Origin of the sequence: Streptomyces sp. ISL-36, from assembly GCF_018614205.1 — a bacterium.
In the GTDB taxonomy this organism is placed as follows: Bacteria; Actinomycetota; Actinomycetes; order Streptomycetales; family Streptomycetaceae; genus Streptomyces.
Map to the genome: position 1 here is coordinate 1 of NZ_JAGGOS010000018.1, position 49752 is coordinate 49752.

General features: G+C 71.4%; 50 protein-coding genes and 1 pseudogene. 17 read left to right on the forward strand and 34 right to left on the reverse strand.

The genetic code is table 11. The features are described 5' to 3' along the window. Nucleotides 1-314: 314 nt before the first annotated feature. From J7E93_RS04480 to J7E93_RS04490, 3 genes are all read right to left on the reverse strand, one after another. Entirely contained in the window at nt 315-1004 is a 690-nt protein-coding gene (locus J7E93_RS04480) for a transglycosylase SLT domain-containing protein (protein ID WP_215065921.1), read from the reverse strand. Nucleotides 1005-1388: 384 nt separating this feature from the next. Further along, nucleotides 1389-2711, reverse strand: a complete 1323-nt coding sequence (locus tag J7E93_RS04485; protein ID WP_215065922.1) for a PhoH family protein — start codon at nt 2709-2711, stop codon at nt 1389-1391. 417 nt (nt 2712-3128) lie between these two features. After that, nucleotides 3129-3890, reverse strand: coding sequence for an isoprenyl transferase (locus J7E93_RS04490; protein WP_215065923.1), 762 nt, complete (start codon nt 3888-3890; stop codon nt 3129-3131). A gap of 110 nt (nt 3891-4000) precedes the next feature. Between J7E93_RS04490 and mgrA the strand changes: the two genes are divergently transcribed. Then, a complete protein-coding gene (gene mgrA / locus J7E93_RS04495; protein ID WP_215065924.1) occupies nt 4001-5038 on the forward strand; it encodes an L-glyceraldehyde 3-phosphate reductase in 1038 nt (345 codons plus the stop codon). Between the two features lie 351 nt (nt 5039-5389). On the opposite strand, the gene J7E93_RS04500 is transcribed toward mgrA, so the two are convergent. Further along, the gene (locus J7E93_RS04500) at nt 5390-5743 is read right to left on the reverse strand and encodes a helix-turn-helix domain-containing protein (protein WP_215065925.1); all 354 of its coding nucleotides are present in this window, start codon (nt 5741-5743) and stop codon (nt 5390-5392) included. A gap of 77 nt (nt 5744-5820) precedes the next feature. Between J7E93_RS04500 and J7E93_RS04505 the strand changes: the two genes are divergently transcribed. Then, nucleotides 5821-7026, forward strand: coding sequence for a winged helix DNA-binding domain-containing protein (locus J7E93_RS04505; protein ID WP_215065926.1), 1206 nt, complete (start codon nt 5821-5823; stop codon nt 7024-7026). A 110-nt stretch (nt 7027-7136) separates the two neighbouring features. Here the strand turns inward: J7E93_RS04505 and J7E93_RS04510 are convergent, their stop codons facing one another. Together J7E93_RS04510 and J7E93_RS04515 are read right to left on the reverse strand one after the other, a co-directional pair. Then, on the reverse strand, nt 7137-8651 hold the full coding sequence (locus J7E93_RS04510; RefSeq protein ID WP_215065927.1) for a DUF2079 domain-containing protein: 1515 nt from the start codon (nt 8649-8651) through the stop codon (nt 7137-7139). Between the two features lie 25 nt (nt 8652-8676). Further along, nucleotides 8677-9543: an A24 family peptidase gene (locus tag J7E93_RS04515; RefSeq protein WP_215065928.1), complete on the reverse strand. Its 867-nt coding sequence runs from the start codon at nt 9541-9543 to the stop codon at nt 8677-8679. Nucleotides 9544-9582: 39 nt separating this feature from the next. Here J7E93_RS04515 and J7E93_RS04520 point away from each other — a divergent pair, with 39 nt between their 5' ends. Then, nucleotides 9583-9960, forward strand: coding sequence for a DUF192 domain-containing protein (locus J7E93_RS04520; protein WP_215065929.1), 378 nt, complete (start codon nt 9583-9585; stop codon nt 9958-9960). Here the strand turns inward: J7E93_RS04520 and J7E93_RS04525 are convergent. Next, nucleotides 9932-11026 carry a hypothetical protein gene (locus J7E93_RS04525; protein ID WP_215065930.1) on the reverse strand — a complete coding sequence of 365 codons (1095 nt, stop codon included), beginning with the start codon at nt 11024-11026 and terminating at the stop codon, nt 9932-9934. The genes J7E93_RS04520 and J7E93_RS04525 overlap by 29 nt on opposite strands. Nucleotides 11027-11126: 100 nt before the next feature. Here J7E93_RS04525 and J7E93_RS04530 point away from each other — a divergent pair, with 100 nt between their 5' ends. Beyond that, nucleotides 11127-12062 (forward strand): hypothetical protein, encoded by a 936-nt coding sequence (locus J7E93_RS04530; RefSeq protein WP_251066041.1) that lies wholly within the window; start codon nt 11127-11129, stop codon nt 12060-12062. A 30-nt stretch (nt 12063-12092) separates the two neighbouring features. On the opposite strand, the gene J7E93_RS04535 is transcribed toward J7E93_RS04530, so the two are convergent. The 6 genes from J7E93_RS04535 to J7E93_RS04560 all read right to left on the reverse strand — a co-directional run bounded on the left by J7E93_RS04535 (nt 12093) and on the right by J7E93_RS04560 (nt 16250). Further along, a complete protein-coding gene (locus J7E93_RS04535; RefSeq protein ID WP_215065931.1) occupies nt 12093-12701 on the reverse strand; it encodes an OmpA family protein in 609 nt (202 codons plus the stop codon). A 12-nt stretch (nt 12702-12713) separates the two neighbouring features. Next, the gene (locus J7E93_RS04540; RefSeq protein WP_215065932.1) at nt 12714-13295 is read right to left on the reverse strand and encodes a hypothetical protein; all 582 of its coding nucleotides are present in this window, start codon (nt 13293-13295) and stop codon (nt 12714-12716) included. A 32-nt stretch (nt 13296-13327) separates the two neighbouring features. After that, nucleotides 13328-13978, reverse strand: coding sequence for a pilus assembly protein TadG-related protein (locus J7E93_RS04545; protein WP_215065970.1), 651 nt, complete (start codon nt 13976-13978; stop codon nt 13328-13330). A 2-nt stretch (nt 13979-13980) separates the two neighbouring features. Further along, entirely contained in the window at nt 13981-14205 is a 225-nt protein-coding gene (locus tag J7E93_RS04550) for a Flp family type IVb pilin (protein WP_251066042.1), read from the reverse strand. Nucleotides 14206-14310: 105 nt separating this feature from the next. After that, the gene (locus J7E93_RS04555; RefSeq protein ID WP_215065933.1) at nt 14311-15006 is read right to left on the reverse strand and encodes a response regulator transcription factor; all 696 of its coding nucleotides are present in this window, start codon (nt 15004-15006) and stop codon (nt 14311-14313) included. Next, nucleotides 15003-16250, reverse strand: a complete 1248-nt coding sequence (locus J7E93_RS04560) for a histidine kinase (protein WP_308367762.1) — start codon at nt 16248-16250, stop codon at nt 15003-15005. The genes J7E93_RS04555 and J7E93_RS04560 overlap by 4 nt, the downstream gene beginning before the upstream one ends. On the opposite strand from J7E93_RS04560, the gene J7E93_RS37955 reads away from it, so the two are divergent. After that, entirely contained in the window at nt 16237-16419 is a 183-nt protein-coding gene (locus J7E93_RS37955) for a hypothetical protein (protein WP_308367779.1), read from the forward strand. The two genes, J7E93_RS04560 and J7E93_RS37955, sit on opposite strands and share 14 nt — an antisense overlap. On the opposite strand, the gene J7E93_RS04565 is transcribed toward J7E93_RS37955, so the two are convergent. From J7E93_RS04565 to J7E93_RS04600, 8 genes are all read right to left on the reverse strand, one after another. Next, nucleotides 16406-17293, reverse strand: coding sequence for a DUF5936 domain-containing protein (locus J7E93_RS04565; RefSeq protein ID WP_215065935.1), 888 nt, complete (start codon nt 17291-17293; stop codon nt 16406-16408). The genes J7E93_RS37955 and J7E93_RS04565 overlap by 14 nt on opposite strands. Nucleotides 17294-17308: 15 nt before the next feature. Continuing rightward, the gene (locus J7E93_RS04570; protein ID WP_215065936.1) at nt 17309-18250 is read right to left on the reverse strand and encodes a type II secretion system F family protein; all 942 of its coding nucleotides are present in this window, start codon (nt 18248-18250) and stop codon (nt 17309-17311) included. A gap of 12 nt (nt 18251-18262) precedes the next feature. Continuing rightward, nucleotides 18263-19603, reverse strand: coding sequence for a CpaF family protein (locus J7E93_RS04575; RefSeq protein ID WP_215065937.1), 1341 nt, complete (start codon nt 19601-19603; stop codon nt 18263-18265). Next, nucleotides 19600-20091: a TadE/TadG family type IV pilus assembly protein gene (locus J7E93_RS04580; RefSeq protein ID WP_215065938.1), complete on the reverse strand. Its 492-nt coding sequence runs from the start codon at nt 20089-20091 to the stop codon at nt 19600-19602. The genes J7E93_RS04575 and J7E93_RS04580 overlap by 4 nt, the downstream gene beginning before the upstream one ends. Nucleotides 20092-20093: 2 nt before the next feature. Next, nucleotides 20094-20459, reverse strand: coding sequence for a TadE/TadG family type IV pilus assembly protein (locus J7E93_RS04585; protein WP_215065939.1), 366 nt, complete (start codon nt 20457-20459; stop codon nt 20094-20096). Beyond that, the gene (locus tag J7E93_RS04590; RefSeq protein WP_215065940.1) at nt 20456-21736 is read right to left on the reverse strand and encodes a P-loop NTPase; all 1281 of its coding nucleotides are present in this window, start codon (nt 21734-21736) and stop codon (nt 20456-20458) included. Before J7E93_RS04590 ends, J7E93_RS04585 begins: the two co-directional genes overlap by 4 nt. A 7-nt stretch (nt 21737-21743) precedes the next feature. After that, a complete protein-coding gene (gene cpaB, locus J7E93_RS04595; protein ID WP_215065941.1) occupies nt 21744-22454 on the reverse strand; it encodes a Flp pilus assembly protein CpaB in 711 nt (236 codons plus the stop codon). A gap of 195 nt (nt 22455-22649) precedes the next feature. Further along, nucleotides 22650-23516, reverse strand: coding sequence for a hypothetical protein (locus tag J7E93_RS04600; protein WP_215065942.1), 867 nt, complete (start codon nt 23514-23516; stop codon nt 22650-22652). 401 nt (nt 23517-23917) lie between these two features. On the opposite strand from J7E93_RS04600, the gene J7E93_RS04605 reads away from it, so the two are divergent. The 4 genes from J7E93_RS04605 to J7E93_RS04620 all read left to right on the forward strand — a co-directional run bounded on the left by J7E93_RS04605 (nt 23918) and on the right by J7E93_RS04620 (nt 30220). Beyond that, nucleotides 23918-25621, forward strand: a complete 1704-nt coding sequence (locus tag J7E93_RS04605) for a chitinase (protein ID WP_215065943.1) — start codon at nt 23918-23920, stop codon at nt 25619-25621. 327 nt (nt 25622-25948) lie between these two features. Next, on the forward strand, nt 25949-27298 hold the full coding sequence (locus J7E93_RS04610) for a M14 family metallopeptidase (RefSeq protein ID WP_215065944.1): 1350 nt from the start codon (nt 25949-25951) through the stop codon (nt 27296-27298). A 115-nt stretch (nt 27299-27413) separates the two neighbouring features. Next, nucleotides 27414-29381, forward strand: coding sequence for a serine/threonine-protein kinase (locus J7E93_RS04615; protein ID WP_215065945.1), 1968 nt, complete (start codon nt 27414-27416; stop codon nt 29379-29381). Further along, on the forward strand, nt 29363-30220 hold the full coding sequence (locus J7E93_RS04620) for a TIGR04222 domain-containing membrane protein (RefSeq protein ID WP_215065946.1): 858 nt from the start codon (nt 29363-29365) through the stop codon (nt 30218-30220). Before J7E93_RS04615 ends, J7E93_RS04620 begins: the two co-directional genes overlap by 19 nt. A 118-nt stretch (nt 30221-30338) precedes the next feature. Here the strand turns inward: J7E93_RS04620 and J7E93_RS04625 are convergent, their stop codons facing one another. The 4 genes from J7E93_RS04625 to J7E93_RS04640 form a co-directional block, all read right to left on the reverse strand. Then, nucleotides 30339-31787, reverse strand: a complete 1449-nt coding sequence (locus J7E93_RS04625) for a GntP family permease (RefSeq protein ID WP_215065947.1) — start codon at nt 31785-31787, stop codon at nt 30339-30341. A gap of 101 nt (nt 31788-31888) precedes the next feature. After that, a complete protein-coding gene (locus J7E93_RS04630) occupies nt 31889-32299 on the reverse strand; it encodes a RidA family protein (RefSeq protein ID WP_158989855.1) in 411 nt (136 codons plus the stop codon). Then, nucleotides 32296-33045 (reverse strand): IclR family transcriptional regulator, encoded by a 750-nt coding sequence (locus J7E93_RS04635; protein ID WP_215065948.1) that lies wholly within the window; start codon nt 33043-33045, stop codon nt 32296-32298. The genes J7E93_RS04630 and J7E93_RS04635 overlap by 4 nt, the downstream gene beginning before the upstream one ends. Then, nucleotides 33042-34145, reverse strand: a complete 1104-nt coding sequence (locus J7E93_RS04640; protein ID WP_308367770.1) for a sugar kinase — start codon at nt 34143-34145, stop codon at nt 33042-33044. Before J7E93_RS04640 ends, J7E93_RS04635 begins: the two co-directional genes overlap by 4 nt. Before the next feature lie 122 nt (nt 34146-34267). Between J7E93_RS04640 and J7E93_RS04645 the strand changes: the two genes are divergently transcribed. Together J7E93_RS04645 and J7E93_RS04650 are read left to right on the forward strand one after the other, a co-directional pair. Continuing rightward, nucleotides 34268-35554, forward strand: a complete 1287-nt coding sequence (locus J7E93_RS04645) for an amino acid deaminase (protein ID WP_215065950.1) — start codon at nt 34268-34270, stop codon at nt 35552-35554. A 16-nt stretch (nt 35555-35570) separates the two neighbouring features. Further along, the gene (locus J7E93_RS04650) at nt 35571-37181 is read left to right on the forward strand and encodes an amidohydrolase family protein (RefSeq protein WP_215065951.1); all 1611 of its coding nucleotides are present in this window, start codon (nt 35571-35573) and stop codon (nt 37179-37181) included. A gap of 192 nt (nt 37182-37373) precedes the next feature. Here the strand turns inward: J7E93_RS04650 and mptB are convergent, their stop codons facing one another. After that, the gene (mptB, locus tag J7E93_RS04655) at nt 37374-38786 is read right to left on the reverse strand and encodes a polyprenol phosphomannose-dependent alpha 1,6 mannosyltransferase MptB (protein ID WP_215065952.1); all 1413 of its coding nucleotides are present in this window, start codon (nt 38784-38786) and stop codon (nt 37374-37376) included. A 161-nt stretch (nt 38787-38947) separates the two neighbouring features. Here mptB and J7E93_RS04660 point away from each other — a divergent pair, with 161 nt between their 5' ends. Continuing rightward, entirely contained in the window at nt 38948-40159 is a 1212-nt protein-coding gene (locus J7E93_RS04660) for a pyridoxal phosphate-dependent aminotransferase (RefSeq protein WP_215065953.1), read from the forward strand. 82 nt (nt 40160-40241) lie between these two features. Beyond that, complete coding sequence (locus J7E93_RS04665; RefSeq protein WP_215065954.1) at nt 40242-40634, forward strand: hypothetical protein; 393 nt, start codon at nt 40242-40244, stop codon at nt 40632-40634. Between the two features lie 54 nt (nt 40635-40688). Here J7E93_RS04665 and J7E93_RS04670 read toward each other — a convergent pair whose 3' ends face one another. Together J7E93_RS04670 and J7E93_RS04675 are read right to left on the reverse strand one after the other, a co-directional pair. Then, the gene (locus J7E93_RS04670; RefSeq protein WP_215065955.1) at nt 40689-41108 is read right to left on the reverse strand and encodes a hypothetical protein; all 420 of its coding nucleotides are present in this window, start codon (nt 41106-41108) and stop codon (nt 40689-40691) included. 180 nt (nt 41109-41288) lie between these two features. Continuing rightward, a complete protein-coding gene (locus tag J7E93_RS04675) occupies nt 41289-43121 on the reverse strand; it encodes a phosphoenolpyruvate carboxykinase (GTP) (RefSeq protein WP_215065956.1) in 1833 nt (610 codons plus the stop codon). Between the two features lie 207 nt (nt 43122-43328). Here J7E93_RS04675 and J7E93_RS04680 point away from each other — a divergent pair, with 207 nt between their 5' ends. Continuing rightward, nucleotides 43329-44003, forward strand: a complete 675-nt coding sequence (locus J7E93_RS04680) for a hemolysin III family protein (RefSeq protein ID WP_215065957.1) — start codon at nt 43329-43331, stop codon at nt 44001-44003. Between the two features lie 8 nt (nt 44004-44011). Beyond that, complete coding sequence (locus tag J7E93_RS04685; protein ID WP_215065958.1) at nt 44012-44641, forward strand: TetR family transcriptional regulator; 630 nt, start codon at nt 44012-44014, stop codon at nt 44639-44641. On the opposite strand, the gene J7E93_RS04690 is transcribed toward J7E93_RS04685, so the two are convergent. The 3 genes from J7E93_RS04690 to J7E93_RS04700 are packed head-to-tail and all read right to left on the reverse strand — an operon-like array spanning nt 44607 to nt 46784. Beyond that, a complete protein-coding gene (locus tag J7E93_RS04690; protein WP_215065959.1) occupies nt 44607-45617 on the reverse strand; it encodes a glycosyl hydrolase in 1011 nt (336 codons plus the stop codon). The two genes, J7E93_RS04685 and J7E93_RS04690, sit on opposite strands and share 35 nt — an antisense overlap. Nucleotide 45618: 1 nt before the next feature. After that, nucleotides 45619-46263 (reverse strand): vitamin K epoxide reductase family protein, encoded by a 645-nt coding sequence (locus tag J7E93_RS04695; protein ID WP_215065960.1) that lies wholly within the window; start codon nt 46261-46263, stop codon nt 45619-45621. Between the two features lie 17 nt (nt 46264-46280). Further along, the gene (locus tag J7E93_RS04700; protein WP_215065961.1) at nt 46281-46784 is read right to left on the reverse strand and encodes a DUF5949 family protein; all 504 of its coding nucleotides are present in this window, start codon (nt 46782-46784) and stop codon (nt 46281-46283) included. 150 nt (nt 46785-46934) lie between these two features. On the opposite strand from J7E93_RS04700, the gene J7E93_RS04705 reads away from it, so the two are divergent. Together J7E93_RS04705 and J7E93_RS04710 are read left to right on the forward strand one after the other, a co-directional pair. Then, nucleotides 46935-47363, forward strand: a complete 429-nt coding sequence (locus J7E93_RS04705; protein ID WP_215065962.1) for a tyrosinase cofactor — start codon at nt 46935-46937, stop codon at nt 47361-47363. Then, nucleotides 47347-48213, forward strand: a complete 867-nt coding sequence (locus tag J7E93_RS04710) for a tyrosinase family protein (protein WP_215065963.1) — start codon at nt 47347-47349, stop codon at nt 48211-48213. The genes J7E93_RS04705 and J7E93_RS04710 overlap by 17 nt, the downstream gene beginning before the upstream one ends. Before the next feature lie 66 nt (nt 48214-48279). Here the strand turns inward: J7E93_RS04710 and J7E93_RS04715 are convergent, their stop codons facing one another. The 3 genes and pseudogenes from J7E93_RS04715 to J7E93_RS04725 form a co-directional block, all read right to left on the reverse strand. Continuing rightward, on the reverse strand, nt 48280-48555 hold the full coding sequence (locus J7E93_RS04715) for a chaplin (protein ID WP_215065964.1): 276 nt from the start codon (nt 48553-48555) through the stop codon (nt 48280-48282). A 301-nt stretch (nt 48556-48856) separates the two neighbouring features. After that, a complete protein-coding gene (locus tag J7E93_RS04720; protein ID WP_251066043.1) occupies nt 48857-49333 on the reverse strand; it encodes a hypothetical protein in 477 nt (158 codons plus the stop codon). A gap of 200 nt (nt 49334-49533) precedes the next feature. After that, nucleotides 49534-49752: pseudogene (locus J7E93_RS04725) on the reverse strand (hypothetical protein); the annotation flags it as partial.

The following is a 49752-nucleotide window of genomic DNA, read 5'->3' on the forward strand; positions in this document are numbered from 1 at the left end:
CCCCGGCGGCCGCAGCGTCGGCGTCGCCACCCGGAAGACCGGCCGGGCCGACCAGGCCTACCGGGCCGTACGCGCGGTCGCCCAGGTCGTCCTCCGCCTCCGCACGCGCGCGGCGCTCGTCAAGGCGTTCGCCCATGCGATTCAGGCTGTCGCCCAGCCGGGCCAGCCATCCTGGCAGTCTCGACATGCTCTTCCCTCTTCCCCCGCTCACTCTCCCGCTCACCCCCCGGAGAGCCCGACGAACCCCGAACCTACACGCACGGAGCCCCTCACCGTAGGACGGTGAGGGGCTCCACGAGGTTGAGCTCGCCGGTCTAGTACCAGCGGTTCGCCTGCCAGAACGACCACGCGCCACAGGGGCTGTCGTAGCGGCTGTTCATGTAGTTCAGGCCCCACTTGATCTGGGTCGCCGGGTTGGTCTGCCAGTCGGCGCCGGCCGACGACATCTTCGAACCCGGGAGGGCCTGGACGAGACCGTAGGCACCCGAGGAGGCGTTGGTCGCGCGGTAGTTCCAGCCGGACTCGTGGTCCACGATGTTGCTGAAGCACTGGAACTGCGAGGCCGGGATCATCTGGCGGGCGATCGCCTTGACCTCGGCGATGGAGTACGAGCCCTGGGCGCTGAAGCTCGACGCGTCGCGCAGCGAGGAGCGGTTGGCGCGCTCGGCGGCCTCCTTGCGCTCCTTCTCCGCCTCGTCGGCGGCCTGCTTCTTCGCCTCGGCGTCCTTGGCGGCCTGGAGGCGGGCGGCCTCCTCCGCGGACTTCTTCGCGGAGGCATCCGCGGCGGCGGCCTGGACGTCGGCCTGCTCGGAGAGCGAGGCGATCTGTACCTGGGCCTGCTCGCCCACGGGAATGTCCGCGAGCAGCGTGGTGTCGGCCGCGGTGGCCTCGAAGTTGTCGTCCGAGGGCTGGGTGCTGCCCGAGGCAACGCCCACGACGGCGCCGACGGTGGTGACCGCAGTGGCCGAAGCCACCGCGAATCCCCGGACCGAGATCCGGCTCACACGGTTTCCTTCCAGCATCGCCCACGCAGGTGACCAAGCGGGCGAAATCGTGCCCCTGGCGCTGGTCTTCGACGTAATGGGTCACAGAAGACACGGGCCCGTGGTGCTGTGGGCGGCATACGGCGAACGGTTGTTGAGTTGTGTGGTGCCGCACCGCTGGGGGTGCACGTGTGCCGTATGCGGGGCCTGACGGAAGCAAGACTCTGCCGGACGCCGACGCCGCAAGGCAATTCTGTGTTGCGTGTGAAAGCTCACACCCCGTCCGTCACAACGGTTTTGGTCGATTCTGCGGACAGCACGGCGCCGCCCGGCTAAGCTCCTGCGCTCTGCCGGGCGGCGCCAACTCTCGTACGGGTACGGGACGGACGGGCCCGTACTAAACGGTCAGTTCGGTCCATCCTCCAGCATTTCGGTCACGAGCGCGGCGATCTGGGAGCGCTCGGAGCGGGTGAGCGTGACATGGGCGAAGAGCGGATGTCCCTTCAGCTTCTCGACCACGGCGACGACTCCGTCGTACCGACCGACCCTGAGGTTGTCGCGCTGGGCGACGTCGTGGGTGAGCACCACACGGGAGTTGGCCCCGATCCGGGACAGAACGGTCAGCAGGACGTTCCGCTCGAGGGACTGGGCCTCGTCCACGATGACGAACGCGTCGTGGAGGGAGCGGCCCCGGATGTGGGTGAGCGGCAGGACCTCCAGCATGCCGCGACCGAGCACCTCCTCGATGACGTCCCGGCCGGCGACCGCCGAGAGGGTGTCGAAGACCGCCTGAGCCCAGGGGCTCATCTTCTCGGCCTCGCTGCCCGGCAGATAGCCGAGCTCCTGGCCGCCGACCGCGTACAGCGGACGGAACACCATCACCTTCTGGTGCTGCCGGCGCTCCAGGACCGCCTCCAGGCCCGCGCAGAGCGCCAGCGCGGACTTGCCGGTGCCGGCCCGGCCGCCCATCGAGATGATGCCGACGTCCGGGTCGAGGAGCAGGTCGAGGGCGATCCGCTGCTCGGCGCTGCGACCGCGGATGCCGAACACCTCCCGGTCGCCCCGCACCAGACGAACGTTTCCCTCCGCCGTGATCCGGCCGAGCGCCTTGCCCCGCTCGGACTGCAGTACCAGACCCGTGTGCACCGGCAGCTCGGCGGCCTCCGGGACGTACAGGGATTCCTGGTCGTAGAGGATGTCCACCTGGTCGGCGCCAAGGGTCAGTTCGGACATTCCGGTCCAACCGGAGTCCGTGATGGCCAGTTCGGCGCGGTACTCCTCGGCGAGGAGACCGACCGATGAGGCCTTGATACGCAGCGGCAGGTCCTTGGAGACGACCGTGACGTCGTACCCCTCGGCCTGGAGATTGCGCGCGACCGCCAGGATCCGTGAGTCGTTGTCCCCCAACCGGTAGCCGGCCGGGAGCACGCCGGGGTCGGAATGGTTCAGCTCGACACGCAGGGTGCCGCCCAGTTCCCCGATGGGGAGCGGGGCGTCGAGGCGCCCGTACCGGACCCGGAAGTCGTCCAGGAGGCGCAGGGCCGCCCGGGCGAAGTAGCCGAGCTCGGGGTGGTGCCGCTTGGCCTCCAACTCGGTGACCACGACGATCGGCAGCACGACCTCGTGCTCGTCGAAGCGGGACACGGCGTTGGGGTCGGCCAGCAGGACGCTGGTGTCGAGAACGTAGGTGCGCCTGTCGGACAAGCGGCGCTTAGTGCTGGTCACCACGGAAGGACAGACCCCCTCTGAAGACCCCTGCGAGGGCGGGGCGCGACGGAATCGGTGTCGCTGCGGGATGGGACCGGGCTCTGGCCACAAAACGCGGGCCGAGCGCCGGCCCTCCGCTTCGTCCGTACATGTCCTGCACGGTCGTCCTGGTGCAACGGGCCTCCCGGGTGGCGGTCTCCGTGCCGCTCACTCTGAAAGGGATATGCCCTCGAACACGCGTTACCATGCGCGGGCATATGACGACGCGTTCGGGAACAGCGGGTGACTCGCGGCGGGGCGGCCGAGGGCGCGGGAGAGCCGGGCGGCGGCGCGGGAGAGTCCGGACTCGGGCGCGGGAGAGCCGGACTCGGGCGCGGGAGAGCCCGGGCGGGAGCTGCGGGGAAGCGCCGGGCGGGGGCCGCGGGGGAAGGGCCGGGTTCAGGTGCCGTAACGGCGGTGCCGGGCGGCGTAGTCGCGCAGCGCCCGCAGGAAGTCGACCTTCCGGAAGGCCGGCCAGTGGACCTCGCAGAAGTAGTACTCCGAGTGCGCGCTCTGCCACAGCATGAAACCGGACAGGCGCTGCTCGCCGCTGGTACGGATCACCAGATCGGGGTCGGGCTGGCCGCGCGTGTAGAGGTGCTCGGAGATGTGTTCGACGTCGACGATCTCCGCGAGCTCCTCGAAGCTCGTCCCCTTCTCCGCGTGCTCCAGGAGCAGCGAACGGACCGCGTCCGCGATCTCCTGGCGGCCGCCGTAGCCGACGGCGACGTTGACGAGTATCCCCGTGTTGTCGTGGGTGGCCTGCTCGGCCTCCTTCAGCACGGACTGCGTCCGGGCGGGCAGGAGGTCCGCTGTGCCCACGTGGTGGACCCGCCAGCGGCCGTCGGAGGCCAGGGCGCGCACGGCGTCCTCGATGATGGCGAGCAGCGGGACGAGCTGCTCCTCGGGCCGGTTCAGGTTGTCCGTGGAGAGCATCCAGAGCGTGACGACCTCGACGTCGGTCTCGGCGCACCAGCCGAGCAGCTCCTGGATCTTGTCCGCGCCGGCCTTGTGCCCCTGTTCGGGGGTGCCACCGGAGGCCTTGGCCCAGCGCCGGTTGCCGTCGAGGATCACGCCGATGTGCTTGGGCACCTGGTCGTGGTCGAGGCGGCCTTCCACCCGGCGTGCGTAGAGCCCGTACACCAGGTCGCGCAGGTTCACTGTTCTTAACCCCTCCATGCCGCGTCGGTCCCCGAAGCCGCCACATTACTGCGCACGGGTCAAAGGCTCCCAGCCCGGGACTGTCACAAGTCCGTGATAAGCAGAGATACGTGACTGATTCCCCTCTCTACCGCGCTTCCGCGGACCGGTACGACCACATGGAGTACCGCCGCGCCGGCCGCAGTGGGCTGAAGCTTCCCGCCGTCTCGCTGGGCCTGTGGCACAACTTCGGCGACGACCGCACGCTCGACTCGCAGCGGGCGATCCTGCGCCGCGCCTTCGACCTCGGCGTCACCCACTTCGACCTGGCGAACAACTACGGGCCGCCGCCCGGCTCCGCCGAGCTGAACTTCGGCAAGCTCTTCGCCCAGGACTTCGCGCCCTACCGGGACGAGCTGATCGTCTCGACGAAGGCCGGCTATCTGATGCACCCCGGGCCGTACGGCGAGTGGGGTTCGCGCAAGTACCTGATGTCGTCGCTCGACGCCTCGCTGAAGCGGATGGGCCTCGACCACGTCGACATCTTCTACTCGCACCGCTTCGACCCGCACACCCCGCTGGAGGAGACGATGGGGGCGCTCGCCTCCGCCGTCCAGCAGGGCAAGGCGCTGTACGTCGGTGTCTCCTCGTACACCAGCGAGCAGACCGCCGAGGCCGCCGGGATCCTCAAGGACATGGGCGTCCCCGCCCTCATCCACCAGCCGTCGTACTCGATGATCAACCGCTGGACCGAGGAGGACGGCCTCCTCGACACGCTGGAGGCGGCCGGCATGGGCTGCATCTCCTTCGTGCCGCTGGCCCAGGGGCTGCTCACCAACAAGTACCTGAAGGGCGTCCCGGAGGGCTCGCGCGCGACGCAGGGCAAGTCCCTCGACCCGAACCTGCTCTCCGACGAGGTGCTGAGGCGGCTGCGCGGCCTCGCGGACATCGCCGAGCGCCGCGGGCAGTCGCTGGCGCAGCTGGCGCTGTCGTGGGTGCTGCGCGACGAGCGGATGACCTCCGCGCTGATCGGCGCGTCCAGCGTCGGGCAGCTGGAGGAGAACGTGGCCGCGCTGGCGGGGCCGCCACTGACCGCGGAGGAGCTGAAGGAGATCGACGTCTTCGCGGTGGACACCGAGGGCACCAACATCTGGGCCGGACGGGGCTGAGACGGGGCCGAGGCGGGGCCGAGAGGGTTCCCGGAGTGCGCCGAGAGGGAGATGAGGTCGGCGCGTGAACAAAAAACGGGCCGGTCCGTGGGGGGGATACGGACCGGCCCGAGGGGGGGTTTCCACCATAACCCTTCATTAGTGGTGCTGGGTGCCATGCGCCGCCGATGGTCTGCCTCGGAAGCCGCGGAGCCCAGTCGGGACAAGGGCTGTGGGCCCCGTGGCGGGTTTGCGCCCCGGCGTGGCGGCGGGTTCCGTACCTCCCAAGGGGGACCCTCGGGGACGGGCCCACGGTTGACGCACGCGGACGCGATCGGGCGGTCGGGCGAGTGGCGCCGGGGTCGCGCCGGGTCAGGCGGCCTGTTCGGCCTTGCGGGCGAGGATCTCCGTCATGAAGCGGTCGCCCCACTCCCCCAGCGGCAGCAGCGCCGTGTTCAGCGCCTCGCCGAGTTCGGTCAGGGAGTACTCCACCCGGGGCGGGACCTCCCGGTAGATCTCGCGGTGCACGATGCCGTCCGCCTCCAGCTCGCGCAGCTGCTGGATCAGCACCTTCTCGCTGACCCCGGTGATCTGCCGTCCGAGCTCCCCGAAGCGGGTCGTGCCGTGGGCGTGCAGCGCCCACAGGATGAGCGGCTTCCACTTGCCGCCCACCACGTCGACGGCCGCGTCGAGCCCACAGTCGTACGCCGTCTTCCCCTTGGCCATCGCCAACTCCTCGATTCTTCCCGACTGTTCGGTCAAGGCGGACAGCCTCCGACCTATTCCGACCCTACGGTCGGGGCATGACGACCACCCCACCACACGTCGGCTGGGCCGAGGCCGACGCCCGCAGGATCCACCGGCAGTTTCTGGACGAGCCGGCCGGCACGACGCCCGCCGAGGTGACCGCGGCGATGCTCGGCGCGCACGCCCAGATCCTCTCGGCCGCCGAGCTGTCCGTGGCGCTGCGCACGGCGAAGGCGACCCGGGCGGACGTACGGTCGGCGCTCCGGGGCGACCGCGCCGACGGGGCGGACCGAACGAACCGGACGGGCCGGACGGACCGGACTCTGATCAAGACGTACGGTCCGCGCGGCACCGTGCATCTGCTGCCCACGGCCGACCTTCCGCTGTGGACGGGGGCGCTCTCCTCGATCCCCACCGGCAGGAGCTCGATGCCCGCGGACGTACGGATGACGCCGGCGCAGACCGACGAGGTCGTGGCCGCGATCGCGGACGCGCTGACCGGCGCCGAGCTGACCGTGGACGAACTGACGGACGCGATCGTGGCGCGTACCGGCCCGTGGGCGGGCGACCGGGTGATGGACGCCTTCCAGGACAAGTGGCCGCGCTGGCGCCAGGTGACGCACACGGCCGCCCACCGCGGGGTCCTGTGCTTCGGCGCGGACCGGGGCCGGAAGGTCACGTACACCCATCCCGGCGTCCGGCCCGCCGACGGGACGGCGGCGCTCGGCGAGCTGGTGGAGCGCTATCTCCACGCGTACGGCCCCGCGAGCCCCCGGCACTTCGCCAAGTGGCTGGCGGCGCCGGACCGGTGGGCCGGTGAGCTGTTCGCCGGGCTGGCCGGGGAGGGGCGGATCGAGGAGGTCTCCTTCGAGGGCGAGTCGGCGTGGGTCGTCGCCGGGGACACGGAGTTCCCGGACGAGCCGGCGCGCGGGGTGCGGCTGCTGCCGTACTTCGACGCGTTCACGATCGCCTCGCAGCCGCGCGAGCGCCTCTTCCCGGGCGAGGCCTACGGGCGGGCACTGGCGGGCGGGCAGGCGGGCAACTTCCCGGTGCTGCTGATCGACGGGACGGTGGCCGGGGTGTGGCATCAGCGGAGGTCGGGGAAACGGATCGCGGTCACCGTGGAGCCGCTGCCCTCGGCCGGGACGCTGGGCGCGGCGCGGCTGCGTGAGCTGGCGGAGCAGGCGGAGCGGGTGGGGGCGGTCCTGGAGGGGACGGCGGAGCTGACGGTGGGGACGGTGACGGTCGGCCCGCACGCGTGAGGTGCTTCTGGCCCTGCGGGTGGGGTCCGCGGGCCCGGCGCGCGAGGTCCGGGCCGCGTGCGTGACGTTCGCGGCCGCGCGTGTCGGGTGGCGGCCGGTGAGGGCTCGGCTCAGCGTGCCGCGTCGGGGGCCGGGCGGTGGAGGAGTGTCAGGCCGTCGCGGCGGGCGACGACCTCGTAGCCGTGCCGCTCCTGCGCGGCCTTCAGCTCCGCCTCCTGCTGCTCGATCGGGTAGGGCCAGTGTCCGGTCTTGTACGGCCATGCCTCCGGCGCCTGGGCGTCGTGGAGGATCCACTCCGTGGTGGGCGGCGGGAAGGTCTTCCGCTCGTACTGGTAGAGCTTGCTGTCCACCGGGAAGGTCGGGAAGACGACGACCGTGCACCGCGCGGTGAGCTGCGGGACCAGCCGGTTGGAGACGGCGACGGTGGCGCCGTCCGGGATCTTCCCGAGCAGTTCGCGGGCGGCCTCGATGTGCGGTGTGGTCCGCCAGGTGGCCCGCTGGGCGAGCTGGGCCAGCGGGAAGGAGGGGATCATCACCGCGGTCACGACGAGCACGGTGGCCAGCGAGGCCCGCACGTGGCGGGCGGCGAGCGGGTGGTCGTCGCGGCGCCAGACGGCGAGGGCGTCGATGAGTCCGGCGAAGACGACCGGCATGAGGATCGCGCTGTAGTGGAAGGCCGTGCCCCAGTGGAAGCCGTTCTCGGAGACCATCCGCCAGGCGAGGGTCGGGATGGCGATCGCCGAGAGCGGTGAGCGCAGGGCGAGCAGGGCGGACGGCGCGAAGACCAGGATCAGGGTCATGACCTTGATGTCCGGGCGCAGGGCGTCGAGCGGGGCGTGGGCGAGGGTGGAGAGCAGCGAGCCGTAGCCGTCGGAGAGGTTCCCGCCGTGGGCGTAGTCGCCGCCGGGGTTGAAGGCCGGCAGCAGGAACTTGATCTCGATCAGTGAGCCGATCAGTCCGGCCGCGGCGGTGATGACGCCGAGCCGGCGGGGACCCTTGATCGCGATGAGGACGCCGACGGCGGCGAGGGTGAGGCCAAGGTCCTCCTTGATGAGCAGGAGGGGTGCGGCCCAGGCGACGGCGGCGCCCCAGCGCCGGCTGCCGAGGGCCTCCAGGCTGAACGCGAGCAGCGGTACGGCGAGGGCCACCTCGTGGAAGTCGAAGGCGGCGGCCGAGGCGATGCCCCAACTGAGCCCGTATCCGGCGGCGATCACATGGGCGGCCCGTCGGCCGAGTACCCGCAGGGCCCAGCGGGCGAGGGGGACGACGGCGAGGGCGAGGAGGGCCGACTGGGCGATCAGCAGACAGAGGGGAGAGGGCCAGAGCCGGTAGAGGGGCGCGAGTGCGGCGAGGAGGGGGTGGAAGTGGTCGCCGAGAAGGTTGAAGCCCTGACCGCGCAAGGGGACGACGGGGGCTCGTAGTTCGGCGTAGGCGCGGACGGCCTGCTCGAAGATGCCCAGGTCGTAGCCGGTGGTACGGAGGAGGAGGTGGCGGCGCACGGCGACGGTCGCGTAGAGGAGGCACAGCGCGGCGGCCCACGCCCAGGGCAGGAGGGCGGACGCTCTCCGGGGCAGCCGGAGGGCCGCCGGAACGACCTGGATGCTTCTGTCAGCAATTGTCCGCATGTGACGGGATGCTAGGACGGGAACCTCAGGGGGTGGCGGAGAGCGCGCCGAGGAGCAGGCCGAGCAGGGCGCCGCCGAGCATGAAGGGCCCGAACGGGATCGCGGAGGTGCGGGTTCCGCGCCGGGCGACGACCAGGCCGAGTCCGTAGAGCGAGCCGAGGAGGAAGCCCGCGAACGTACCGGCGAAGAGGATGCCCCAGCCGTACCAGCCGAGGGCGGCCCCGAGGGAGAGGGCGAGCTTCACGTCGCCGAAGCCCATGCCGTTCGGATGGATCAGGAAGAGCGTGAAGTATCCGCCGCCGAGGGCGGATCCGCCGAGCAGCGCGTGGAGCCAGGACCCGCCGTCGTACGGCAGGAGTTCTGCGCCGGCGAGGAGCAGGGGGGTGGCGGCGGCGAGCGGGAGCGTGAGCTGGTCGGGCAGCCGGTGCACGCGGACGTCGACGGTCGCCAGGAGCACGGCGAAGGGCGCGTACAGCAGCCAGACGAGCAGCTCGGGCCGGGGCCCGGCGGCCAGAGCGAGCGCGGCGCAGGTGAGGCCGGTGAGGAGGGGGGCTGTGAAGCGGGGGCCGGTGAGTGGGGGGCCGGTGAGTGGGCGCGGGACGGTCGAGGGCGGGGCCGGGGCGGGCGCCTGGGTCTGGACCTCTGTCGCAGGCGGGGCCTCTGCCGTCGGAGGCGGGACTTGGATGGAGGAAGACGGGGCTTCGGTGGCGCAGGTGCGGCAGGCCGGGGTGCCGAGCCAGCCGCCCGCGGGTCCCACGAGGGCGTGTCCCGCCGGGCAGCTGTCCCGCCACCGCTCCTCCGGCTCGACGGAGAGCCGGTACGCGGCGCGCGGCACGAGCAGCCCGGTGGCGGCGCCCCACAGGGCGGCGACGGCGATCAGCGTGGCGTACACGCGCGGCACCCTACCCACCCCTGCCGCTACGGTCTCCCCATGGGGAGTCTGGGGAGTACGGGGAGATGGCACGACGGAACCGGCACACTGACCGTCCCCGGAGGGACGGTCGAGCTGGAGATCGCGGCCTCGTACCGGGCGCGGCGGCGTGGTCTGCTCGGCCGGGACGGGATCACGGGCGCGCTCCTGATCACGCCGACCAACAGCGTGCACACCTTCGGCATGCGCTTCACCATCGACGTGGCCTACCTGGACCGCACACTCACCGTCCTCGACGTGGTGACGATGAGGCCCGGGCGGCTCGGGATGGTCCGCTTCCGGGGCAGGCACGTGCTGGAGGCGGAGGGCGGCGCGATGGCGGGCTGGGGCGTGCGGCCGGGCGTACGGGTCACGGCGGCCCCGAGCCGAGCAGCGTGAACGCTCCGTAGCCGGCGGAGGCGAGTGCGAGCCCGGCCAGGACCAGCACCCGGTTGCGTATCCGGAGCCGCACCAGCGCCGTCGCCGCCGGGAGCAGCAACCCGAACGCGGGCATCATCAGGCGCGGTCGGGAGCCGAAGTACGCGGCTCCGATGAGGGAGATCACGACGACGGCGATCGTGTACACGAGCAGCGGCAGCGGCTGCTGCTGCCGTACACAGAGCACCACCAGCCACCCGAGCAGGCCGAGAGCCGCACACAGACCGAGGGCGGCGAGCGGCGGGAGACCCCAGATGAAGCGGGCGAGCGCGATCCCGCCGTCGATGGAGTTGCCCCAGGCGGCCTGGACGTCGAAGTAGGCGGTGCCACTGTCCTGCCGGACGCCGACGTACACGATGTACGCGAGCCACCCCAGCGGCGCGAGGAGCACGCCGGCCACCATCCGGACCGGCAGCCTACGGTCGCGGACGGCCGTGACCAGCGCCGTGATCCCGATCGCGGCGATGAGCGCGGCGGCGGTCGGCCGGGTGAGCCCTGCGCACACGCAGAGCGCTCCGGCCAGGATCCAGCGCTCGCGCAGCACCGCGAGGACCGACCAGGCGGCGAGAGCCGTGAAGAGCGTCTCGGTGTACGCCATCGACTGCACGAAGGCGGTCGGGTACACGCCCCAGAGGACGGCGAGCGCGACCCCGGCGGGCCGGCCGGCGATGTGCGCGCCGACGGCGTAGATGCCCCAGGCGGCGGCGAGCGAGGCGGTCCAGGAGACGAGCAGACCTGCGGTGGCCGCGTCGAAGGGGAGGGCCCGTGCGAGGAAGGGGAAGAGCGGGAAGAAGGCGAGGTCGGAGTGGACGCTGCCGTTGGGGAGGGTGACCTCGTAGCCGTATCCGTGCTCGGCGATCCGGGTGTACCAGACGGAGTCCCAGCGGCCCTTGAGGCGGTGCAGCCCGTCCTTGCCGGTCATGGCGGCGGCGAGGGCGAGGACGGCCAGGCCGAGGACGCGGGTGGCGGCGTAACCGCCGAGCGCGACGGCGAGGGCCTGTGGGGGGCGGGGCCGATCGTGGGACATGCGCTCGATTATGTCCGGATCGCTCCGGGCGGCTCGCCCATGATCTCCGACGTTATCCACAGGGGATGCGAACGATCCGGGCGGCGGGGATCGTTGGGCCATGGAGGACGTGGTGGGTGTGGCGAGCATCGCCCGGGGCGGGGTGCTCCTGGCGGTATGGGCGTACGCGGCGGGCTGGTCGCACGGCCGGTTGCGGAGGCGGCTGGCCGCCGAGGGATGGCAGCGGATCTGCCGGGGCGCGTGGGCCGCCCCGGGAAAGGAGGTGGACTGGAAGGTCAGAGCGACGGCGATCCAGCTGCTGCGCCCGGAGCTGGTGGGCAGCCACGGCACGGCGGCGGCCGTGCACCGGATCGAACGCCTCGGAGGTGACGAGCCGTTCGACGTCCTCGACTTCATCGTCCGGCGCGCGTCACTCGCCCACGCCGGAGAGGGGCTGCGCGTCCGCTCCACGGCCCACCTGACGGACCAGGACTGTCTCACCCGAAGAGGCCTGCGGGTGACCGGTCCGGCCAGGACCGTCGGTGACCTGATACGGAGCTGCGCCACACGCGAGGAGGCAGTGGTGGTGGCGGACTCCTCCCTGTCCCGCCGCACGGTCCGGGGCGTACGGCGGGAGCCCTTGGTCCGGCACGGGGACCTGGCAGCCGAACTGGCCGCGCGGCGGCCGGGCGCGGTCCGCGCCCGTGCCTGGCTGCGCCTGGCCGACGCGGCCGCCGGCTCCGCGGCCGAGACGGTCGCCCGCCTGCGCATGCACGACGCGAACCTCCACCCGGAGTCCCAGCCGTTCCTCCACACCCGCTCGGGCCGGGCGCTGCGCCCCGACTTCCTCTTCCGCGCGGCGGGCCTGGCGGTCGAGATCGAGGGCTTCGCCTTCCACGGCACCCGCCACGCCCACGACCGCGACGTGCGCCGCTACAACGACCTGACGGACTGCCCGGCCGTCCGCCGGATCCTGCGCTTCACGGCACGGGACGTCTTCCACCGGCCGGAGCACATGATCGTGGCGATCAGGGGAGCGCTGGGGCACCTGGCGTGAGCACTCGTCCTCCGGGGGCCGGCCCCTGTGTCAGCCGCCCGTCGTGCGGGGGAAGGAGATCTCGACGCGACGGTTCTTCGTCCGGCCTTCCTCGGTGCGGTTGTCGGCGATGGGGTAGTCCTCGCTGTACCCGCGGATGTCGAAGGTCGTCCCCGGGTCGAGGTTCTTGGCGAGCTCCTGCTGGACGGCGTCGGCGCGCTGCTTGGAGAGCTTCATGCCGTGCTCGTACGTACCGAGGTTGTCGGTGAAGCCGAAGACACGGACCTTGCTTGAGCCCTGCTTGTTGATCTCGACGGCGATGGCGGCGATGCGGGCGGTGGCGGCGCTGCTGAGCTTGGCGCTGTCCTTGGGGAAGAGGACCTCGGCCTGCAGGGCGAAGGTGACGTCGACGTTGGTGTCCTCCCGCCGCTGCTCACCGCCCTGCTCCTCGACGACCTGCTTGATGTCGAGGATCTTGGCGGGGGCGAGGGTAGCCCCGTCGGGAAGCATGAGCTCGGGAGAGTTCGCGTCGATCTCGGGGGGCGGGGAGGCGCTGGAGGTGGAGCCGGGGGGATCGTCGGCGAGGGCGGGGACGGCGGGGAGCCCGGCGAGGAGAAGGGTGGCGGTGGCGAGGGCGAGGAGGCGGTGGGGAGTGGTCATGGCGGCAGCACCTCAGGAGAGTTTGATGGTGCCGGGTTCGAAGGTGGGCAACTGGAACGAGACCTCTGTGGTGCCGGCCGGAGGGGCCGGGAACTGCATGAAGACGGCGGTGGACCGCCCGGGCCCGAGGCCAGGCAACGCCGTGGTGGTCAACGGCCGTCCATCGGTGTCCCGCAGTACGTAGTAGCGCTTCTTGCCGACAGAGTCCACGAGCGTGGCGCCACCCAGCGAGTTGCCGTGCTTCACCACCTCGGTCTCATCCCCGGCCGTTTGGGCAGGGATGGCTGCAGCGGAGCCCGAAGTGTTCGTCAGCCTTCCCTTGATCGTCAGAAACCCACCGGTGTCGCGTTCTGCCACGTTGATGGAAAGCTCCAACCCCCTCTGGCCTTTGAGAGAGGCGAGCACTTCCGGGGGCTCCTGAGTCTGCGTCTCCGCATTACCGCCACTGGCCTTGGGAGTGCGGGAGCTGGCCGCGGGCTTGTCGCCCTTCTGCTTGTCCTCACCACCGCATCCGGTTGCGACGAGGACCAGTCCGACCGCAAGGGCAACGGCGGCCATTCCCCTGCGGGCCTTCCTTGCGTACCGATCGCTCATGAAACGCGCTTCCTTTACTCGTCATTCGACGGTCAGTCGGCCAGTCGGACAGTGAAGAGGTCTACGGCACGTGGCAGTCGCGGTCGATCCGGGTCGATCTCCCAGGGCTCGCCGGCGCACCACAGGCCAAGGATCGGGCCGGGGTCGCTCGGCGTGGGTGCCGGATCGGGACCTGGCGGCTCAGGACCTGGCGGCTCCGCAGGGGGTTCGGGAGCCTTGAAGGTGCAGCGTGGTTCGATCACGGCCTTGGCCGACGCGACGGCGTGCTGCTTGTCCGTCCCCGGGATCACCGATCCACCGACGGTGTTCAGCGTGCGCACGGTCACGCTGAAACCTTCCTCGCCATCGAGAGGCACGCATCCTTCGTTGCCAAAGAGTTTCGCGTCGTTCTTGGCGGCGAACACACCCGCGCGCCGGCAGGCCGGATCCGTGAGGAAGCGTTCGCCGTCGAGGAAGTCAGGCCACTCGGCAGGGGTGAGTATGACGTCCAGCCAGCCGTCCCGGAGCTGTTCGCGCGCATCTTGGGCTGCCGCCAGCGCGGCCGCGTCAGCAGCCGTCTGCGCACCGTTACGGGTCGAGGCCGCCTGGCCGACCGCAAAGTACACGAACGCAAGCAGGAGCAGCCCTGCCACGACCGTGATGTAGATGGGAAATGCCTGGCCGGAGTCCCGCCTACCGCTCAGCGCTACTCGCCGCCGCCACCGGTGAGTTCGGTGATCTTCTGGGAGATCGCCGTCTTGATCGACTGACCGATGTCCGTGCCGGTGATCGCGATCACGATCGCCACCACCACCACGATGATCCCCAGATACTCGACCGCCGTCTGTCCCCGGTCCCTCGACCCCCCTCGTACCCAACCCGCCACGTGCACCCTGGCCTTGGTCGTGGCCTTCAGCAGCATGTCGGTCATCCTGACCCCCTCCGTCCGCGCCGATGCCGGCATCGGCACCGTACGCCTGCGACCTGGGCGGGGAACAGGGTCCGGGGGCCCAAAGCGCCGTGCGGGGTGCGGGGGTCATGAGAGGGGCCTTGTGCCGAGCCAGGCTGCTATCGCCTCGCTTCTCGTCGTGCTGTGGAGTTTCGCGAAGATGCGGTTGATGTGGTTCTTGACCGTCTTCTCGCTGATGAAGCAGGTGTCCGCGATCTGCCGATTGCTCAGGCCCGACGCGATCAGGTCCATCACCTCCGCCTCCCTCCCACTCAGACCGAACTGTCCCACATTTCGTTGCACCTGCGAAGTGGTTCGGGGAAATTCCATGGGACCCCAAAGACTTGGACCCATCCCACCATGTGCAGTCGCACGCACCACCCCCACCAACGCATTCGCCGCCGTCGGCGTGAAGTGGGCCCGGCCCGCTCTCACGTCGTGGACCGCCGTCACCAGCTCGTCCGCCGTGAACTCGCCGTGGACCAGGTAGCCCCCCGCGCCCAGCCGCAGCGCCTCCTGCACCACGTCGCCCTCCCCGCTGTACGTCAGCATCAGCACCGGGGCCAGCCGCGCCAGCTGCGGCAGGGCCGTGAGGCCGTCGACGTTCGGCATGCGGACGTCCAGGAGGACCAGGTCCGGGCGGTGGCGTTCCGTCTCCGCCAGGGCCGTGCCGCCGTCCGGGGCCTCCGCCACCACGCGGATGTCGGAACGGCCTTCGAGGAGGGAGGTCAGTCCGGCCCGGACGACCGGGTTGTCGTCGGCGACGACCACCGTGAGTGTCATGCGCCGGCCGCCTTTCGCACCGGCAGCTCCAGGCGTACTTCCGTACCCTTCGCCGCCCCGCCCCTCCCGATCCTGAGCCGCGCCCCCACCCCCGCCGCCCGCTCGACCATCCCCACGAGACCGAAGTGGCCCGCCCGGCGCAGGCCGTCCAGGGTGGTCCCCGGGGGCAGGCCGCGGCCGTCGTCGCGGACGCTGATGCGGAGCAGGCCGGCGACGACCCCGGCCGAGACGTCGACCCGGGTCGGGCGGGCGTGCCGGCCCGCGTTCTCCATCGCCTCCGAGGCGATCGTGAGGAGCTGGCGCGCCACCGCGTACGGGACGGGTGGCACCGCCGCCTCCCCGACGCCCCGGTACGCCGCCTCGATGCCCGAACGGCTCGCGAACTCACGTACGCGATCCGACAGTTCCGCGTCCAGGTCCACGCCCACGCTCCCGTACGACTGCCTGCGCAGGTCCGACAGAAGCTCGCGCGACTCCCCCGCCGCCCTTCGCGCCGAACGGGCGACCAGTTCCGCCCGGTGCCGGACCTCCGGCGGATCCATACGGTCCGCCGAGGCCGTCGAAGCCGCCAGGCCGTCCGCGGCCAGCGCCAGGCCGTGCAGGGTCTTGGCCACCGAGTCGTGCATGTCTCGGGCGAGACGGGCCCGTTCCTCCTCCACCGCCTGGGCGGCGGCGAGGCGGGCGCGGGCCTCCGTGAGGGCCTGCGTGGCAGCGCCGAAGCGGAGCAGGAGGTTACGGATCGTCACGCCGAGCGCGCCCGTGATCACGCACAGGCCGGGGAGCAGCGTCGCCTCGCCGAGCGTCGGGTCGAGATGGTGCGGGTCGGAGGTGTGGAGGGCGAGCAGTATCAGCGACTGGAGGCAGGCGAAGAAGGCGGCGCCCCGCCAGCTGTAGACGAGGCCGGCGAGGAGCGGGGTGCAGACGCTCACGTAGCCGAGGGTGCTCTGCGGGCCGGCCGTGACGAGCAGCAGCGAGCCGAAGAGGGTGTCGGCGGCCAGCAGCGTCGGATGCCTGAGGAGCAGGGGGCCGAACCGTTCCCAGTCCCTGAACAGCACGTACGACCCCATGAAGGTGACCAGGACCGCCGCGCCGACGAGCCAGGTCGCGAGGCCGTCCGCCGCACCGAGCAGGGCGGCCGGGCTCGCCAGGGCGATCATGGCCAGGCGGAAGCCGAAGACCTGGCGGCACATCGCCTGGAGGGCGTTGACCTGGATGTCCGGAGTGCTCGCCATGCCCCCCGGCACAACCGGGGCACTCGCCCCGCCCGGGGCACTCGCCCCGCCCGGGGCACTCGCCCCGCCCGGGGCACTCGCCCCGCCCGAGGCACTCGCCACGCCCGGCATACCCGGAGCGGCCGCCGTTCCCGGCGTGCTCAAGGCCCTCACCGGTCCCATCGGTCTCACTCTCCCGTGATCGAGCCGAAGTTCGTACCCGTACCCAGGAACAACCCCGCCCCCAGCAGAATCATCGTCGCCGGGACCATCAGCGTCGTGATCACCATCGTCGCCTTCGGGACCGCCTTCGCCGCCTTCCTCCGGGCGTTCTGGGCATCCGTCCTGCGCATGTCGTTGGCGATCTGGATGAGCGTGTCGACGATCGGCGCGCCGAGCTCCTCGCCCTGCTGCAGCGCCGTGACGAACTGGGCCACCTGCTCTGAGTCGTTGCGCCTGCGCAGTTCGTCGAAGGCCTGCCGCCTGCTCACCCCCATGTCCATCTGCCGCAGGGTGATCCTGAGCTCGTCCGCCCACGGCCCCTCGTACTTCTCGGCCACCCGGTCCAGCGCCTGCCGGAAGCCGAGGCCCGCGCTCACCACCACGGCCAGCACGTCGAGGAAGTCGGGCAGGGTCCGTTCGATCTGGTCCTTGCGGATACGGATGGCCGACCAGATGCCGACCTCGGTCCAGAAGGCGCCGAAGGCGAAGAGGAGCAGCGCGACGACCACGTCTCCGTTGGAGAGCATGACCAGGCCGCCGAGACCGCCGAGGAAGCCGTAGACCGCGCGCCTCGCCCCGTACCGGTCGATGGTCAGACCCCCGGGGTTCCCCGCCAGGTCGATTCTGCGGCGTACGACGTTGACCCGCTTGGGGCCCATCGCGCGCAGGACGGCGGCGGACCAGCGCATGCCGAGCCGGTCCACGACGGAGTCGACGGCGCCGGTGCGCGTGGAGCCGACCTCCAGGGCGAGCTGGAGGTCGCTGGGGAGTTTGGCTTCCGCCCGGTAGAGGCGGATGCCGTAGAGGATTCCCGCGACGGAGAGGCCGGCGGCGAGTGCGAGCAGCAGTTCCATGGCGACTCCAGCCCCTCAGACGTCGATCTTCGAGAAGCGGCGGATGACGACGAAGCCGACGACGTACAGCGCGAAGGCGGCGACGACGGCGAACTGTCCGAGCCCCGAGCCGGTCATCCGGTCGAGCGCGCCCGGCTGCATGTTGTCGATGAGCAGCAGCGATCCGATGCCGATGACCGGGACCGCGTACGCCGTCATGCTCACCTGGGACAGCTGGGTACGGACCTCCCGGCGGGTCTCCTTCCGCTCCTCCAGCGTCTCGGTGAGGTTGCGCAGCGAGGTGACGACCGTGCCGCCCGCCTTGTTGGCGAGGACGAGGGTGGTGACGAGGACGACGAGTTCGCGGGAGGGGAGGCGTTCGGCGAGTTCGCCGAGCGCGTCGTCGATGGAGGTGCCGACGGCCAGCTGCTGGGCCACCCGCTCCAGTTCGTCCCCGGCGGGCGCCTCGAGTTCATCGGCGGCCATGCTGAGCGCCATGCGCAGCGCGAGCCCGGCCTGGGTGGCGTTGGCGAGGATCCGGGAGAGCTCGGGGAGCTGGTTGATGAACTTCTCGATGCGTTTCTGCCGCTGCCAGTTGAGGAATCCCATCGCGACCCATACGCCGAGGAAGCCGCAGATCGGTCCGAAGAACGGGGAGAGCACGGCCTGTCCGGTGATCCACAGGGCGGCCACGGTCACCGTCATGCAGACGACGAACTCGCCGGGGGTCAGGTCGAGGCCGGTGGCGGAGATCCGCAGTTCCAGCTTCCTGCCGAAGCCGGTGCGCCGGACGCGCCGGTCGAGGGAGCGGAAGCGGCGCCTTCGGCGGCCGGTCGGCTCCGGCTCGCCGGTCTGGGTGAGCCGGGCGACCAGGGCGGCGCGCTGGGCGGATCCGCTCGCGTACGTGTGGACGCCGGCCACGCCGAGGACGCAAGCGAGCAGTGCGACGCCGACCACCGGCCAGGTGAGGTCGTTCATGTGGTGGTCCCCCTACTTCGCTTCTCGGGTGGCGAGCTGCTCGTCGGACGCGGCCACCCCGAAGGCCTGGGGGATCGGCTGACCCGCCATGTAGAGCCGGTCGGCGACCCGTCGCGGCAGCGGGTGGTACTCGTACACCCCGTACACCCGTCCGTCGGCCGCCGGCGGCTGGGCGCGGAAGCGGCAGACGGTGGCGAGCGTGAACCGTTCGCGCCCGTTGGACGCCAGGATGGCTATCTCGGTGATCCGGCGGGTGCCGTCGGCGTGCCGGGTGAGCTGGACGAGGACGTCGACGGCGCTGTTGATCTGGTCCCTGAGCGCCTCGAAGGGGACCTTCACCTCCGACATGGACGCCAGGGTCTGGAGCCGCATCAACGCGTCCTCGGCGGAGTTGGCGTGGACGGTGGCGAGCGAGCCGTCGTGTCCGGTGGACATCGCCTGGAGCATGTCGAGGGTCTCGCCGCCGCGGACCTCTCCGACGACGATACGGTCGGGGCGCATGCGCAGGGAGTTGCGGACGAGGTCGCGGATGGTGACCTGGCCCCGGCCCTCGACGTTCGGGGGGCGGCTCTCCAGGCGGATGACGTGGGACTGCTGGAGCTGGAGTTCGGCCGAGTCCTCGATGGTGATGACCCGCTCGCCCTCCGGGATGAGTCCGGACAGGGCGTTGAGGAGCGTGGTCTTTCCGGTGCCGGTCGCGCCGGAGACGATGACGTTGAACTTCGCCTGGACGAGGCCGGCGAGCAGGAACAGCATCTGCTCGTCCAGCGAGCCGAGGCCGATCATCTCCCGCAGGGTGTAGGCGCGGGGGAAGCGGCGGATCGTCAGGGTCGCCCCGGTCAGGGAGAGCGGCGGGATGATCACGTTGACGCGCTCGCCGGACGGCAGGCGGGCGTCGACCATGGGGTTGGACTCGTCGACCCGCCGGTTGACGGTGGAGACGATCCGCTCGATCGTCTGCATCAGCTGTTCGTGGGAGGCGAAGCGCAGTGGCAGCAGTTCGACGCGGCCGGCGCGTTCGATGAAGATCTGGTCCGGTCCGTTGACCATGATCTCGGTGATGGAGGCGTCTTCGAGGAGGGGTTCCAGGACGCCGAGGCCGAGTGCTTCGTCGACGACCCGGCGGATCAGCTGGGCCCGTTCGGCGGTGGAGAGGACCGGACCCTCGCGGCTGATGATGTGCCCGAGTACGCGCTCCAGCCGGGCCCTGCGCTCGGCGGCGGCGAGGGCCGACATCTCGGTGAGGTCGATCTCCTCCAGGAGCTTGGCGCGGAAGGAGGCGACGAGATGGCCGTCCTCCCTGCCGCCCGCGCCGGTCTCCTCGGGGGCGCTGATGCGTGCCCGCAGGCTCATGAACCGTCCTCCTGCGACTGGGACTGGGGCTGGGACTCGGGCCCGGACGCGGCCCCGGACTCCGACTCCGACTCGGACTCGGACTCGGACTCGGACTCGGACTCGGACTCGGACTTCGGCAGGGTCGCGGTTTTCGTCACGTCACCGAAGTCCCAGAAGGGAACGACCGACGGGATCCGGACTTTGACCGTCGCGGTGACCTCGCCCTCGCCGTCGGGGGCGGAGACTTCACTGCGTTCGGCGATCCAGCCGCTCATCGCCGACCGTCCCGCCGCTTCGGGGCCGATCCCGGCCGTGTCGTGCGTGGCGGCCCGGGCCGCGGCCCGCGCGCCGGTGCCCGCCTGCTGCGCGGCGTACGCGACGAGTCCGAGCTGGATGCCGGCGAGGGCGATGAGCAGCAGGATCGGCAGGAACCCGAGGTACTCGACGGCGGCCTGACCCCGGTCACGGTCACGGTCGCCGACGCGGACGTGGTTCTTCGGACGCATGGTCAGTCCCTCTTCTCCCGTACGGCTCCGGCCTCACCGATCACCCCGAAGGGGAAGCTGATCGCCCCCGGGAACAGCACGGGCACCTTCAGCCGTACCGTCGCGTGGACCATGTCCGTACCGGGGTCGCACCCCACCTCCGCGCCCGCGCTCCACGCTCCGTCCAGGTGCCGCATCGCCGCCGCCCCGCAGTCGTCGCCCACCGCCCCCGCCCGGGCCGCCTCGTCCGCCGCGTTCCCGGCGAGCGTGTACGTGTAGCCGACCAGGACGCACTGCCACAGCAGCACCAGCGTGAGCAGGATCAGCGGCACCATGCCGAGGAACTCGATCGCCACCTGCCCCCTGTCGTCCCGGTACGACGCCTTCATGACCGTCGCCCTCCCCCGCGCCGCCGCAGGCCCACCGACCCGCGGTCGTTGCCGCGGCTCACCCTCGCGAGCTGCTTGCCCGGCTGCGAGGCACCGGCCCCGCCCGGTGCCGCCACCAGTCCCAGCTCCCCGGCGAGCGACCACAGTGCCTGCTTCACCGTCGACCGGGCGTCAAGGTCGTGCATCCGGCCCGCGTCCACCACCCCTTGGAGCTCCTTGAAGTTGGCGGGCACGACCACGCCCGCCATCCGGGTCCCGGTGATCTTCTGGATGAGCGCGGGCTGGATCTCGGTGGAGCGCGTGTACCGGTTCACCAGGCAGACGCTCTCCTCGGCCTTGCGGACCTGGAGGCGGTCCCACATGCGGACGACCCGCTTCGCCGCCCGGACGGCGACGACGTCGGGGGTGGTGACCAGGACGGCCGCGTCGGCCATCTCGACGGCTGCGGCGTTGGCGCCGGTGAGGTACGTACCGCAGTCGACGACCACGACGTCGTAACGGGATCGGAGCGCGCTGACGATCTGGCGGGCGGACCGGTCGGCGACCTCTTCGCCACGTTCCCCCTCGCCGGGTGCGAGGAGGAGGGCGATGCCCGTCTCGTGGGTGTAGAGGGCGTCTTGGAGGACGCGGGGCGAGATGTCGTCGACGGCGGCGAGGTCGGCGACGGAGCGCCGGAACTGCACGTCGAGGTAGGAGGCGACGTCGCCGCCCTGGAGGTCCAGGTCGACGAGGGCGACGGTGCGGCCCGAGGCCCGGGCGGCGAGGGCGAGCTGGACGGCGGTGACGGTGGCGCCGACGCCGCCCTTGGCGCCGCTGACGGTGACGACGGTGCCGCCGGGGCCGGTGAGGACGTCCGCGCCGGCGCCGAGGTGGCGGCGGACACCGACGGACCACTGGGCGGCGGCCTGGACGCGGCTGGCCAGCTCCTCGTAGCCGAGGGGCAGGGTGACCAGGCCCCGGGCGCCGGAGTCCATGGCGGCCGAGAAGAGGACGGGGCTGGCGTCGGCGGTGATGAGGACGACCCCGACGGCGGGGAAGCGGAGGGCGACCTCGCGGATGAGTTCCAGGGCCGGGACGGGGCCGATCCGCTCGTGGACGAGGACGACTTCGGGCAGTTCGTCGAGGGAGTCCGCGGCCAGCCGGGCGAGGGTGTCGACGAGCTCGGTGGAGTCGGTGACGGAGGCGGCGGGCTCGGTGTCGGGGAGCTGGCTGAGCAGTGTGGTGACGGACCGGGCCGCGTCGGCGTCCGCGACGGCCGGCAGGATCCTGGTGGTCATACCGGCCTCACTTGTCCTTGTCGAGCGTGTAGGTGCGGTCGCCGGGGGCGAGCGTGGGCTCGCTGCCGGGGGCGACCAGTGCGAGGCGTACGTGTTCGGCGAAGGACTCGGCGTAGGCGACGCGCTGGGTGTCGAGGGTGGAGAGGGCGAAGGTGATCGGCACGGCCTCGGTGGCGCGGTTGCTGCTCCGATCGTCGCGGTCGGCGCTGATCGGAGTCAGCTTGCCGACGTCGAGGACCCGGGCGTTGCTGACGATGACCTTGGACTGGGCGGCCTGTCCGTCGCGTTCACCGGCGAAGGTGGCGTAGATGTTGACGGTCGCACCGGGTGTGATCTTGCCGGCGACTCCGGTCGCGGCGTCGATCATGATGGCGATCTCCTGCTGGCCCGGCTGGAGCGCGGGCCGTTTCACGATCATGTCGGACTGCAGCAGGGATCCGGCCTGGAGCCTGGTGACCGCGATCTTCCCCTCGATCTGCGAGAGATCGGTGACGGCGGTCTCCGACAGCCAGCGCTTCGGCATCGAGATCTTCTCGAACTGCGTGGAGCCCAGCGGGGTGTAGGGATCGACATTCTCCTTGATCCGGTACGCCGTCACCTCGGGTCCGACCTTGGAGTTCACGTCGCCGATCACCGAGAGGACGCCGGCGAAGGCGCCCAGGACGCACAGCACGGAGAGCAGCAGGAGGATGACGCCACGGCGCTGGCGGGAGTTCATTGCCGTACAACCTCGATCGGATACGTGTGGCTCGGCGGACGGGGGACGTAGGTCGGGGAGGAGGACAGGAACGACGGGGAGGGCTGCCGAGCACGGGCCACGAGCTCCCGATGACGCGACAGGGGCGCCGGGTCACCGGCCACGGACGCCGGGTCACGGGACACGGACGCCGGGTTACGGCACACGGGCGCCCGGTTACGGGACACGGGCGCCGGTCCCCAGTGCCCGGGTCTCCGCCGGGGAGGTGGGCAGGGGGGCCGAACAGAAGCCGCAGCGGTCGCCGATGAGTTCCATCCGGCACCAGTGACAGGTCTCGCGCCGCACCGAGGAGACCAGGTGGTGGAGGACCGCGATGTCGGGCAGGTGGGCGGCGAACTCCACCAGGCGGCCGGTGCCCCACCAGCGGGGTGACTCGGTCGGCAGCGGTGCCTCCTGCACCCCCTGGACCTGCCACCGGGGGGCGAGGGTGGAGGTGGCCCAGTCCGTCTGGAGCTGCCCCCTGGCCAGGACGAGCTGGGTGGCGAACTCCGGGCCCGCCGGCGGCTCCGCTCCCGGTCCGAGCCTGACCAGATGCGGCACGGGGCCGGCGAGCACGGCGAACTGGGCCCCGGGCATCCAGCCCTTGAGGTGCGACTTCAGGCTCACCGGTACGCGGTCGAGCTTGGCCACGGAGCCGAGGACGGCCCCGGCGTAGATGTAGTGGGCGAGGAGCCGGGCGGCGGAGGCGACCACACCGGGGCTGAAGTCGCAGACGGACAGCTGCCGCAGCTGCCGGGCGAGCACGGCCGTGCCGAGGGGCGGCAGATCGGACTTCACCAGGGCGATCCGGTCGCTCTCCAGGAGGGACCGTACGGCGTGCAGCCGCTGCTCCGTCGCGGTCGGTACGGAGGAGGGGAAGACCACGATCACATGGCCGTACCGGTCGAGGAGGAGCTGCAGATCCGCGACCGCGGGGGCCAGGGGCTGGGTCTCCGGCCCGGGTAGGACGGCCGCGGTGGGTGTCTGCTGGTCGGTCGGTGGCAGCACCAGGTCAGCACTGGTGACCGCAATCGCTGTCGGCACGTCAGGCTCCCCGTCCACGTCACTCACCGCGTTCACCGCGTCACTGCGCCCTGCGTGAGTGCACTTTATCCACGAGATACGGGGTGGTGAACAGACAATCCGTTAAGCGAAGGCGGTTTCTTTGGGCCCGCCGTGGGCCTTCCGTGGGCCCCTGATGGGTCCTCGGCGGACCCACGGCCGGACCCACGGCGGACCCAAGGCGGGTCTGTCACCGGTCGGCGGTGGGCCCACCATTGGGCCCCAGGACCCATGCGCCAACCCCCGTCGCCGCCAGAGGTCTTGACAACTCGATTGGTCTGGACCAGCTTGTTCCTCCAGCGGTGGCCACCGTTCCCCACTCCTCCACTCCCCCGACTCCCCGACCCTCCCGACTTCCCCAACTCCCCCACCGGAGGCAGCAAGTGGACCGCACCACCACACGCTCCCGCAGATGGCTCGGCAGCACCCTGGCGCTCGCCGTCGGCTCCGGGCTCGTCCTCGTCGGCGGCGCCGGCACCGCCCAGGCCGCGGACGTCAACGTGGCCAAGAACGCGGGGTTCGAGTCCGGGACCGCCAACTGGACTTGTTCCGCCGGCAGTGGCACCGCCGTCTCCTCGCCGGTACGGACCGGCGCCCGGGCCCTCAAGGCCACCCCCGGCGGCCAGGACCACGCCAAGTGCACCCAGGTCGTGGCCGTGAAGCCCAACTCGACGTACACCCTGAGCGCCTGGGTGCAGGGCGGGTACGCCTACCTCGGCGCGAGCGGCACCGGGACCACGGACGTCTCCACCTGGACCCCGGACAGCTCCTCGTGGAAGCAGCTGACCACCACCTTCACCACGGGCGCGAGCACCACCTCCGTGACGGTCTACACCCACGGCTGGTACGGACAGGCCGCGTACCACGTCGACGACGTCTCCGTCTTCGGCCCCGACGGGGGCGGCGGCACCGACCCGGACCCCGTCGTCCCCGCGACCCCCGCCGACCTCGCCGCCGGCTCGGTCACCTCGTCCTCCGTCGCCCTGAACTGGAACGCCGTGTCCGGCGCGACGGGGTACAAGGTCTACCGCAACGGCACCCTCGACCGGTCGGTGAGCGGGACCTCCGCCACCGTGACCGGACTCGCCGCCAACACCACGTACCAGTTCCAGGTCTCCGCGACGAACGCGGCGGGCGAGTCCGCGAAGTCCGCCACCGTCTCGGCGCGGACGAGCGAGGTCACCACCCCCGGCCCCGGGCCGGCCGTGCCCAAGCACGCCCTCACCGGCTACTGGCAGAACTTCAACAACGGCGCGACCGTCCAGAAGCTGCGGGACGTCCAGGCGCAGTACGACATCATCGCCGTCTCCTTCGCCGACTCCACCGCCACCCCCGGCCAGATCGTCTTCAACCTCGACCCCGCCGTCGGCTACGCGTCGGTCGCCGACTTCAAGGCGGACATCGCGGCCAAGAAGGCGGCCGGCAAGTCCGTGATCATCTCGGTCGGCGGCGAGAAGGGGAACGTCACCGTCAACAGTGACGCCTCCGCGACCACCTTCGCCGACAGTGCCTACGCCCTCATGCAGGAGTACGGCTTCAACGGGGTCGACATCGACCTGGAGCACGGCATCAACTCCACGTACCTCACCAAGGCGCTGCGCCGGCTGTCCGCCAAGGCGGGCTCGTCGATGGTGCTGACGATGGCACCGCAGACCATCGACATGCAGAACACCGGCACCGAGTACTTCAAGACCGCGCTCGCCGTGAAGGACATCCTCACGGTCGTCAACATGCAGTACTACAACAGCGGTTCGATGCTGGGCTGCGACGGCAAGGTCTACAGCCAGGGCTCGGTGGACTTCCTCACCGCGCTCGCCTGCATCCAGCTCCAGGGCGGCCTCGACGCCTCCCAGGTCGGCCTCGGGGTGCCCGCCTCCACCCGCGGCGCGGGCAGCGGCTACGTCGACCCGTCGATCGTGAAGAACGCGCTGGACTGCCTGACCCGCGGCACCGGCTGCGGCACCTTCAAGCCGGCGCAGACCTGGCCGAACCTGCGGGGCGCGATGACCTGGTCGACCAACTGGGACGCGACGGCCGGGAACGCCTGGTCGAACGCGGTCGGCCCGCACGTCCACAACCTGCCGTGACGACGCCGTGAACCGGTGGCGCCGCCGCTCCTCGGCGGCGCCATCCGCGTCTGTCGCGGCATGCGGTGGTCGAGCACGAGGTCGATCCGGTCGATCCGGTCGATCCACGGCGACCGCACGACCGCCACGCGAGCGCGCCGAATACACGCTGCCCATGCCGCCTTCGCCTAGCTTGTGCTCGACCTCGTACGTACCGATCGGCGTCCCCCCGCGCACAGTATGGCCGAACACGACACCTTGACCGGCACATGCCAAGCCCCCGACGATGTGCCCGGACACCCGCACCAGTTTGTCGCACACCCCCACACTCCCCACCCAGGAGACAGCATGCGACTTCGCATTCGCGGAAGAAGGTCCGCCACCCTCGCGGCCCTTCTCGCGCTGGCCGTGGCGACGCCACTCGCCGCAAGCGCGACTCCCGCCGGGGCCGACCCGGCGCCGACCGCCGCCACCTCCCCCGCCGCCGAAGAGGTGATCCGGCAGTACGAGGTCGCCGGACCCTCCACCGTGGCCGCCCGCACCGCCCTCGCCGCCACCGGCGTCTCGATCGACGAGGTGGACGCCCGCTCGGTCGTGATCAGCGCCGACGCGGAACAGCTGAGGAAGGTCAAGGCCCTCGGCTACAAGGTCACCGTCCTGCCCGCCCCTCCCACGCGCACGGTCGAGGGCCTGGGCGTCACCCCGCTCGACTTCCCCTCCGCCGACTCGCGCTACCACAACTACGCCGAGATGAACGCCGAGATCGACCAGCGACTCGCCGCGTACCCGGGAATCATGAGCAAGCGGGTCATCGGCAAGAGCTACCAGGGCCGGGACATCGTCGCCATCAAGATCAGCGACAACGTGGGCACGGACGAGGCCGAGCCCGAGGTCCTCTTCACCCACCACCAGCACGCCCGCGAGCACCTCACCGTCGAGATGGCGCTCTACCTGCTGCGCGAGCTCGGCGCGGGCTACGGATCCGACTCCCGGATCACCAACGTGGTGAACAGCCGCGAGATCTGGATCCTGCCGGACCTCAACCCGGACGGTGGCGAGTACGACATCGCCTCCGGTTCCTACCGGAGCTGGCGCAAGAACCGGCAGCCCAACGCCGGCTCCAGCTACGTCGGCACCGACATGAACCGCAACTGGAACTACAAGTGGGGCTGCTGCGGCGGCTCCTCGGGCTCCACGAGCTCCGAGACGTACCGGGGCGCCGCCCCCGAGTCCGCCCCCGAGGTGAAGGTCGTCGCCGACTTCGTCCGCTCCCGCGTGGTGGGCGGCAAGCAGCAGGTCAGGGCCGCCATCGACTTCCACACGTACAGCGAACTGGTGCTCTGGCCGTTCGGCTGGACCAACGCCGACACCGCGCCCGGCATGACCCAGGACGACCGCGACGCCTTCGCCGCCGTCGGGCGGAAGATGGCCGCGAGCAACGGCTACACCGCCGAGCAGTCCAGCGACCTCTACATCACGGACGGGTCGATCGACGACTATCTCTGGGGCGCGCAGAAGATCTTCGGCTACACCTTCGAGATGTACCCGACCTCGTCCTGGAACGGCGGTTTCTACCCGCCCGACGAGGTGATCGAGCGCGAGACGAGCCGCAACAAGGACGCCGTGCTGCAGCTCCTGGAGAACGCGGACTGCATGTACCGCTCCATCGGCAAGGCCTCGCAGTACTGCACGGCTTGATATCGATTCCGTGAACTCCCTGTCCCGGCTCCGTCCGGGACAGGGAGAACCGTGGCCGAGCCGCTCCCGTCGTGCCACTGTGGAGGCCGACCGGTACCCACGGGGGAGGTACGGCATGACGGGGGCACGTGTCGAAGAGCTGCGCGGGGACGATCCACGACAGCTCGGTCAGTACCGGCTGCTCGGCCGGCTCGGTTCCGGCGGCATGGGCCGGGTCTATCTCGGCCGGACCCGCGGCGGGCGGCTCGTCGCCGTGAAGACGCTGCTCGCCGAGGGGGTCGTCGGCGAGACCGACCGCCGGCGCTTCGCCCGTGAGGTCGCGCTCGCCCAGCGGGTCACCAGCGTCTACACCGCCCAGGTGCTCGACGCGGACGCCACCGCCGACCGGCCATGGATGGCGATCGAGTACATCGCCGCTCCCTCGCTCGCGGAACTGGTCCGCGCCAAGGGCGTGCTGCAGGCCTCGGCCGTACGGTGGGTCGCGGCCGGGACGGCGGAGGCGCTGGTCACCCTGCACCGGATGGGCATCGTCCACCGGGACGTGAAGCCCCAGAACATCCTGCTGCCGCTGGCCGGCCCGCGCCTGATCGATTTCGGCATCTCGCACGCCAGCGATCTCACGCGAACCCAGCTCACCCTCGGGACCATCGCGTTCACCTCGCCGGAGCAGGCCAGAGGTGAGGAGTCGACGGCGGCGGCCGACGTCTACTCGCTCGGCGCCACCCTCTTCCACCTGGCCGTGGGCCGGCCGCCCTACCCCGAGGACGGAGACACGCTGCGGCTGCTCTCCCGCGTCCAGCGGGGCGATCTGGACCTGGGCGGGCTGCCGAAGGAGCTCACCCCGCTGATCCGCCCCTGCCTCGCCGCGGAGCCGGCCGCCCGGCCAGAACCGGCCGCCGTGCTCGAGCAGTTCACCGCCTCGATCTCCGGTCTGCCGAACTCCCCGAGCGGCAACCGCTGGCTGCCGCCGCGCTGGACGGAGCTCATCGGCGCCTACGAAAGCCAGGGGCGCCGATTCCAGGAGACAGGGGCGCGGGAGGCGGAGGCGCCGACCGTGGACCAGCGGACGAGCGCGGTCCCGCCGCCGGACCCGACGAGGGTGCTTCCCGAGGAGCGGGAGCGCCGCGCCGACCGGGCGCAGGCGGCACAGGCCGCACGGGCCGCGCAGGCCGCCATGGCCGCGGCCCTCGCCGCCCAGGAGGAGGCGCTCAGGCGCGCCCGCGCCTCCGGGACGCCGCCTACGGGACGTACCGGAGCCGCCCGTTCCGGACCAGCCCGCACCCCCGCCGCGCGCACCCCTGCCGCACGTACCCCCGCCGCCCGCACCCCTGCCGCACGGACGTCACCGCCGCGGACACCGCCCGCGCGGACACCCCCGGCGCCCGCTCCCGCGCCGTCGGGCGGGGGCGGCGGCAGGAGCGGCGGCGGCTGGTTCGGGATCTTCCTCCTGGCCCTCGTCGCGTTCTTCTTCTACCAGGCGAACACCGACGACGGCTCCGGCTCGTCAGGCAGCGGCTCGTCGTCCTCGCGCTCCACCTACGGCTCCACGTACACCCCGCCGCCGACGCCGACACCGGACGCCGAGGACCGGTCCTTCCGTTCCGTCGACAGCGGGGACTGCCTCACCGCGTTCGACGACGGCTACGACTCCTGGTCGACGGGCACCCCGCAGACGGTCAGCTGCTCCGCCGCCAACGCCTATCTGCGCGTCACCTCGGCGACCGAGGGCATCGACTTCGCGGACTGCCCCTCCGGGAACGGCCGTGGCTACTGGTACCACTCCGGCTCGCGCTACGACTTCGCCACCACGCTGTGCGTGGAGCGGCAGTTCCGCAAGGGCCAGTGCTTCGTGGCCAAGCGGAGTGGTGACACCATCACCTCGTCACGGACGCTCAACCTCTGGAACTGCGACGCGACCAAGGTCCCCAAGGGCTACAACACCGTTCTGCAGATCACCGGTTACTACAAGGCCGAGAAGTCCTATCCGGCCGGCTACTGCTCGCGCGGCCGCGACGACCGGAACGTCTACTGGACCTACGAGGTCGACGGGGGAAGGAACGTGCTGTGTACGACGGCGGTCTGACGGTGCTGGTACCGGCCCTGGCGGGCGGGGCGACGCTGCTCCGCTTGGTGGGCAGGCGCGCCGAGGGCTGTGCGCCGGTGTGGCCCGCTGACGCTCCCGACCCGGCCGATCCGGCGGCCATGGCCCTGCTCGCCGGCGGTCCGGAGCGGGTCGCGGACACGGTGCTCCTCGGCATGCACCAGTCCGGGCTCCTCGTCCTCGACGGGAGGAAGGCGCGTGCGGGCGAGCGCGAGGACGACGGCTCGGAGCCCCTGCGCCGGCTCGTACGGGAGAGGACGGCCGGGGGCGCGGTGGCTTCGCACCGGCTGCACGCGGAGCTGGTCAGGTCCGCCCCGGTGCGGGCCCTGGACCAGGCGCTGGTCAAGGACCGGCTGTTGCGGCCGCTCGCGCCGCTGCGCGCGTGGCGGCGGGCCTGGCGGTGGCACCTCGCGGTCTGTGTGCCCTCCGTCCTCCTCGGGCTGTTCGCGGCCGCCGGCGAGACCGGTGCGGCCTGGCTGAACCCCACGTCGCTGCTGGCGTGCGCCCTGTTGGTCGCCGGCCTCTTCCTGGCTCCCTTCGACCGGCTCTCGCCGCAGGGCCGGCTGACCCCGGCGGGCGGGGCGGCCCTGGCGCGGCTGCGGACGACCCACCGTCACCTCGACAGTTCCGCCTGGGCGAACGCCCCCGCCTGCGGACACGCAGGGGGCCACACCGATCCGGAGGGGATCGGCGTGGCCCTGTTCGGTACGCGCGCGATACGGGACAAGGGGCTGCGCCTCGCGATCAGGAAGGCGCACGAGCGGCCGTCCTCGTCGTCCTGCGGCGGGTGTGGCGGCGGGTGTGGTGGCTGCGGCGGCTGAGCCGGACGCCCGCCAGGAGTACCGGGGGCGCCAGTGCATGGCCAGCGGGTGCCTCGCCCGGCGGCGCCTCCGCGCCCATGTGTGCCTCGCCCGGCGGCGCCTCGCCCGCGCCTCGCCCCTAGACGGCGAGGCTGAGGGCCGCCGCGACCGCGAAGCCGGCCAGGGAGAGGACCGATTCCAGGACCGTCCAGGACTTCAGGGTGTCCCGTTCCGAGATCCCGAAGTACTTGGCGACGATCCAGAAGCCGCCGTCGTTGACGTGCGAGGCGAAGATCGAACCGGCCGAGATCGCCATGATGACGAGGGCGAGGAAGGCCTGCGAGTGGTCGCCGCCCTCGACCAGCGGCAGGACGATGCCGGCCGTGGTGACGATCGCGACGGTCGCCGAGCCCTGCGCGACCCGCAGGACGAGCGAGATCAGGTAGGCGAGGACGATGACGGGCAGGCCCACGTCGTTGAAGGTGTCGGAGAGCGCCTGGGCCACGCCGCTCGCCTTGAGGACGGCGCCGAAGACACCGCCGGCGCCGACGACGAGCAGGATGTTGCCGACCGGCTTGAGGGACGACGTCGACACCTGCTCCAGGGACTTGCGGGACCAGCCGCGCCGGATGCCGAGCAGGTAGTACGCGAGGACCAGCGCGATCGTCAGGGCGACGAACGGGCTGCCGAAGAACTCGACCACCGAGCGGAGCGTCGACTCGTCCAGGGCGATGGAGGAGAAGGTCGCGGCGAGGATGAGGACCAGCGGCGTACCGATGATGAAGAGGACCGTGGAGAGCGCGACCGGCGCCTCGGAGGCGGCGCCGCTGCGCTCGGCGGCGACCTTCGCCCTGGCCTCCTCCGCGGCCTCCAGCATGTCCTGCGGGACCTCGACGAAGATGCGCCTGCCGATCCAGGCGGCGTAGGCCCAGGCGGCGAGGACGGCGGGAAGGCCGACGACGACGCCCATGAGGATGACCCAGCCGAGGGAGACGTGGAGCAGGCCGGCGGCGGCGACCGGGCCGGGGTGCGGCGGCAGGAAGGCGTGGGTCATGGACAGACCGGCGAGCAGCGGCATGCAGTAGAGCAGGATCGATTTGCCGGATCGGTTGGCGGCGGCGTAGACGATCGGCGCGAGGACGAAGATGCCGACGTCGAAGAAGACCGGGATGCCGAAGATGAGGCCGGTGAGGCCCATGGCGAGCGGGGCGCGCTTCTCGCCGAAGAGGCCCAGGAGGCGGGAGGACAGCACCTCGGCGCCGCCGGAGACCTCGAGTATCGCGCCGAGCATGGTGCCCAGGCCGATGATGATGGCGACATGGCCGAGGATGCCGCCCATGCCGTTCTCGATGACGGAGGTGGCGGCGGACTTCTGGACGGTGCCGAAGAGTTCGGTGACGGAGAGACCGGCGGCGAGGCCGACGCCGATGGAGACGGCGAGCAGCGCGACGAAGGGCTGCAGCCTCACCTTGATGATCAGGACGAGCAGGAGGGCTATCCCGAGAGCGGCGACGGTGAGCAGGCCGGGCGTGCCGGGAATCAGGAGCAGGAGACCACCGGTGTGGGGTGGCGGAGCGGTGGGGGTCATGGCGGGGACCTCGCGTTTTTGGGTAGGGGGGAGCGCGGCACGGCGTCCCGGGGACGAACGCCGTGCCGTGGAGCGGCGGTTTCAGCAGAATCAGCTCAGGTTCAGTCGAGGACCGCGAGGGCGTCGATCTCGATGAGGAGGCCCTTGGGAAGGCCGACGTAGACCGTCGTACGGGCGGAGGCGGGGGCCTTGAGGCCCTGCTCCTCGAAGTACGCGTTGTAGATCTCGTTCATCTCGGCGAAGTGGTCGACGTCGGTGAGGTAGACGCGCATCATCATCACGTCGTCCCAGCTCGCGCCGCCCTCCTCCAGGATCGCCTTGACGTTGGCGAAGGTCTGGAGGGTCTGCTCGCGCAGGGTCGGACCGGCCGGGGTGGGCGCCTGGCCCTCGACGGCGGGCAGGAAGCCGACCTGTCCGGCGACCTGGAGGATGTTGCCCTTCCTGACGCCGTGCGAGAACTTCGCCGGCGGGGCGGTGTGGGTGGCGGGGGTGAGGGCGGTCTTCTCGGTCATGCGTGGTCCTTGCCTGAGTAGTCACGGCTGATGGCGTCGGCGGTGCGGCGCACCAGCGGGAGCAGGGTGAGGAGTTCCTCGGCCGTCACGACCACATTGGGTGCCGAGACCGACATGGCGGCGGCGACCCGGCCGTCGGCGCCGCGGATGGGGGCGCCGACGCAGTTGATGGACTCCTCGTGGCCACCGAGGTCGGTGGCCCAGCCCTGTTCGCGTACGGTCGCCAGCTCCTGGAGGAAGGCGGCGGCGTTCGGGATCGAACGGGGCGTGTACATGGGGTAGTCGAGCTTGGCGGCGAGGGTGCGCCGCTCGGGCTCGGGGAGGTCGGCGAGGAGCAGCTTGGCGACGGCGGCGACGGTGATCGCGACGGGCTTGCCGATGCGCGAGTACATCCGGACCGGGTAGCGGCTCTCGACCTTGTCGATGTAGAGGACCTCGCCCTCCTCGTACACCGCGAGATGGACGGTGTGTCCGATCTGTTCGTTGAGCGCGGTGAGGTGGGGGTGGGCGATCTCGCGGATGTCGAGGTTCTCGACGGCTTCCTGGGCGAGCGCGAAGAGGCGGGCGCCGAGGCGGTAGCGCTGGTCCTGCTGGCGGTAGACGAGTCCGTGCTCGTGGAGGGTGCGCAGCAGGCGCAGGGCGGTGGACTTGTGCACCCCGAGCCGGTCGGCGACCTGTCCGAGGTCGGCGGGGCCCTGCGCGAGCAGCGGCAGGATGCTCAGCGCGCGGTCGACGGTCTGGCTCATGGCGTACGTACCTCCTGGTCCTCCCCCGTCCAGCCGGGGCCGAGGTGAAGTGTCCCCCAGGCCTCGTCGTCGAGGGCGACGAGCCGGTCGGCGTGCGCGATCCAGGAGGAGCGCTGGGAAGCGGCTCCGTGGGGGGTGGCGGCCGGGCGGCGGGTGGGCGGGTGCCCGAGGTCGCCGGGGACGGTGAGGGCGGCGGCGGCCATGAGGTGCCCGTGCCGGAGCCGGTCGCGTACGGGCAGCCCTCGGAGGGTCGCGGAGAGGAACCCGGCGGCGAAGGCGTCCCCGGCGCCGACGGGTGCGACGACGTCGACCCGGGGGGCGCGGACGAGGGTGGCGGTGGCGTCGGTGTCCTCCGTGCCCCCGCGCGCCCGCGGCCTGCGGTCGAAGGCGATGGCCCCGCCCTTGCCGAGCTTGACGACGACGAGGGAGGGCCCGGGCAGGGCGTCGGCGATGGCGGCGGCGCCCCGCAGTCCCCACGCCTCCTCCGCCTCGTCCGCGCCGACGAAGACGAGGTCGGCGGCCCGGGCCAGTTCCAGCAGGGTGCGGCCGCCGGCGGCGGGGTCGGCCCAGAGGCCGGCGCGGAAGTTCATGTCGAAGGAGACCGGCGGCCGGCCCGGCCGGGGCGCGAGCAGCTCGCGCACCAGCGCCAGGCAGTCGTCCGACAGGGCCGCCGTGATTCCGGAGAGGTGGAGGATCCGGCCGTCCGTGACGGAGTCGTACGGCACGGTCCCCGGCGACATCGCGGAGGCCGCCGAGCCCGCCCGGTAGTACACGACCTCGTGCTCGTCGGTCGCCCGGTCGGTGGCGGTACGGAAGTAGACCCCGGTCGGCCGCGCGGTGTCGCGACCGACCGCGGAGACGTCCACCCCGTAGGCCCCGATCGCCCGGACCAGGTGGTCGCCGAAGCCGTCCTCCCCCACCCGGCTGACCCACTTCACGCGGTGTCCGGCCGCCGCCAGCGCGCAGGCCACGTTGGACTCGGCGCCGCCGATGGTACGGGTGAAGGAGGGGACGTCGGCGAGGCGGCCCGGCCGGGTGGGCAGAAAGGTGACCATGGACTCGCCGAGGCAGACGACGTCCACGGGCGGGGTTCCGGTCACCTTCGGGGCTCCTCGTCGATCATGCGGGTCCATTGACCCGGCGTTGGCCCGGATGTTAGACAGCAACAAGCGATATGCGCAATGACCGTTGCACATAATGCAACGCACCGAGGAGGTCCCCCATGCCCGCCGACAAGGCCACCGAGCAGCTGGCGAACGAGCGCGTCGACCACCGCTTCAAGGGCCTGCCCCCGGACGCCGAGGGCCTGACCGTCGGCGAGCTGGCCGCCCAGCGCCGCAACCTCTTCACCGACGGCTTCACCACCCCCGTCCTCGCCCTCTCCGCCGAGTCCGTCGAGCACAACCTCCGCCTCCTGGAGACCTACGCCGAGCGCCACGGCCTCGCCTTCGCCCCGCACGGCAAGACGTCGATGGCGCCCCAGCTCTTCGACCGCCAACTGGAGCACGGCGCCTGGGGCATCACCGCCGCCGTCCCGCACCAGGTCCGCGTCTACCGCGCCCACGGCATCGCCCGGATCTTCCTCGCCAACGAGCTCGTCGACGCGCCCGCCCTTCGCTGGCTCGCGGCCGAGCTCGACGCCGACCCCGACTTCCGCTTCATCTGCTACGTCGACTCGGTGCGCGGGGTCGAGCTGATGGACGCGGCCCTGACCGAGGCCGGCGCCGCCCGCCCGGTCGACGTCGTCGTGGAGCTCGGCGCGGGCGAGGGAGCCCGTACCGGAGCCCGTACGGAAGCCGACTGCACCGCCGTCGCCGACGCCGTGGCGGCGACCACCACCCTGCGCCTGGTCGGCGTCGCCGGCTACGAGGGCGAGGTCCCGCAGGCCACGTCCGACCGCGTACGGGAGTGGCTGAACCGGCTGGTGTCGCTCGCCGCCGACCTCGACAAGGCCGGCCGCTTCTCCGGTACCGGCCTCGACGAGATCGTGATCAGCGCGGGCGGCAGCGCCTGGTTCGACGCGGTCGCCGACGTCTTCGCCGAGATCCCCGAACTCTCCCTCCCCGTCCTGAAGCTGCTGCGCTCCGGCGCGTACGTCTCGCACGACGACGGCCACTACCGCCACCTCACCCCCTTCAACCGGGTCCCCGACGAGGGCGCGCTCCAGCCCGCCTTCCGGCTCTGGGCGCAGGTCGTCTCGCGCCCCTCCGCCGAGCAGGCGTTCACCAACGCGGGGAAGCGGGACGCGGCCTACGACCTGGACCTGCCCGAGGCGCAGGTGGTCCGCTCCGCCCGCGACGGCTCGCAGCGCCCCGCCACCGGCATCACCGTCACCGGCCTCTCCGACCAGCACGGCTGGATCCGTACCGCGCCCGACGCCGGGATCGAGGTCGGCGACTGGCTCGGCATGGGCCTGTCCCACCCCTGCACATCCTTCGACAAGTGGCAGTTGATCCCGCTGGTCGAGGCGGACGGCACGGTCGTCGACTACATCCGTACCTTCTTCTAGACCCAGGGAGCCCCCCATGGATCTCGTCATCCGCGACGCGGAGGTCGTCGACGGCAGTGGAGGCCCCTCCTACCGCGCCGACGTCGCCCTCGACGGCGGCCGTATCGCCGCGATAGTGAAGGAGGGCGCGGCGGCCGGCTGCCAACGCCCCACCGCCCGGCGCGTCATGGACGCCGAGGGTCTCGCCCTCTCCCCCGGCTTCATCGACATGCACGCCCACAGCGACCTCGCGCTGCTCCGCGACCCGGACCACAGCGCGAAGGCCGCGCAGGGCGTGACCCTCGAAGTCCTGGGTCAGGACGGCCTCTCGTACGCGCCGGTGGACGACCGCACGCTCGCGGAGGTCCGCCGGGCGATCACCGGCTGGAACGGCGACGGCTCCGACATCGACTTCGACTGGCGCACGGTCGGCGAGTACCTCGACCGCCTCGACCGCGGCATCGCCGTCAACGCGGCCTATCTGATCCCCCAGGGGACGGTCCGGATGCACGCCGTCGGCTGGGACGACCGCCCGGCCACCGACGCCGAACTGAACCGGATGCGGCAGCTCGTCGCCGAGGGCATGGAACAGGGCGCCGTCGGCATGTCCTCGGGACTCACCTACACCCCCGGCATGTACGCGCCCGACGCCGAACTCACCGAGCTCTGCAAGGTCGTGGCGCGGTACGGCGGCTACTACTGCCCGCACCACCGCTCGTACGGCGCCGGCGCGCTCCAGGCGTACGAGGAGATGGTCACCCTCACCCGCGACGCCGGCTGCGCACTGCACCTCGCCCACGCGACGATGAACTTCGGCGTGAACAAGGGCAGGGCGCCCGACCTGCTGACCCTTCTCGACCGGGCCCTCGACGAGGGCGCCGACATCTCCCTCGACACCTACCCGTACACCCCCGGCTGCACCACGCTCGTCGCGATGCTGCCGAGCTGGGCGAGCGAGGGCGGGCCGGAGGCGGTGCTGGAGCGGCTGCGGGACGAGGAGACGGCGGAGCGGATCCGCCACCACCTGGAGGAGATCGGCTCGGACGGCTGCCACGGCGTCCCGATCGAGTGGGACACCATCGAGATCTCGGGGGTCAGCGACCCGGGGCTCGCGTCCTGCGTCGGCAGGACGATCGCGCAGTCCGCGCGGATGCGGGAGGAGGCCCCCTGGGCCACCGCCCGCCGGCTCCTGATCGACGACCGGCTGGGCTCGACGATCCTCCAGCACGTGGGCCACGAGGAGAACGTCCGGACGATCATGCGCCACCGGGTCCACACCGGTGGATCGGACGGCATCCTGCAGGGGTTCAAGCCGCACCCTCGGGCGTACGGCACGTTCCCGCAGTATCTCGGCCGGTACGTGCGCGAGCTGGGCGTGCTCTCCCTGGAGGAGTGCGTGGCCCACCTGACCTCCCGTCCGGCGGCCCGTCTACGTCTGCCGGACCGCGGCCTGGTCCGCGAGGGCCACCGCGCGGACCTGGTCCTCTTCGACCCGGCGACGGTCGCCCCCGGCTCGACCTTCAAGGCCCCGCGCACCCTGCCGGTCGGCATCCCGCACGTCCTGATCGACGGAAAGTTCGTGATCGAGGACGGCAAGCGGACGGACGTCCTGGCGGGCCGCTCGGTGCGCCGCACGCCGTGGCCCTGACCGGCCTCCGTTGTGGGCAATCGTTCCGCTGGGGCGGAACGGGTGGGCACAACGGACAGCGCCCCTGCGGGCGCGTCCGCTCCGAGGGCCCGGCGACCACGGGGCCGGTGCCGGGTCGGGGCCGGGGTCCGGGCCCTCCGGTGGGGGGTGTCCGGACTGCGTCTCACCGCGCTGCGCGCGAGTTCCGACGCCTTACGTCCGGACACCCCCCACGCTCCGGTCCCGGACCCCTTCCGCCGTCGCCCACGGCTTCCGCCGCATCCAGCCCAGCCCCAGCACCAGCACCACCCCCGCCAGCACGAACCCGTACGCCGGTGTGTGCCCCGACGGCGCCGTCTCGTACGTCAGGGCGGCCGAAAGCACCGCGAGGAGCCGGCCCGGGCGGGTGCGCCAGGCCACCGCCCCGACCGCCGCCGTCCCCCACAGCAGGTACCAGGGCTGCACCATCGGCGAGAGCGCGACGAGCGCGAGCAGGGCGAGGCCGAGTCCGAGGACCGGATCGAGCAGGCCGCGATAGGTCCGCCACGCGAGCGCCAGAATGATCACCGCTGCCGCGAAAAGCCCGAGTGTCTGGACCGCGCCCTTCACCGGGTCGGGGTCGTCCCCGACCAGCAGGCCGAGCGCCAGTCCCACGTCGCTCGTGACCGACAGCGCGGTGTGGATGGTCCCGGCGACGCTCTGGGTCCGCAGCCAGCCGAAGCCGGTCCCGGCCAGGACCGTCGCCCCCGCGGCGACCGCCGCCGCGACGGCCCCCGGCAGGACGAGCCCCTTCGCCACGCCGCGCACTCCATGGCCTCGCGCCATCATCACGCCGATGAAGAGCAGGGCCACCGCCGCCGGTGACTTGATCATCATCGCGAGCCCGACGAGGACACTGCCGAGCACCCACCGGCCCCGCACCGCGAGCAGCACGCCGCTCAGCATCAGACCGATCATCAGGCCGTCGTTGTGCATGCCGCCGACGACATGGATCAGCAGCAGCGGGTTCAGCGCCGTCAGCCAGAGCCCGCCCACGCCGCCCCCGAGGCCCCGTACCGCCCACACGATCAGCGCGAGCGCGCCCAGCGCGATCAGCCGCATGCCGAACACCGCCGGCACGATCTCGCCGCCCGTCAGCTTCACCACCGCCTGCGCCAGGACGAGGAAGACGGGGCCGTACGGCGCCGGGGTGTCGGTCCAGTGGCCCCCGACGCTGTCGGCGGCGTCCGCGCCCAGGTCGTCGGGGCCGAGGACGGAGGGGCCCGCGCCGTAGACGTCGTGCCCTTCCAGGACCATCGCGCCCTGGGCGATGTAGCTGTAGACGTCGGCGCTGTACAGCGGCGGGGCGAGGAGCAGCGGTGCGGTCCAGCACGCGAGGGTCACCAGGACCCGGTCCCGTACCCCCTCGGCGAGCAGCCGCCCGTACCGCCACCAGGCCGCCACGAGCAGCGTCAGCCCGAGGTACGCGAGGACGGCGGCGGCGACGGTCGTCGACGATCCGCGCGCCACCCAGAGGCCCCAGGGCTCGCGCACCGGAAGCGTTCCGGCCGCGAGACCGCCCACGGCGACGGCGAGCGATCCGGCCGCACCCAGCCACCGGCATCCGGAGGCACTCAACACCCACATGACGGGTCAACCTATCCTGACCGCCGCGATCCGGGCGGACCCGGTGGCCGGCGGAAAATGCCTGGTGGAGGCGGTGCCGGGGGCCGTACGGACGCGCTCGGGGTGCCCGACGTGTCCCAAAACACGAGGCGTCCGGTCACGACCCGCCGTAAGCTCTCGACATGCAGGTGATCCAGTCCACGAAGCTCGCCAACGTCTGTTACGAAATCCGCGGCCCGGTGCTCGAAGAGGCGATGCGGCTGGAGGCTGCCGGTCATCGCATCCTCAAGCTCAACACCGGCAACCCGGCCGCTTTCGGTTTCGAGTGCCCGCCGGCCATCCTCGAGGACGTGCTGCGCAACCTCGCCGGTGCGCACGGTTACGGCGACGCGAAGGGTCTGCTCTCCGCCCGCCGCGCGGTGATGAGCCACTACGAGACCAAGGGCATCCCGCTCTCCGTCGAGGACATCTACCTCGGCAACGGCGTCTCCGAGCTGATCCAGATGTCGATGCAGGCGCTGCTCGACGACGGCGACGAGGTGCTGGTCCCCGCCCCCGACTACCCGCTGTGGACGGCCTCGGTCTCGCTGGCGGGCGGTACGGCCGTGCACTACCGCTGTGACGAGCAGGCGGACTGGATGCCGGACCTCGCCGACATCGAACGGAAGATCACCGACCGCACCAAGGCGATCGTGATCATCAACCCGAACAACCCCACGGGCGCCGTCTACGACGACGAGATGCTCCGGTCCCTCACCGAGATCGCCCGGCGCCACAACCTGGTCGTCTGTTCGGACGAGATCTACGACAAGATCCTCTACGACGGCACCACGCACACGCCCACCGCCGCCCTCGCGCCCGACCTGCTCGTGCTCACGTTCAACGGCATGAGCAAGAACTACCGGGTGGCCGGCTTCCGCTCCGGCTGGCTCGCGGTCTGCGGCCCCAAGGCCCACGCCACCTCGTACATCGAGGGGCTGACGATCCTCGCGAACATGCGGCTGTGCGCCAACATGCCGGCGCAGCACGCGGTGGCCGCCGCGCTCCAGGGGCGGCAGTCGATCGAGGATCTGGTGCTGCCCGGCGGCCGGCTGCTCGAACAGCGCGACACGGCGTACGACCTGCTGACCCAGATCCCGGGTGTGACCTGTGTGAAGCCGAAGGGCGCGCTGTATCTCTTCCCGCGCCTCGACCCGAACGTCTACAAGATCAAGGACGACCGTCAGATGGTCCTCGACCTGCTGCGGGCCGAGAAGATCATGGTCGTGCACGGCACGGGCTTCAACTGGCACGAGCCGGACCACTTCCGGATCGTGACGCTTCCGAACGCCACGGACCTGGCGGACGCGGTGACCCGGATCGGTACCTTCCTGGACGGCTACAGCCAGCCCTGACGGCGCGCCTCCCGGACCACACTCAACTTTAGACGAGATCTAAGCTAGGATGGCCGCAGAGCTACTGCAGGAGGCCATCCCCATGTACGAACCGATCCGCACCAAGTCGGTCCACCGGATGGCCGACGACGCCCCGGACGCGTACCCGCACCGCTCCCGCGAGGAGGAGCTGGACATCCAGCTCGCCGGACACCTCGCCGCCCTGCTCGCCGTCACGGACGAGCTGGGTGACGCGGCCGCCGGCGACCTCATCGCCGAGCAGGTGGCACGGCTGCGTGGCGCGCCGCCGGCCCGCCACGCCGGACTGAGCGGCTCCCCCGCCCCGTCCCTGCACCGCCGCGCGCACGCCCTCGCGGGCCGCGCCCTGGTCGTCGCCGCCTCCCGTGCCGACACGGCCGCCGCGATCCTCGCCGCCGAGCGCATGGACGCGCACACCGAAGCCCTGACCTCCGCCGAGCTGGTCAGCGCCCCCTGACGGCCCCGGTCCGCGCGCCGCGGAGGCCCGCGGACCGGGCGCCACCACCACGCCCTACGAGGGCGTGCCCACCGGCTTCGTCGCCTCGAAGTCCACATCCGCGACGACGCACTGCGGCGCCCCACTCCCGCCCGCGTTCGCGCCGACGACGACGGTCCGCTCGGAAGCTCCCGTCGCCAGATCCTCGACGACCGCGGTGCCGCTGCCGACCACCGCGCCCTGCCCGTCCTGGAACTCCAGCGTGATGGTGTAGGTCCCCCTGCGCTGCGCCTGGCTGGTGACTCCCAGTTCGGCCACCGGCCGCCGCGACTCCGGATCCAGCGTGCAGCCGGTCACGGTGACGTCCTGCGACGGAAAACGCATGTCCTTGTGGTTCTCCCCGTAGGCGTAGACGTAGGCGGCCAGCAGGCCGACCGGCACCAGCACCACCAGCGAACCCGTCACCACGAGCAGAACGATCGCCCAGCGCGGCATCTCCGCACCCCCTCCCCGAGGCGATCACGGTATAGGGGGGCCGGCTCGCCATCGGGAAAAGCACCGGCCCCCGAGGCCGTGAGGGGGCTCGGGGGCCGGTGTGCGTCGTGGCGGGCCGTTCGTGACCCCACTGGTCAGGGCGGTGTTCGGGGCGACCCGCCACGAGTCTGCGGTGCGGGATCAGCCCAGGCGCTCGACCAGCGCGCGGTACTCGTCCCACAGCTCCTTCGGCGTGTGGTCACCGAAGGTGTTGAGGTGCTCGGGGACCAGGGCGGCCTCCTCGCGCCAGACCTCGCGGTCGACCTTGAGCAGGAACTCCAGGTCCTCCGCCGGCAGGTCCAGGCCGTCGGTGTCGAGGGACTCGACGGTCGGCAGGATGCCGATCGGGGTCTCGACGCCCTCGGCCTTGCCCTCCAGGCGCTCCACGATCCACTTCAGGACACGGCTGTTCTCGCCGAAGCCGGGCCAGACGAACTTGCCCGCGTCGTTCTTGCGGAACCAGTTCACGTAGTAGATCTTCGGCAGCTTGGCCTGCTCCGCGTCGGCGCCGACCTTGACCCAGTGGGCCATGTAGTCGCCCATGTTGTAGCCGCAGAACGGCAGCATGGCGAACGGGTCGCGGCGCAGCTCGCCGACCTTGCCCTCGGCGGCGGCGGTCTTCTCGGAGGCGACGTTCGCACCGAGGAAGACACCGTGGTTCCAGTCGAAGGACTCGGTCACCAGCGGGACGGCGGAGGCGCGGCGGCCACCGAAGAGGATCGCCGAGATCGGCACGCCCTTCGGGTCCTCCCACTCCGGCGCGGCGATCGGGCACTGGGAAGCCGGGACGGTGAAGCGGGCGTTGGGGTGGGCGGCCGGCGTCTCGGACTCCGGCGTCCAGTCGTTGCCCTTCCAGTCGGTGAGGTGGGCCGGGGGCTCCTCGGTCATGCCCTCCCACCACACGTCGCCGTCGTCGGTCAGCGCGACGTTGGTGAAGACGGCGTTGCCCCAGAGGGTCTTCATGGCGTTGGCGTTGGTGTGCTCGCCGGTGCCGGGCGCGACGCCGAAGAAGCCGGCCTCGGGGTTGATCGCGTAGAGGCGGCCGTCCTCGCCGAAGCGCATCCAGGCGATGTCGTCACCGATGGTCTCGACCGTCCAGCCGGAGATCGTGGGCTCCAGCATGGCGAGGTTGGTCTTGCCACAGGCGGACGGGAACGCGGCAGCAATGTATGTGGGGGCCTTCGCCTCGCCATGCGGCGGGGTGAGCTTGAGGATCAGCATGTGCTCGGCGAGCCAGCCCTCGTCGCGCGCCATGACGGACGCGATGCGCAGGGCGTAGCACTTCTTGCCGAGCAGGGCGTTGCCGCCGTAACCGGAGCCGTACGACCAGATCTCGCGCGTCTCGGGGAAGTGCGAGATGTACTTGGTGGTGTTGCAGGGCCACGGCACGTCGGCCTCGCCCTCGGCGAGCGGCGCACCGAGGGTGTGGACGGCCTTGACGAAGAAGCCGTCGGTGCCGAGCTCGTCGAGGACGGCCTGGCCCATGCGGGTCATGGTGCGCATGGAGACGGCGACGTAGGCGGAGTCGGTGATCTCGACGCCGATCGCGGACAGCGGCGAGCCGACGGGGCCCATGCAGAAGGGCACGACGTACATCGTGCGGCCCTTCATCGACCCGCGGAAGATGCCCTTCTCGCCGGCGAAGATCTCCTTCATCTCCGCCGGGGCCTTCCAGTGGTTGGTCGGGCCCGCGTCCTCCTCCTTCTCGGAGCAGATGAAGGTCCGGTCCTCGACGCGCGCGACGTCGGACGGGTCGGAGGCGGCGTAGTACGAGTTCGGGCGCTTGATCTCGTCCAGCTTCTTGAACGTGCCCTTGGCGACGAGCTCCTCACACAGGCGCTCGTACTCGGCCTCGGATCCGTCGCACCAGACGATGCTGTCCGGCTGCGTGATCGCTGCGATCTCGTTCACCCAGGAGACGAGCTCCTGGTGCTTGGTGGGGACGGTGGTGGGAGCCGCGTTGTCGCGCGCCACGATTGCTCCTTGATGAGGGGTTTCAGATGTATGCCCCTTGGGGGCTGCGACCCGGATGCTTCTCGGTGGTAGACCGCTCGCGCTCATCCGGTGCCGACCGCACTCATTTGATCATCCGATGCAAGCGCCCATATGTCCAGAGGGCCGCCCACGTGAGCATCGCCACTCCTTTCCGGGACCTACGGGGGCGTAGGTAGCATTCGTCTCATGACTTCAGCCATGCCGTCGGTGAACGAGATAGAGCAGTTCGTCAAGCCCCGGCTCAGAGGCTGGTTGCACGCCGGTATGTTTCCCGCGGTGATCGTCGCGGGCGTCGTGCTGGTCGCGCTCGCCCACTCACCCCGGGCGAGGATCGCCTGCGGCATCTACGTCCTCACCGCCTGCCTGCTCTTCGGCATCAGCGCGCTGTACCACCGCGGGAACTGGGGCCCCCGCGGCGAGGCCGTCCTGCGGCGCCTGGACCACGCCAACATCTTCCTGATCATCGCGGGCACCTATACCCCGTTGACGCTGCTGCTTCTCCCCGATTCCACCGGCCGGCCGCTCATGTTCGCGGTCTGGGCGGCGGCGTTGGCCGGTATCGCCTTCCGGGTCTTCTGGGTCGGCGCCCCTCGCTGGCTGTACACGCCCTGCTACATCGCGATGGGCTGGGCCGCCGTCTTCTTCCTGCCCGACTTCATGCGGGCCGGCGGCATCGCCGTCCTCGTCCTCGTCATCGTCGGCGGACTGCTCTACAGCGCGGGCGGCATCATCTACGCCATGAAGCGCCCCAACCCCTCCCCGCGCTGGTTCGGCTTCCACGAGGTCTTCCACTCGCTGACCCTGGCGGCCTTCACCGTCCACTACGTCGGCATCTCGCTGGTGGCCTACCAGCACGCCTGACCAGCACAATGACGGCCATGGCCGCCGAATCCCCCACCCCCCTCCCGCTCAGTCTGCGCGAGCGCAAGAAGCTCAGGACCCGCGCCGCGATCCGCAGGGCGACCTACCGGCTCGTGGCCGAGCAGGGGTACGACGCGAGCACCGTCGAACAGATCGCCGCGGCGGCCGAGGTCTCCCCCTCGACCGTCGTGCGCTACTTCCCCGTCAAGGAGGACATCCTCCTCACCGACGAGAACGACGCGCTCCTGGCCGCCCGGCTGCGCGCCCGCCCGGCCGACGAGGAACCGCTGGAGTCACTGCGCGCCGTCGTCCTCGAAGCGGTGACGTCGGCACTCGCCGACGAGCCGGAGGAGACCCGGCTGCGAGCCCGCCTCATGGCGGAGATCCCCGCCGTACGGGCCCGGCTCACCGAGACCACCGCCGAGACCGCCCAGCTCCTCGCCCACACCATCGCCGAGCGCACCGGCCGCGACACCGACGACCTGGAGGTACGGGTCTTCACCGCCGCCGTCCTCGGCGCGCTGCGCGAGGCGACCGTCTACTGGGCCGAGCGCGGCCAGAGCGACGACCTGATCCCGCTGCTCGACCGGACCCTCGACACCCTCAAGGGCGGCCTGTCGCTCCGAGCGCTCCCCTGACCACCCACGCCGACTCGGGGTTGTCCGCACACGCCCACACGCCGTGCGGACAGTAGTCGGTGAAGGTCTGGTAGACCGGCCGGTGCCGGGTGAACCAGTCGAGCATCCCCCGTACGTACACCGGGTTGTCCCCGTTGCGGAACAGCCCCCACTCCGGGTACGAGACCGGCTTGCCGTGCGCCGCCGCGAACCGGACGTGGTGCTCCAGCCCGAACTCCTCCACCACCTGCCCCTCGAAGGTCAGCCCCTCGGGCTGGTCATAGGCGTCGAGCCCGATGATGTCGACATACGCGTCGCCCGGGTAGCAGCGCGGCCACTCCACCGCGTCCCGCCCCCGGCTCGCGGTGAAGTCGAAACGGAAGCGCTGGCCGGGCACCTCGCGCAGCACCGTCACGACCCGCCGCCAGTACGCCTTCCAGGCTTCCGGATCCGGCCCGCAGCGATGGCTGTAGGTGGTGCCGTTCATCTCCCAGCCCAGGACCAGAACCGCGTCGGGGAGCCCATGGGCGACCAGCCGCTCCCCCAGCGTGCGGAAGTGGTCGTCGTAGGAGCCCCCCTCGCCGCGCCGCAGCCCGGCCCGGACCTCGTCGTCCGGCAGGTCCTCCTCGTTGCGGTCGAGCAACGGCACGTTCAGGACGAAGAGCCGCCCCGGCCGCTCGGCCTTCCAGCGCGCCCACGGCTCGAAGAGCGCCGTATGCCCCTCGATGTTGGACCAGCGGTCACCCGGCAGATACGTGTGGCCCACGGTCAGCGAGCCGCCCCCGAGCCAGCGTTGCACCTCGGCGATCCGCCGCACCCCGGCCTCGTCGGAGCCGGTGAAGAACCCGGACGGCACGGTCACCGGCTCGGGCGGCGCCGGCGGCTCGCCCGCCGTGTGCCGGGTGCCCGGCGCGAGCCGGTCGTACGGCAGGACCAGCGCGAGAACGACCGCGAGCAGCACGATCAGTGCGGCCCGCGGCCGGCGGAGGAGGGTCACGTCAACTGGTCCAGAAGTCCCACCAGCGGGTCAGGATCAGCATCCCGATGATCCCGATGTGCAGGACGGGCAGCGCGAAGGTGAACTCCTCCAGGAACCCCTTCAGCGCGGCGGGCGCCGGCACCACGCCCGTACGGACGTTGTGCGCGGTCACGTACCAGAACATGACGAGGGTGGCGGTCCAGGTGAGGCAGCACCACAGGCACAGCGCGTTGATCTCGTACAGCGACTGGTACATCAGCCAGGTGCAGAATCCGACGCCGAATCCCATACCGGCGTTCAGCCCGAGCCAGAACCAGCCGCGGTAGCGCGCTCCGGCGAGCAGGCCGGCGCCCACGGCGAGGACCGCGCCGAAGGTCACGAGACCGAGCAGCGGGTTCGGGAAGCCGAACACCGCCGCCTGCTCGCTCTTCATGATGTTGCCGCAGGAGACGACCGGGTTGAGGCTGCAGCCCGGCTGGAAGTTCGGATCCTCCAGGAGCTTGAACTTGTCGATCGTGATGACCCAGGCGGCCAGCACACCGGCCGCGCCGGTGACCACCAGCAGCCAGGCCAGCGCCCGGCTCGCGCCGATCCCTCCGGCGCTCTCCCGGGACTCCTCCTGCCGCTGCCCCGGCACCCCGCCCCGTACGTTGACCGTCGCCATGACGCCGCCCCTCCCGCTCAGCCCTGCAGCCGCCGTACCGGCAGCACCACATGCGCCCCGTCTGCCAGGGGGTCCTCGCCGGCGAAGAACGACCGCAGCTGCTCCTCCGAAACCGCCCCGCCGGGCGCGCCCTCGGGCCAGGGGCGGACGGAGCAGACCAGGTAGACGTGCCCGAGCTCCTTGGCGGCCGCCTCCCACTCCACCGGCACCGAACACTGCAGCTTCATGAACGGCAGGGTGAGGACCGCCTGCTGAGCCTCGACGAGGAGGTGGGCGTCGACCCGGGGCCCCTGGGACGCATCGACCACCGGCCCGCCGACGGTCAGGCCCATGCCCTCCACGGCGGCCCGCATCGCTTCCGCACCGGCCTCGGGACCGTCGCTGCCGTCGCCGAGCGAATACACCATCAGGTACGAGGCTGCCGGCTTGGTATCGGTGGGGCCGGTGGTCCAGAAGACGACGGAGAGGCTCCCCAGCGGAGAGGAGCTTCGCGCCTCGGAAACGACATTGGAAGAAGTCATGGGTCCGGATGCTAGTGGCCGAATGCCGGCCGCTCCGCGCCGAATTCACTCGATCGGCCGGTATTCACCCGGCTGGCCTTTCCCCCGCAACGAAGCCGCGTTTTCCTCGTTGTGCCCATAGGGCATTTGTCGATCACCAGGAGATCACTCATGATCGTTCGGCGCCGCGTCGCGCTGCGGTCCCTCTTCACCGTGGCCGTCGCCGCCTTCACGGGCGGCGCGCTGGCCCGTATCGCCGCCACGCCCGCCGGGCGGCCCGCCCTCTCGGGCGATCTTTCGGGCGATTCCTCCGGCGTTTTCGCGGGCGATCTCTTCGACGAGATGTACGGAGGGCGCCACATCCATGCCCGTACCACCCCGGCCGGTGTCCCGGAGGTCCGTGTCGACGGCAGGCCGCTGCATCTGATGCGCTGCGCGGACGGCGGCTATCTCACCCCCATCGATCACTACCAGACCTATCCGACGCCCCTGGCGGCCACCCGCGCGGCCGTGGACGAGTTGGGGTCCGCGCCACTGACCCGCTTCGCGGCGGCCCACGGCGTCCACCCGGGAGGGAGTCCGCGTGGTCTACTCACGTAAGAACCAGCGCGATCTGACCAGCGCCGAGCGGAAGAAGTTCGTCTCCGCGGTCCTGGAACTCAAGCGCGACGGGACGTACGACGAGTTCGTCCGCACCCACATCGACTACTACGTCTCCGACGGAGAAGGCCGGCTGCGGCTGGCCCACATGGCGCCCAGTTTTCTGCCCTGGCACCGCAAGTTCCTGCTGGAGTTCGAGCGGGCACTGCGCCGGGTGGACCCGACGTTGAGCGTCCCCTACTGGGACTGGACCCGAGACAACACCCCGGCGGCCTCGCTCTGGAGCGACGATTTCATGGGCGGCAACGGGCGCGGCGACGACCTCCAGGTGATGACCGGCCCGTTCGCCTACGCGGGCGGCCGGTGGACCGTGAACTACGGCATGACCGAAGGCCGCTTCCTGACCAGGGAGTTCGGCCGCCCCCGCGACCCGATCACACTGCCCACCAAGGCACAGCTGGACGAGGTGATGCGGGAGACGGTGTACGACGTGGCGCCCTGGAACTCCACGAGCACCTCGGGGTTCCGCAACCGCCTGGAGGGCTGGGCCCCTGGCCGGGGCAACGAGCGCTTCCGCATCCACAACCGGGTGCACCGCTGGGTCGGCGGTCTGATGCTGGGCGGGGCCTCGGTCAACGACCCGGTCTTCTGGCTCCACCACTCCTTCGTCGACCTGCTCTGGTCACGCTGGCAGCGGCGCAACCCTCGGGCGGGCTACCTTCCGGCACAGCCACCGCAGCTCGGCGACCCGCAGCACGGCCGGATCGCGGCCCGGGACGAGCGGATGGGACCGTGGGGCGTCACCCCGGCCCAGATGCTCGATCACAGCGCGATCTACCGGTACGTGTAGCGAGGCGACCGCGCGTACGGAAGCGGCCCCCCGGCACTGCCGGGGGGCCGCTCGGTGATGCGGGGATCAGCCGCCGTAGCCACCGTCGCCGCCACCGTGGCCGTCGACGATCCCGCAGGAGTTGCCGAACGCCGGGTTGACGAGACCGATGCCGTTCACGGTGTTGCCGCAGAAGTTCACCGGGATGTGGATCGGGACCTGTACGACGTTGCCGGAGCCGATACCGCCGGAGTTGGCGGCAAGGCCCTGGGCGCCCGATTCGGCGACGGCCATGCCGGCTCCGCTGAGGGCAACGGCACCCGTGCCGGCGAGGACAGCGGCAGCCTTCGCGATGCGAGACATCAAGAACTCCTTGGACGTGGAAAGGCGACCGCGAGAATCACGGCCGACATCTCCGTTCAACGCCTCAACGGCGTAGGAGTCACGGCCTTTGGGCCGGACGGGACGAAATATCGAGCGAAATATCGAGAGAGGGCCCGCAGACCCGGGCCCGCCCGCCGTCGGATACGGCGGAGCGAACTTCTGGATCTGCGGGCCGCGGCCATGCGACAAGCCTTCTGTTGTAACGAGCATCGACCCCTCGGGTGGCGGGGAAGAATCGTGCCTTCACCCGCCGGGCCATTCGTCGTACAACAGAAAGCCGTCAGGCCGTCGGCTGCGCCAGACCCCCCTGGGAGTCCAGCGTCCCGGTCACCGCGGGGGTGAGGACGCCCACATTGGGCGTGGTGAGGCCCGGCACTCCGTACGGGTCGCCGCTCGGTACGACGACCGGGTTGCCGACCGAGGCGCCGGGGGTGACCGCCTTCAGGGGTGAGCTCGGGGTCGTGAACAGGGCCGTGCCGGGCTCACTTCCCTCGATGACCTCGGGCAGCGGGGCGGCGAGGACGGTCTCCGGCATCGTGCTGGAGACCGGCATCCGGGGGAGGGTGACGTCCGGCAGCCCGCCGGCCTGGCCCTCCTGAAATCCGGTGGGCCCACCCGGCTTGGGCATCGGTACGCCGGTGGCCACCGTGGGGGCGTCCATCGGGATCACCGGCTCCAGACCCTGGAGCGGAACGACCACAGGCGCCTCGGCGGCGGACGCGGGGGCGGCCATGGCCGCTGAGGCGAGAGCGGTCATGAGGATTCCCATGCCGGCTTGAGTTCGCAGGTTCATGACTGCGTATGCCCTTCGAGCGCGTGACGACGGTGCGGTGTTGCTGTGCCTGGTGAACGAGCCGGCCGGAGAAAAAGTCGCGAAATTCCCCTGTGTGCAGCAACCCGAAGACCCCCACCGGTGACGGCGGGGGCCTTGGTTGACGTGGGCGTCAGTACGGCGCGTCAGTGGCGGCGTACGGGGCGTCCGGCGCGTACGACACGTCCGGCGCGGAGAGAGACGAGCGTTCCACCGATGATGAGGGCGGCGCTGACGGCGGCCGCACCCATGAGCGCGGGATCGCCACCGGTGTCCGGGAGCTCCGGCTTACCCGGCCCGCCGGGGCCCCCGGGGGGAGTGGAGGGGGGATACGTCGGCGGGTGCGTCGTCGGCGGGTGCGTCGG

Excerpts from the sequence above, each read along its gene's own strand:
- J7E93_RS04500 (WP_215065925.1), bottom strand. The coding sequence starts at position 5,743 with ATGGCCAAGGGGAAGACGGCGTACGACTGTGGGCTCGACGCGGCCGTC.
- J7E93_RS04505 (WP_215065926.1), top strand. The coding sequence starts at position 5,821 with ATGACGACCACCCCACCACACGTCGGCTGGGCCGAGGCCGACGCCCGC.
- J7E93_RS04510 (WP_215065927.1), bottom strand. The coding sequence starts at position 8,651 with ATGCGGACAATTGCTGACAGAAGCATCCAGGTCGTTCCGGCGGCCCTC.
- J7E93_RS04520 (WP_215065929.1), top strand. The coding sequence starts at position 9,583 with ATGGGGAGTCTGGGGAGTACGGGGAGATGGCACGACGGAACCGGCACA.
- J7E93_RS04525 (WP_215065930.1), bottom strand. The coding sequence starts at position 11,026 with ATGTCCCACGATCGGCCCCGCCCCCCACAGGCCCTCGCCGTCGCGCTC.
- J7E93_RS04530 (WP_251066041.1), top strand. The coding sequence starts at position 11,127 with ATGGAGGACGTGGTGGGTGTGGCGAGCATCGCCCGGGGCGGGGTGCTC.
- J7E93_RS04535 (WP_215065931.1), bottom strand. The coding sequence starts at position 12,701 with ATGACCACTCCCCACCGCCTCCTCGCCCTCGCCACCGCCACCCTTCTC.
- J7E93_RS04540 (WP_215065932.1), bottom strand. The coding sequence starts at position 13,295 with ATGAGCGATCGGTACGCAAGGAAGGCCCGCAGGGGAATGGCCGCCGTT.
- J7E93_RS04550 (WP_251066042.1), bottom strand. The coding sequence starts at position 14,205 with ATGACCGACATGCTGCTGAAGGCCACGACCAAGGCCAGGGTGCACGTG.
- J7E93_RS04555 (WP_215065933.1), bottom strand. The coding sequence starts at position 15,006 with ATGACACTCACGGTGGTCGTCGCCGACGACAACCCGGTCGTCCGGGCC.
- J7E93_RS37955 (WP_308367779.1), top strand. The coding sequence starts at position 16,237 with ATGCCCCCCGGCACAACCGGGGCACTCGCCCCGCCCGGGGCACTCGCC.
- J7E93_RS04565 (WP_215065935.1), bottom strand. The coding sequence starts at position 17,293 with ATGGAACTGCTGCTCGCACTCGCCGCCGGCCTCTCCGTCGCGGGAATC.
- J7E93_RS04570 (WP_215065936.1), bottom strand. The coding sequence starts at position 18,250 with ATGAACGACCTCACCTGGCCGGTGGTCGGCGTCGCACTGCTCGCTTGC.
- J7E93_RS04575 (WP_215065937.1), bottom strand. The coding sequence starts at position 19,603 with ATGAGCCTGCGGGCACGCATCAGCGCCCCCGAGGAGACCGGCGCGGGC.
- J7E93_RS04580 (WP_215065938.1), bottom strand. The coding sequence starts at position 20,091 with ATGCGTCCGAAGAACCACGTCCGCGTCGGCGACCGTGACCGTGACCGG.
- J7E93_RS04585 (WP_215065939.1), bottom strand. The coding sequence starts at position 20,459 with ATGAAGGCGTCGTACCGGGACGACAGGGGGCAGGTGGCGATCGAGTTC.
- J7E93_RS04590 (WP_215065940.1), bottom strand. The coding sequence starts at position 21,736 with ATGACCACCAGGATCCTGCCGGCCGTCGCGGACGCCGACGCGGCCCGG.
- cpaB (WP_215065941.1), bottom strand. The coding sequence starts at position 22,454 with ATGAACTCCCGCCAGCGCCGTGGCGTCATCCTCCTGCTGCTCTCCGTG.
- J7E93_RS04610 (WP_215065944.1), top strand. The coding sequence starts at position 25,949 with ATGCGACTTCGCATTCGCGGAAGAAGGTCCGCCACCCTCGCGGCCCTT.
- J7E93_RS04615 (WP_215065945.1), top strand. The coding sequence starts at position 27,414 with ATGACGGGGGCACGTGTCGAAGAGCTGCGCGGGGACGATCCACGACAG.
- J7E93_RS04625 (WP_215065947.1), bottom strand. The coding sequence starts at position 31,787 with ATGACCCCCACCGCTCCGCCACCCCACACCGGTGGTCTCCTGCTCCTG.
- J7E93_RS04630 (WP_158989855.1), bottom strand. The coding sequence starts at position 32,299 with ATGACCGAGAAGACCGCCCTCACCCCCGCCACCCACACCGCCCCGCCG.
- J7E93_RS04635 (WP_215065948.1), bottom strand. The coding sequence starts at position 33,045 with ATGAGCCAGACCGTCGACCGCGCGCTGAGCATCCTGCCGCTGCTCGCG.
- J7E93_RS04645 (WP_215065950.1), top strand. The coding sequence starts at position 34,268 with ATGCCCGCCGACAAGGCCACCGAGCAGCTGGCGAACGAGCGCGTCGAC.
- J7E93_RS04650 (WP_215065951.1), top strand. The coding sequence starts at position 35,571 with ATGGATCTCGTCATCCGCGACGCGGAGGTCGTCGACGGCAGTGGAGGC.
- mptB (WP_215065952.1), bottom strand. The coding sequence starts at position 38,786 with ATGTGGGTGTTGAGTGCCTCCGGATGCCGGTGGCTGGGTGCGGCCGGA.
- J7E93_RS04660 (WP_215065953.1), top strand. The coding sequence starts at position 38,948 with ATGCAGGTGATCCAGTCCACGAAGCTCGCCAACGTCTGTTACGAAATC.
- J7E93_RS04665 (WP_215065954.1), top strand. The coding sequence starts at position 40,242 with ATGTACGAACCGATCCGCACCAAGTCGGTCCACCGGATGGCCGACGAC.
- J7E93_RS04670 (WP_215065955.1), bottom strand. The coding sequence starts at position 41,108 with ATGCCGCGCTGGGCGATCGTTCTGCTCGTGGTGACGGGTTCGCTGGTG.
- J7E93_RS04680 (WP_215065957.1), top strand. The coding sequence starts at position 43,329 with ATGACTTCAGCCATGCCGTCGGTGAACGAGATAGAGCAGTTCGTCAAG.
- J7E93_RS04685 (WP_215065958.1), top strand. The coding sequence starts at position 44,012 with ATGACGGCCATGGCCGCCGAATCCCCCACCCCCCTCCCGCTCAGTCTG.
- J7E93_RS04695 (WP_215065960.1), bottom strand. The coding sequence starts at position 46,263 with ATGGCGACGGTCAACGTACGGGGCGGGGTGCCGGGGCAGCGGCAGGAG.
- J7E93_RS04700 (WP_215065961.1), bottom strand. The coding sequence starts at position 46,784 with ATGACTTCTTCCAATGTCGTTTCCGAGGCGCGAAGCTCCTCTCCGCTG.
- J7E93_RS04705 (WP_215065962.1), top strand. The coding sequence starts at position 46,935 with ATGATCGTTCGGCGCCGCGTCGCGCTGCGGTCCCTCTTCACCGTGGCC.
- J7E93_RS04715 (WP_215065964.1), bottom strand. The coding sequence starts at position 48,555 with ATGTCTCGCATCGCGAAGGCTGCCGCTGTCCTCGCCGGCACGGGTGCC.
- J7E93_RS04720 (WP_251066043.1), bottom strand. The coding sequence starts at position 49,333 with ATGACCGCTCTCGCCTCAGCGGCCATGGCCGCCCCCGCGTCCGCCGCC.